Source organism: Arcticibacter sp., assembly GCF_053551015.1.
The window spans coordinates 57,672-115,342 of the sequence record NZ_JBMQOB010000022.1 but is presented as its reverse complement, the minus strand read 5'-3'; the positions used below and the strand labels follow the sequence as shown (position 1 = coordinate 115,342).

At 47.3% G+C, this 57,671-nt stretch carries 37 protein-coding genes and 1 tRNA gene (2 of these 38 cut by a window edge); 24 read left to right on the top strand and 14 right to left on the bottom strand.

Annotation, left to right across the window (positions count from 1 at the left end; genetic code table 11):
* The 7 genes from ACO1NU_RS15785 to ACO1NU_RS15755 all read left to right on the top strand — a co-directional run.
* Window positions 1–2,698: the final stretch of a beta strand repeat-containing protein gene (locus ACO1NU_RS15785; RefSeq protein ID WP_448819462.1), read on the top strand. 3,089 nt of this gene lie to the left of the window's left edge; the window shows 2,698 of its 5,787 coding nt (coding positions 3,090–5,787); its start codon lies beyond the left edge, outside the window; its stop codon occupies window positions 2,696–2,698.
* Window positions 2,699–2,702: 4 nt separating this feature from the next.
* Window positions 2,703–6,098, top strand: a complete 3,396-nt coding sequence (locus tag ACO1NU_RS15780; protein WP_448819461.1) for a tail fiber domain-containing protein — start codon at window positions 2,703–2,705, stop codon at window positions 6,096–6,098.
* Between the two features lie 21 nt (window positions 6,099–6,119).
* Complete coding sequence (locus ACO1NU_RS15775; RefSeq protein ID WP_448819460.1) at window positions 6,120–20,369, top strand: hypothetical protein; 14,250 nt, start codon at window positions 6,120–6,122, stop codon at window positions 20,367–20,369.
* An 11-nt stretch (window positions 20,370–20,380) separates the two neighbouring features.
* A complete protein-coding gene (locus tag ACO1NU_RS15770) occupies window positions 20,381–21,820 on the top strand; it encodes a redoxin domain-containing protein (RefSeq protein WP_448819459.1) in 1,440 nt (479 codons plus the stop codon).
* Between the two features lie 36 nt (window positions 21,821–21,856).
* On the top strand, window positions 21,857–23,068 hold the full coding sequence (locus ACO1NU_RS15765) for a gliding motility-associated C-terminal domain-containing protein (RefSeq protein ID WP_448819458.1): 1,212 nt from the start codon (window positions 21,857–21,859) through the stop codon (window positions 23,066–23,068).
* Window positions 23,069–23,096: 28 nt separating this feature from the next.
* On the top strand, window positions 23,097–24,038 hold the full coding sequence (locus tag ACO1NU_RS15760) for a PorP/SprF family type IX secretion system membrane protein (protein WP_448819457.1): 942 nt from the start codon (window positions 23,097–23,099) through the stop codon (window positions 24,036–24,038).
* Between the two features lie 124 nt (window positions 24,039–24,162).
* Window positions 24,163–24,237: transfer RNA gene (locus ACO1NU_RS15755), tRNA-Val, on the top strand.
* Between the two features lie 85 nt (window positions 24,238–24,322).
* Here the strand turns inward: ACO1NU_RS15755 and ACO1NU_RS15750 are convergent.
* Entirely contained in the window at window positions 24,323–25,030 is a 708-nt protein-coding gene (locus ACO1NU_RS15750) for a PRC-barrel domain-containing protein (protein WP_448819456.1), read from the bottom strand.
* Between the two features lie 479 nt (window positions 25,031–25,509).
* On the opposite strand from ACO1NU_RS15750, the gene ACO1NU_RS15745 reads away from it, so the two are divergent.
* From ACO1NU_RS15745 to ACO1NU_RS15710, 8 genes are all read left to right on the top strand, one after another.
* A complete protein-coding gene (locus tag ACO1NU_RS15745; RefSeq protein WP_448819455.1) occupies window positions 25,510–25,878 on the top strand; it encodes a BlaI/MecI/CopY family transcriptional regulator in 369 nt (122 codons plus the stop codon).
* A 5-nt stretch (window positions 25,879–25,883) separates the two neighbouring features.
* A complete protein-coding gene (locus ACO1NU_RS15740) occupies window positions 25,884–27,695 on the top strand; it encodes an energy transducer TonB (RefSeq protein ID WP_448819454.1) in 1,812 nt (603 codons plus the stop codon).
* A 107-nt stretch (window positions 27,696–27,802) separates the two neighbouring features.
* Window positions 27,803–28,867 carry a substrate-binding domain-containing protein gene (locus ACO1NU_RS15735; RefSeq protein WP_448819453.1) on the top strand — a complete coding sequence of 355 codons (1,065 nt, stop codon included), beginning with the start codon at window positions 27,803–27,805 and terminating at the stop codon, window positions 28,865–28,867.
* A gap of 152 nt (window positions 28,868–29,019) precedes the next feature.
* Entirely contained in the window at window positions 29,020–30,939 is a 1,920-nt protein-coding gene (nagB, locus tag ACO1NU_RS15730) for a glucosamine-6-phosphate deaminase (protein WP_448819452.1), read from the top strand.
* A gap of 31 nt (window positions 30,940–30,970) precedes the next feature.
* A complete protein-coding gene (locus ACO1NU_RS15725; RefSeq protein WP_448819451.1) occupies window positions 30,971–32,263 on the top strand; it encodes a sugar MFS transporter in 1,293 nt (430 codons plus the stop codon).
* Window positions 32,264–32,396: 133 nt separating this feature from the next.
* Entirely contained in the window at window positions 32,397–33,227 is an 831-nt protein-coding gene (locus ACO1NU_RS15720; protein WP_448819450.1) for an alpha/beta hydrolase, read from the top strand.
* 3 nt (window positions 33,228–33,230) lie between these two features.
* Window positions 33,231–33,704, top strand: a complete 474-nt coding sequence (locus tag ACO1NU_RS15715) for a DUF4112 domain-containing protein (RefSeq protein WP_448819449.1) — start codon at window positions 33,231–33,233, stop codon at window positions 33,702–33,704.
* A gap of 175 nt (window positions 33,705–33,879) precedes the next feature.
* Window positions 33,880–34,245 carry a response regulator gene (locus tag ACO1NU_RS15710; RefSeq protein WP_448819448.1) on the top strand — a complete coding sequence of 122 codons (366 nt, stop codon included), beginning with the start codon at window positions 33,880–33,882 and terminating at the stop codon, window positions 34,243–34,245.
* A 36-nt stretch (window positions 34,246–34,281) separates the two neighbouring features.
* On the opposite strand, the gene ACO1NU_RS15705 is transcribed toward ACO1NU_RS15710, so the two are convergent.
* From ACO1NU_RS15705 to ileS, 4 genes are all read right to left on the bottom strand, one after another.
* A complete protein-coding gene (locus tag ACO1NU_RS15705; protein WP_448819447.1) occupies window positions 34,282–34,980 on the bottom strand; it encodes an SIMPL domain-containing protein in 699 nt (232 codons plus the stop codon).
* Between the two features lie 104 nt (window positions 34,981–35,084).
* Complete coding sequence (locus tag ACO1NU_RS15700) at window positions 35,085–35,735, bottom strand: lipoprotein signal peptidase (RefSeq protein WP_448819446.1); 651 nt, start codon at window positions 35,733–35,735, stop codon at window positions 35,085–35,087.
* Entirely contained in the window at window positions 35,735–36,118 is a 384-nt protein-coding gene (locus tag ACO1NU_RS15695) for a TraR/DksA family transcriptional regulator (RefSeq protein ID WP_448819445.1), read from the bottom strand. Before ACO1NU_RS15695 ends, ACO1NU_RS15700 begins: the two co-directional genes overlap by 1 nt.
* 1 nt (window position 36,119) lies before the next feature.
* Window positions 36,120–39,512 (bottom strand): isoleucine--tRNA ligase, encoded by a 3,393-nt coding sequence (gene ileS, locus ACO1NU_RS15690; protein ID WP_448819444.1) that lies wholly within the window; start codon window positions 39,510–39,512, stop codon window positions 36,120–36,122.
* Between the two features lie 195 nt (window positions 39,513–39,707).
* Between ileS and ACO1NU_RS15685 the strand changes: the two genes are divergently transcribed.
* Both ACO1NU_RS15685 and recO read left to right on the top strand, forming a co-directional pair.
* On the top strand, window positions 39,708–39,983 hold the full coding sequence (locus tag ACO1NU_RS15685; RefSeq protein WP_448819443.1) for a signal peptidase: 276 nt from the start codon (window positions 39,708–39,710) through the stop codon (window positions 39,981–39,983).
* Window positions 39,984–40,018: 35 nt separating this feature from the next.
* Window positions 40,019–40,747, top strand: a complete 729-nt coding sequence (recO, locus tag ACO1NU_RS15680; RefSeq protein ID WP_448819442.1) for a DNA repair protein RecO — start codon at window positions 40,019–40,021, stop codon at window positions 40,745–40,747.
* On the opposite strand, the gene ACO1NU_RS15675 is transcribed toward recO, so the two are convergent.
* Complete coding sequence (locus ACO1NU_RS15675; RefSeq protein ID WP_448819441.1) at window positions 40,737–41,105, bottom strand: response regulator; 369 nt, start codon at window positions 41,103–41,105, stop codon at window positions 40,737–40,739. The genes recO and ACO1NU_RS15675 overlap by 11 nt on opposite strands.
* Window positions 41,106–41,691: 586 nt before the next feature.
* The gene (gene serS / locus ACO1NU_RS15670; RefSeq protein ID WP_448819440.1) at window positions 41,692–42,963 is read right to left on the bottom strand and encodes a serine--tRNA ligase; all 1,272 of its coding nucleotides are present in this window, start codon (window positions 42,961–42,963) and stop codon (window positions 41,692–41,694) included.
* A 69-nt stretch (window positions 42,964–43,032) separates the two neighbouring features.
* Here serS and rsmI point away from each other — a divergent pair, with 69 nt between their 5' ends.
* The 3 genes from rsmI to lnt are packed head-to-tail and all read left to right on the top strand — an operon-like array spanning window position 43,033 to window position 45,985.
* Window positions 43,033–43,743, top strand: coding sequence for a 16S rRNA (cytidine(1402)-2'-O)-methyltransferase (gene rsmI, locus ACO1NU_RS15665; protein WP_448819439.1), 711 nt, complete (start codon window positions 43,033–43,035; stop codon window positions 43,741–43,743).
* Window positions 43,733–44,365, top strand: a complete 633-nt coding sequence (locus tag ACO1NU_RS15660) for a PH domain-containing protein (RefSeq protein WP_448819438.1) — start codon at window positions 43,733–43,735, stop codon at window positions 44,363–44,365. The genes rsmI and ACO1NU_RS15660 overlap by 11 nt, the downstream gene beginning before the upstream one ends.
* Window positions 44,366–45,985: an apolipoprotein N-acyltransferase gene (gene lnt, locus ACO1NU_RS15655; protein ID WP_448819437.1), complete on the top strand. Its 1,620-nt coding sequence runs from the start codon at window positions 44,366–44,368 to the stop codon at window positions 45,983–45,985.
* A gap of 166 nt (window positions 45,986–46,151) precedes the next feature.
* Here lnt and ACO1NU_RS15650 read toward each other — a convergent pair whose 3' ends face one another.
* The 3 genes from ACO1NU_RS15650 to ACO1NU_RS15640 all read right to left on the bottom strand — a co-directional run bounded on the left by ACO1NU_RS15650 (window position 46,152) and on the right by ACO1NU_RS15640 (window position 49,524).
* Window positions 46,152–46,655 (bottom strand): RrF2 family transcriptional regulator, encoded by a 504-nt coding sequence (locus tag ACO1NU_RS15650; protein WP_448819436.1) that lies wholly within the window; start codon window positions 46,653–46,655, stop codon window positions 46,152–46,154.
* 81 nt (window positions 46,656–46,736) lie between these two features.
* Window positions 46,737–47,429: a precorrin-2 dehydrogenase/sirohydrochlorin ferrochelatase family protein gene (locus ACO1NU_RS15645; RefSeq protein ID WP_448819435.1), complete on the bottom strand. Its 693-nt coding sequence runs from the start codon at window positions 47,427–47,429 to the stop codon at window positions 46,737–46,739.
* 1 nt (window position 47,430) lies between these two features.
* Window positions 47,431–49,524 carry a HEPN domain-containing protein gene (locus ACO1NU_RS15640; RefSeq protein ID WP_448819434.1) on the bottom strand — a complete coding sequence of 698 codons (2,094 nt, stop codon included), beginning with the start codon at window positions 49,522–49,524 and terminating at the stop codon, window positions 47,431–47,433.
* A 157-nt stretch (window positions 49,525–49,681) separates the two neighbouring features.
* Here ACO1NU_RS15640 and ACO1NU_RS15635 point away from each other — a divergent pair, with 157 nt between their 5' ends.
* Window positions 49,682–50,644 carry an isopenicillin N synthase family dioxygenase gene (locus ACO1NU_RS15635; protein WP_448819433.1) on the top strand — a complete coding sequence of 321 codons (963 nt, stop codon included), beginning with the start codon at window positions 49,682–49,684 and terminating at the stop codon, window positions 50,642–50,644.
* 48 nt (window positions 50,645–50,692) lie between these two features.
* Here ACO1NU_RS15635 and ACO1NU_RS15630 read toward each other — a convergent pair whose 3' ends face one another.
* The gene (locus tag ACO1NU_RS15630; protein WP_448819432.1) at window positions 50,693–51,175 is read right to left on the bottom strand and encodes a hypothetical protein; all 483 of its coding nucleotides are present in this window, start codon (window positions 51,173–51,175) and stop codon (window positions 50,693–50,695) included.
* 1 nt (window position 51,176) lies between these two features.
* Window positions 51,177–52,514, bottom strand: a complete 1,338-nt coding sequence (gene tilS, locus ACO1NU_RS15625; RefSeq protein ID WP_448819431.1) for a tRNA lysidine(34) synthetase TilS — start codon at window positions 52,512–52,514, stop codon at window positions 51,177–51,179.
* Between the two features lie 80 nt (window positions 52,515–52,594).
* On the opposite strand from tilS, the gene ACO1NU_RS15620 reads away from it, so the two are divergent.
* Entirely contained in the window at window positions 52,595–54,628 is a 2,034-nt protein-coding gene (locus ACO1NU_RS15620; RefSeq protein ID WP_448819430.1) for an OstA-like protein, read from the top strand.
* A 22-nt stretch (window positions 54,629–54,650) separates the two neighbouring features.
* Here ACO1NU_RS15620 and rdgB read toward each other — a convergent pair whose 3' ends face one another.
* Entirely contained in the window at window positions 54,651–55,226 is a 576-nt protein-coding gene (rdgB, locus tag ACO1NU_RS15615; protein WP_448819429.1) for an RdgB/HAM1 family non-canonical purine NTP pyrophosphatase, read from the bottom strand.
* Complete coding sequence (locus ACO1NU_RS15610) at window positions 55,226–55,714, bottom strand: hypothetical protein (protein ID WP_448819428.1); 489 nt, start codon at window positions 55,712–55,714, stop codon at window positions 55,226–55,228. Before ACO1NU_RS15610 ends, rdgB begins: the two co-directional genes overlap by 1 nt.
* Window positions 55,715–55,937: 223 nt before the next feature.
* Between ACO1NU_RS15610 and ACO1NU_RS15605 the strand changes: the two genes are divergently transcribed.
* Window positions 55,938–57,305 (top strand): foldase protein PrsA, encoded by a 1,368-nt coding sequence (locus ACO1NU_RS15605; protein ID WP_448819427.1) that lies wholly within the window; start codon window positions 55,938–55,940, stop codon window positions 57,303–57,305.
* Window positions 57,306–57,671 carry the beginning of an AAA family ATPase gene (locus ACO1NU_RS15600; protein WP_448819426.1) on the top strand. 597 nt of this gene lie beyond the right edge of the window, so 366 of the gene's 963 nt are visible here — the first part of the coding sequence; the start codon lies at window positions 57,306–57,308; its stop codon lies off the right edge, out of view.

Sequence of the window (57,671 nt, the reverse complement as noted above, 5' to 3'; positions counted from 1 at the left end):
AAGATTCCCCGCACTGACTGGTGATGTAAGCACCACTGCCGGATCGCTCGTTACAAAGATTGGTACGGGTAAAGTTACCAACGATATGTTGGCAGGGGGAATAGATCTTTCTACCAAAGTGTTGGGCGTATTACCAGGATCAAGCGTTCCGAAAGATCTTACGGGCACTACTGTGAACGGAGTGGTGCCATCTGTTTTGCCGGGTGGCGGTTTCACTATTAGTGGAGGGACACCTGCATCAACGCTTACAGTTCCGGCGAATGCTTCTGTTTCGGGAACCAATACAGGAGATCAAACGATCACTCTCTCGGGTGATGTTACGGGTAGTGGCACCGGACCCATCGCTACTGTCATCGCGAATGAGAGTATCCATCCATTAAAGTTAAAGAACATTAACACCAACGGAGCTGCGGGGCAGATGCTGGTGTCGAACGGTACAGGAGGATTCTCATGGACAACACCATCTAACGGAAGTGTCGCAGGGGTCAAAGGAGAAGGGGGCATATCGGCTGTCGTTGCTGCCGGAGAGGCGACTTTGAGTCTGAGTAATATCCCAACCCAGACTATTCTTGGAAATAAACAGACAACAGAAGCAAGGCCTGTTGCGCTAACCGGATCAGATGTTAAGTCACTCCTGAATCTGAATAAAGACGACGTGGGCTTATCGAATGTGGAGAATACTGCTGATAAGGATAAGGTTGTAAGCGATAAAACCGCGGCGGCCCTGGCTCTGAAGCTGGACAAGACATCTCTTGGTGCCGTAAACGGTGTTGCTTCGCTTGATGCAAGTGGCAAAGTTCCCAGCAGCCAGATCCCGTCGCTGTCTATCTCTACTGTTGAAGTCGTTAGCTCTGAGCCGGCGATGCTGGGCCTCACAACAGCTGTGGTTGGTAGTACCGTGGTACGCGATGATGTTAGCAAGACTTTCATCCTGAGAGCAACACCGGCAAGCGTATTGTCTAACTGGGTTCAGGTTTTGAGTCCAAATTCAGGGGTAGAATCAGTCAATACGAAGCAAGGGGCGATAACCCTTAGTAAAAGTGATGTAGGTTTGAATCTCGTGGATAATACGAGTGACATCTCTAAACCTATAAGCACTGCTACTCAAAATGCGCTGAACGCGAAAGAAGATAAGACCAACAAGAGCACAAATGTCCTGACTGATGCCTCATCAGATGAGAAGTATCCGTCTGTTAAGGCAATTAAAACGTATGTGGATGGAAAGGGGCTCCCATCAATCGTCTCAGCTGACGCGAATAAGGTCCTCACGGTTAATTCAGCAGGTACCCTGGCAACCTGGGTCGCAACTTCGGGTATGACTGCGGCTGATAAAGCTAAGCTGGATGCCATTCAAGCAGGAGCGAACAATTATACCCTGCCAACGGCAACTTCTTCCACTTTGGGCGGGATCAAAGTAGGTGCAAACCTGTCGGTAACTGCGGATGGAACACTCAGTGCAACCGGTTCAGGAATGACGAACATAGCGCCCAATACACTCCTTGGTAACAAGACCGCGGGATCTACTATTCCCACAGCTCTAAATTCAACTGAGGTGAAGTCACTGCTTAGCCTGACTAAATCAGACGTCGGATTATCAAGCGTGGATAACACGCCCGATGCAACGAAGAGTGTTCAATCAGCAGGCAGATTAACTATCCCTCGTCAGATTAACGGAGTCACCTTTGATGGAAGCTCAGACATTACGATTGCTACAGCTGATCCAACAAAGCAACCATTGAGTACTACGCTAACATCGCTTGCGCAGATTAACCAGTTTGGTTTGATCGCTTATACTGCTGATGGAAAGGTATCTCCCCGTACCATTGTTGCAGGGTCGGCGATTGACATTATCAACGGTGACGGTAAAAACGGCAATCCGACCATTGACCTCAAACCTCTTTCTACAGTAACGGCAGGAGACTACACTGCGGCCAATATCACGGTTGATCGATATGGAAGAATTACAAAAGTGGCAAATGGAACAGGAGGTTCAGGTTCGCCTGATCTTTCATATACAACATCTGCTACAAACGGTTTAATTAAAGCAGGAACAGGTGCCCCGGCCGAGATACCTGCAGGTTCAACGCAATCGGCCAGTTTGATGTTGCCGGCGGATAAAATTAAGCTGAATACGATAGATGCGATTCCTGCAACTGGCGCGGCAGGAAAAGTCTTAACTGTTAAAGATGACGGAAAGACTGCAACATGGGTTGCGCCTTCAGGAGGAGGAGCTAGCAGCAATAGGCCCCAAACATATTTTGCCGACAATGATAAAGAGGTTATCGTTAGAGGATGGGGCGAAAAATGTGCCTTCTCCAGAAATCTAGGAAATTTTTTACTTACGGTACCTGAGAATTCAACAGCGGATTATGTAAGGATAAACGTAGTCAACAAGGATGTACTTAATGATATATATTCGGTCACTGGGTTTATTCTCACAATTAAAGACTTGTCTTCCATCCCTGTCTGGAACACCGGTAAGAGTACTATAATGGTTCCGAAAGTAACCATCGTCACTCTGGGTAATATTTCGGATGTGCCTTCTGAGGATGACACTTTTGATTACCACAATGGGGGAGCGGGTAGTATTAACGTAATAAAATGTGAAGGTGGAGAGGTTAAGTTGTTTGTCAACAGCTTTCCTCAGTTTGACGCTGTTTCATCTCCGAGAGGATTCGCTGTTATATTAAGCTATTAGTTATATGAAAGCGAATAGTTGGTTTATCATGGTGTTTGCAATTATTGGCCTCAGCGTGAGCTCAACTGCGCAATCAATTAGACAATTCAATGCACAGTTTACTCTTTCTACCATCAAATCTCTTGGGAACAGCCAATATCAAATTACTGGTACAATATCGGATCCCAGCAATACTTTTTATGCATCGCAAGTTCTCTCAGGTGATCAAATTATAGATAAATCTGGAAATGCCTACAAAATTCTCGCGGTTACTTCAATCAGTGGCAGTGTGATTACGGCAGATGCGCAAGATTTAAATGGGGCTTTTCCTACAGGTGGTTTGGGAATAATTTTTCGTCCCTCTGCTAATGGTTACCCTATGATCGCTTTTAATACTCCTGCCTCGGTTCTAAATACAGCAATAAACACGTCAACGATTTCAATAAATTCAGATCTGCCGAAATTCAGTTCTGGTGTAGTTCTCCCAACAGTTACATACCATAATGGACAAATTGTAAGATATTCAATTACTTCCAAATTCTATAAACTTGAAAACTCCGAGTGGACACAGCTCGCTGTGACTCCGACGACGAAACTAGGCTCTAATATATCTTCAATACCTGTAGCGAGTGCGGGAAGTGTCATTTTTTTATCGGGGTCAAAGGTGTATTATATTTCTGATGGCACTATCTGGGTAGTTGTGCCGTCGGTTACGTCTTTGCCCTCAATGCCGAAATTTGGAGATGTGTACTATCAGACAGGCGAAAAAAAGCTGTATATGATGGCAGAGGGAGGTGGTTCAACTGGAGGCGCTGAATGGCTTCCCATCAGCTCTTCCTCCATTCCCGGCGGCGGCAGCGCAGACCTTCCCGCATCGCCAAATCCCGGAGATCTCTTCTTCAATACTGATGAAAACAAACTTTTTGTATTCGACGTCAATAATGAATGGATAGAAGTATCCATTAACGGGTCTACGCCGGGCGGCGTTCTCAATCCCGATCCCGCCGGTACACAGATAGTGGAAGGCCGGCTGTTTTACAATACCACAGAAAAACAGCTTTATGTTTTTAATGGGAGCACATGGATGCCGCTGGGTAATGCGCTTGCAAGCGGACAGATTTATGTCGGTAATCCTTCCAATGTTGCAGCAGCAGTAAGTATGTCAGGAGACGCAACCATTACCAACAGTGGAAAACTTACCGTGAAGCCGAGAGCGATCTCTGATGAAAAGCTCGATAAAAGCAATATTCCTTTAAGCGGTTTCGCAACACCCACTGATCATGTGTCGCTGGGTGATGGTATCACAAACTATAAAATTGTCAACCTAGCAAACCCCTCAGCAGCTCAGGATGCTGTGACAAAATCCTATGTGGATGTGCTTTTCATGAATCCTACCAGCCTGCTTACGTTACCTTCAGGCAACTTCTTTGTCGGTAATTCTTCGAATAAGGCGGTAGCCACTTTGAAAAGTGCAATTCCGCTAAGTGGCTTTGGCTTACCCACCTCGAATATCGCCATGAACAATAAGCTGATTACCGGACTTGCCTCTCCTTCAAATGATGGCGATGCCGCAAATAAGCTCTACGTAGATACCCGTCCGGTCTACCCGATCAACATCAGTTTGTACAGGAACATGCTGCTAATGGGAAATGATCAGGGACAGGCAGGGATGGTAGAAAAGAAAGATATAGCTATTAGCGAGTTAGGTGCTGCAAAAGCGGATCTGTCTATGGATGGTTTCAAGATCAGCAATCTGGGCGATCCCCTTAGCCCGCAGGACGCTGCAACAAAATATTATGTCGACAACAAAGTCTTGCCGCCGTCCAATCTTTCCCTCCCGTCGGGGACGCTGTTAGTGGGCAATACCGCAGGAAAAGCCGTGTCAACAGCTAAGGTGGATATATCGTTAAGCGGTTTCGGCGCTGCCGCCGCGGATGTTTTGCTTGGTAACCATCGTATTCTTAACCTTGCAGCTCCCCTAAATGATAGCGACGCCTCCACCAAAAAGTACGTAGATGATTTACTTCTAAATCCCAGCAATACGCTCGCTCTTCCTTCCGGTAATTTCTTTGTAGGAAATGCAAACGGGAAAGCTACAGCAACTTTAAAAAGCGCAATACCGGTAAGTGGCTTTGGTAAGGCAACTGAAACCTTATTCATGGGGGATGGCTCCAATCAATTTAATATCAGCAACCTTGCTGAGCCTTTGCAGCAGAAAGATGCTGCAACAAAGTTTTATGTGGATCAGAAAGTGAGTAATCCCTCTTCTATGACACTGCCGGCAGATCATCTCTTGCTTGGTAGTACTGCTAACGTTGCAGAGCCTGTGTCCATTGAAAATATCTCACTGAGCCGCTTTGGAGGTTTTTCTGAAAATGTTTCCCTCTCTAATTACAAGCTGACAAACCTGGCTGACCCGGTTCTGGATCAGGATGCGGTAAATAAGAAATTCTTGGCTGCGCAGCTATCTGGTATCACCTCACAGCTTTCATTAGCCGCCGGACAGCTGTTCCTGGGGAATGCATCAGGAAAGGCGACGGGAGTTCCTAAAAGTTCGATTGCACTTAGCGGGTTTGGAGTTCCGGAAGCTGACATCGCACTCGGTAACCATAAGCTAACCGGGCTGCTGAATCCGACAGACGATCAAGACGCAGCGACAAAGAATTATGTTGATAGCCAGGTAGGCGGTTCTGTTATTAGTAAAGTTAACGGAAGCTCCCTCCTGGGTAATAACTCCTCCTCAGAAGCACCCGCCCAGGCGCTTTCCACAGAACAGGTTAAAACGATGCTCGCTTTGAATAAGGTCGACAACACGGCGGATGCTTCCAAGGTCGTGGCCTCAGCGACAAAGCTTACCACTGCAGTCTCCATCAACGGGGTTCCCTTTGATGGGTCATCAAACATTACGGTGCCAGGCGACAATCTTGGAGATCACACCGCCACGCAAAATATTAAAACACTTTCCTACTCCATTAGCAGTGATGGTAGTTCCGGAAGAGGTCTTAGCTTCGAGTCAACAGGTAGCGCGGTGCTTGCCCAGGATCTGACCGTGAAAGGTAATCTATACACACCATCAGACCGGGAACTAAAGACCAGAATCGAGACGCTTTGTAACGCCCTGCAGTCAATAGATCAGATGCGCGGCGTTCGCTTCGAATACAAAGATCAGAAGCGCTTCGCCAGTGGGCCGAAGATCGGTGTCATTGCGCAGGAACTGCAACCGCTGTTTCCAGAAATGGTGCTCCGCGATTCTGCAGGTTTCTTAAAAGTCGATTACACTCAGCTTTCCGGCTTGTTGATCCAGGCCGTCAAAGAACAATATAAAATTGTGAAACAGCAGCAACTCGAAATCGATGCTCTGAAAGTGAAGATGAATGATCAGCAGCAACAGATTGATCTTATTCTTCAAAAATTAAAATAGACTGTACTCGCCCGAATAGTATTGAGAGAATTATTTCACATAGCTAAATTCGTCCTTTTTGTTCTGATCGCATCATTAAGCAGTGCCTTCGGACAGGGATATTTTCGCGTAATTGAAGGTATCCCACACCTTCCATCACTCGATCCTGCGGTGATCAATTCCCCTCAAAGCGGAATGCTTGTATACAGTAAAGACAGATCAGAACCACTGATCTTTACGGGGACAAGCTGGGAAACGCTCTGTACCTCCAATATCTCAACAGCCTCCGCTCATGATTTCTTTCTGGTGAAAGAGGGCGTTCCTCTACTTCCGGTACTAAATACAGCACCCTCAGGTATTTTGCTTCCTGGAACGGTCTACTATTCAGCAAAAAATAGCGTCGTTATGATCTTCAACGGTGGCTCCTGGTTTAAGCTGGCGGATATGTCTGCTGCCTCCTTTACCGAAAGCAGAGGCTTCAGCGCAGGTCGGGATCTAAGTTCCTGTAAGCTCCCGGTACTCAGCCAGGATCCCGCGCCGCTGGGACTCTCAGCAGGCGCCTTCTATATCAGTGCTACCACAAAATCCATCAGGTTCTTTGACGGAAAAGCCTGGCGGGCACTAACGTGCCAGGCCGTAGTAAAAACACTGCCTGTTCAGGACATCACCGGTACTGGAGCAAAGGGAGGTGGTGAAGTACTTGTCAATGGCGGTTCTCCTGTAACCTTGACAGGACTTTGTTGGAGCCCCAATATCAATCCTGATATCAACCAAAGCTCCCGTACGCAAATTGTCGCGACAGGAACCGGTCTGGGTATGTTCGAAAGCTGGATGAATGACCTGGTGCCCAATACCACGTATCATGTCAGGGCTTATGCAATCAATGATCAGGGTGTGGTATATGGTGACGATATCGTCTTCAAAACACCAATAGCTCCCCCGACGATAGTAACCCTTCCAGCAACGAAAATCACCAGCCTTACCGCAGAAAGCGGAGGTAGCATTACTGCAGACGGGGGTAGCTCAGTAACAGCACGGGGAATTATATGGAGCGCTAATCGTGATCCGCTTGCTGACTCAGTAAGTGCCCGCACTGATGATGGCTCTGGTGTAGGACCATTCCCGAGTTCACTCGACGGCCTTTTAGGAAACACTACCTATTACGTGAGGGCCTTTGCCGTCAATGCAGCCGGCACTGCTTATGGCAATCTGATCCAGTTTACCACAACTGCTCCTGTTCCACCCCTGCTAAATCCAACGTTGACTGTTTTAAATATCACCGGAAATTCTGCGGAAGGTTCAGCATTGATCCTCAATAACGGCGGAGCCTTAGTTTCTGAACGGGGTATCTGTTACACCAAAGATCAGGTAAACTGGACGTATGTAAGTGCACCTTTTGATAATACGAAAGACATAGGTTCGTTTCTCACAACACTTACCGGCTTGGATCCCGGGACAACTTACTATGCCAAAGCATATGCTAAAAACAGCGCGGGCACGGGTTATAGCAGCGAAGCAAGTTTTACAACTGCAGCGCCAGTCAGCATTACGACCACGAAACCGTACAATTATTCTCTCGGTACAGCCCTAAGCGGGGGTACTATCACGAATGCAGGGTTTTCTAAAATCACCAAACGCGGAATATGTTGGAGTACGGAGAAGTTTCCAACTGTAACCCTACCAACAACTACTGCGGAGCCACTCACCACGGATGGTATAGGAGGGTTCGGAAGCACAATGAAGGACCTCTTGCCCGGAACAACTTATTACGTGCGTGCCTATGCAGTGAATAGTGCAGGCGTGTCTTATGGTAATATGGACAGCCTGGTAGTGCCCCGTTATGCGACTGTTCAAACACTTGCGGCCTCGTCTTTATATCCTCCGACGGCTACCGTTGGAGGGCGTGTGCTGGAGGACGGAGGTGCACCGGTAACGGAAAGAGGCATTTGCTGGAGCACTGCCGCAAATCCAACAACGGCAGCGTACAAGTCCGCTCAGGGAAGTGGATTGGGATGGTTCAATGCCGTTCTTACAGGCTTGCAGCCTAACGTGGTCTATCATTTCAGGGCCTATGCTATAAATAGCACCGGCGTAGCATACGGGGAGGATATGACGTTCACCATCATTCCTGAGGCTCCGGTGATTAGAACGCTTAATATCTCAGAAATAACGAGTATGTCTGCGCTCAGCGGGGGGGATATCACGAGCGGTGGCGGAGCGCCCATAACCTTAAGGGGTATTATCTGGAGTACGTCCGGAGATCCGGCAGGCGATCCTAATGCAACCATTGTATCGAACGATGGTTCAGGAGTGGGATACTTCCCGAGCAAAATGGAGCATTTGCTTGGCAATACTACTTACTACGTACGAGCCTATGCTGTTAACAGGTATGGAAAAGCGTATGGCGATCTCAAGATATTCACGACGATTGCTCCTGTTTTACCGTCCGTCCTCCCGCCGTCGTTTGATCCAATTACGGTGACAAATACTACTGCAACCGGGGTTTTCCTTATAGCCAATAATGGCGGAGCTGTCATAACTGACCGGGGTATTCGCTATAGCAAGGATCGTAAAAACTATGTTTATGTATCTTCTGCTACGACCAACAGCACCGATATCGGCACATTCGTAGCCGCACTGAATGCCCTTGTTCCCAATTCAACCTACTACGCCCAGGCATACGCAACAAACCGGGTGGGCACAGCCATAAGCGCCGAAACCAGCTTTAGAACGTCTTCACTGGCAGTTCTCACCACTATTCCGCCTTCTTCGGTTACCGGTTTCTCCGCGTTCAGCGGTGGCGATATCACGCATACGGGTGATGATGTTATTTCCGCAAAAGGAGTCTGCTGGAGCACAGAGAAGAATCCAACGATCAGCCTGGATACCAAAACATCCGAACCGGTGAGTGGCCTGGGTACAGGTTTGTTCAATAGCCGTCTCACCAACCTGAGTCCGGGAACGAAATATTACATAAGAGCTTATGCAGTAAATAGCTTTGGCGTTGCCTATGGAAACCTGGACAGCCTTAACACGGCATCCACAGCACGCCTGACCACCATACCTGTTCATTCCATCACCAGCATGACGGCAGTAAGCGGAGGGTATATTCCTGACGATGGCAACTCCACCGTTTGGAGCAGGGGTATCTGCTGGAGCACCAGTCCTAATCCAACAACTGCCGATTCGTATTGGTCCAGCGGCTCAGGTGTCGGCACATTCTCCGTTAAAATGAGCGGATTAATGGGGGCAACAACCTATTACGTACGTGCCTATGCCACGAACGATGTAGGCACAGGCTATGGTAATCAGGAAAGCTTTACTACAGCCGCTCCGGAGCCTCCCCTCGTATTGACGCGCGATGTGATCAATATTGGTGGGAAATCCGCACTTGGCAGAGGCGTCGTGAGCAATAACGGAGGAGCCCTGGTGACAGAACGTGGTATCTGCTGGAGCACATCTGAAAACCCTACCATCCAGAACGCGAGGTCTTCATCCGGGGAAGGTACGGGAGGCTATTCTGCAGAACTTAGCGGCTTGAATCCCAATACGCGATACTATGCCCGAGCATACGCCATCAATAGTGCCGGTGTAGCGTATGGGGAGAATGTCAGCTTCCTGACCTTTACGGTTCCAACGATCCTCACCACGCCGGCTTACGCAATCACCAGTACAGATGCGAAGAGCGGAGGGGATATCGTAAGTGATGGAGGATCTGCAGTTACTTCAAGCGGAATATGCTGGAATACTACGGGTAATCCGACTACAAATGATACGCACACCACCAGTGGAATAGGTGTTGGAAACTTTATACACAATATCTCCAGGCTCATGGGTAGTACGAGATACTTTGTGAGAGCATACGCTATCAACAGCGCTGGTATCGCATACGGCAATAATGAAGAATTTGTAACCGGGCCACCCATTGCTCCTGTGCTGACCACCATGGAGGGTAGAAGCGGAATTACAGGGACAACTGCACTCTCTGGCGGGACGATACTGAGCGATGGTGGAGCGCCTATCCATACGGAGGGACTCGTCTGGAGCGCGGTCTCCGGCTTTAAACCCGATACCGCTGTCGTCAACCGGACTATTCAGGCAGGGGGCGCTAACTTTACCTCTACTATTAAAGGATTGAAGCCGGGAACAACTTATTACGCACGAGCTTATGCTACGAACGCAGCCGGAACAAGTTATGCAAATAACGAAGTGACATTTAAGACGTTCGATGTGCCTGCTATCGTCACGATCACCCCGGACCCTGCGTCGATTACCAGTGTGGGAGTGAAAACGGGAGGAACGATCGTCTCCAACGGAGGTACTGATATTATTCAAAGCGGGCTTTGCTGGAGTACAAACCCACTGCCTATAGTTGCTGATGAGCATACCACGAACGGCTATGGATCAGGAAGCTTCGCAACAACCATTACCGATCTATTGGGGGGCACAACCTATTATGTGCGTGCATATGCTACTAATACCGTGGGAACCGGTTACGGGGCTGTTGAAACCTTTACTACCAAAGCTCCTGTTCTTGCAACGGTTGTCACTGCAAAGCCTGTGGCCTCCTCCTCTGTTGCGGCTCAGGGTGGTGGAAATATCCTTAGTCACGGAGGTTCTCCTGTAACAACCAGAGGTGTCTGCTGGAGCACCGAACGGAACTTCAACCCGGATACAGTCACCCTAAATAAGACAGCCCAGACGGGGTACTTCAAAGGCAGCTTTAATGCTGATCTTACCGGACTGACTCCGAACACTATTTACTACGTAAAGGCCTATGTGGTGAATGGTGTCGGTACAGCCTACGGCGAGGAGATGAGCTTCAGAACGCCGACGCTTGCCTCGTTGACCACTGCTTATGCAACAGCAAACGGCCCAACTAAAGCAAGTAGCGGCGGTCATATCACGGATGACGGCGGTGCCGAAGTGACTGACCGGGGAGTCGTGTGGAGCACGGTGGCCAGCTTTGTTCCGGATACGGTGAGTGTCAACAGGATGTCGAATGGCGGTGGATCGGGCAGCTTCGTCAGCAAGGTGACGGGATTGAAAGGCAGCACTACCTACTACATCCGTGCTTTCGCAAAAAACATCGCCGGAACCGCCTATGGTAATCTGCTCAGCTTTATCACTGATCCACCTACTCTTCCAACAGTCACCACCAGGGATGCATGGAACATCAATGGTCTTACTGCTGTTACCGGCGGAGTCATCACAGATGACGGCGGCGAGGCAGTAACAACCCGGGGAGTGGTATGGAGCACCAGATCTGGCTTTAATCCGGATACAGTAAGCTCTGGTAAAACAGTGCATGTTGGTTCCGGAAATGGATCTTTCTCCACTACAATAACCGGACTGAACCGCGGAACTGCTTATTACGTGCGAGCCTACGCCATAAATAGTGTGGGCATCGCATACGGTGATGAAATAACGTTCATTACCCTCGATCTTCCGAAACTGAATACACTGGCAACAAGCGCAGGGTCCGATGGAAAGTCTGCAACGAGCGGGGGACAGCTTATTCACGACGGTGGAGCCGCTGTAACCAATCAGGGTGTTTGCTGGAGTACCAGTCCGTCGCCTACAGTCAACCTTCATTCCAGAACAACGAACGACCAATGGTCAGGTACATCCTTTAATAGTTTATTAACAGGACTTGATCCCGTAACGAAATACTATGTGCGTGCTTACGCCTCGAACAGCCAGGGAACAGGCTACGGAGAGGAATTAGTATTCACCACACTTCCTTCCTTGGCCACTATTTCCACTACCTATGCAATAGTGACATCCAAGTCTACTGTGGTCACAGGCGGACTGATCAGTGCGGAGGGAGGAGCCCCCGTAATCGAGCGCGGCGTGGTATGGAGTACTGATGAGAACTTCAATCCGGATACTGTAACGTTGGCTAAAACAAACGACGGGGCCGGAGCAGGATCCTTTAGCAGTACAGTTGTCAACATGGAGTTGAGCCAGACCTATTATATCCGTGCGTATGCAAAGAATGCTGCAGGTACCGCGTATGGTAATCAGATTGCTGCAACCATATTCCCGACGGCGCCTATACTAAAAACGAACGAACTGACTGAAATAGGTGGATACGCGGCTAAGAGTGGCGGTGTAATCACCAGTGATGGAGGTGCTCCGGTTACGCTGAAGGGAATTTGCTGGAACACCCAGCCTAATCCAACCGTCAGTAACAGCCGCACCTATAATGGTGAGGGTACAGAAGCCTTCGGGGCAATGTTATCCAACCTGAAGCCGAATACCCTTTATTATGTCCGCGCCTATGCCATCAATAAGATCGGTACCGCTTACGGAATAGAAAGGACATTCCAGACGAACGGTATTCCTACGCTTACAGCTACTGACCCGGTAAGCAATATTGTCGCTACCTCGGCACAAAGCGGGGGGGAGATTACCGATGACGGAAGAACGGCTATACTGGTGAGAGGATTATGTTGGAGCAGATATAGCAACCCTGACGTTTCCTTATCGACAAAGACGGAAGACAAGTCCTCCGGAAGCATCGGAAGTTTTACGGCGACAATGAGGGGGCTGGCCGCAAATACCACTTACTACGTGCGCGCCTATGCGACGAATGGTGTGGGTACGGGCTACGGTAGTCAGGTGCAATTTACGACCCTTCCTGTCATGCTGCCTTCGCTTGTGACCTTAGCTCCAACAGCCATTGATAGCGTGAAAGCTACCAGCGGAGGGGATATTAGTGACGATGGAGGAATGCCGATCACTGGCAGGGGAATTTGCTGGAGTACGAACAGGGACTTTACAATCGCCGTGAATTCTAAAGTCTATAACAGCGTGAGTGCAGTCGGCGAATACACGAATGATCTGTCAGGACTGCTGCCTGGTACAAAATATTATGTCAAAGCTTTCGCCATAAACAGCAAAGGAACAGCTTACGGGAATCTGGACAGCTTGATCACTGCGGTCATCAGACCTTCTGTGAGCAATGTGCAAGTGTCTGAGTTGACCATGGTCAGTGCGAAAGGTACAGCCTCCCTGATCTCCACCGGCGGAGATAGAGTAACAGGCCGCGGTCTTTGTTGGAATACTTCCGGAAAGGTGCCGTCCTATCCTTTTCATCCGGACAGCATGCTTGCCGTACCAGAAAGCGGATTGGTTATTGCTGGCACCATCACGAAGCTTCTTCCTGAAACGAAATACTACGTTTGGGCGTATGCGACTAATTCTGCCGGAACCCGCCTCAGCCAGGTTGCGACTGTAATAACAACACCGACGTTACCGACGCTTACGACCAATAAGCCTTCAGCTATTACCAAAAACTCGGCAACTGCGGGAGGGAATATTTCAAAAGACGGAGGGCTTCCTGTAACGGCACGAGGCATTGTTTACAGCCGGCGCGGGATTCCAACGCTCGATAGCCTGAAAATTACCCATGCGAGCGGAGGTGCGGGTAGCTTCAGTATAAGTCTGAGTGGTCTTGTTCAGGGAGCAACCTATTACATAAGAGCTTATGCAACAAATGCTATGGGTACGGCTTACGGTAACCTGGACAGTCTTACTACGCTAACCACGCCAATGGTGACCACCACGAAAGCTGCCAGCATCACCAGCGCCGCCGTAATAAGCGGTGGTGAGGTCTTAAAAGACGGGGGCGTAGCAGTGACGTCCAGAGGTGTATGTTGGAGCGGTACGGAGATGCCGACCGTTGCACTCCTAACGAAGACCAGCGACGGATCAGGTCTAGGCGCTTTCCAAAGTAAGATAACAGGATTGAAGCATATCACCACCTACTATATCCGGGCGTATGCGACCAACAGCCTGGGTACGTCCTATGGAGCAGTTGATACCATCAGGACCGAGCCAATTGTTCCAACAGTCGGCCTGGTGACGATCAGTTCTCTTAGTGATTCCGCCGCAGTGGGCTCTGTAGAAGTAACGGACGACGGAGGCGCAGCTGTAACGGCCAGAGGCTTCGTATGGTCAACGAAAGGATCACCTTCAATGACCGACAATATGGTTCAGGATATCAATGCAGGCTTGGGAAGTTTTGAGGGAATTATCCGGAATCTTAAGGAAGGTCCTACCTATTATATCCGTGCGTTCGCAACGAACAGCGTAGGCACAGCCTTTAGTAAGGAGGTAACCAGCTTCAAAATATGTAAGTTATTTACAGCCATTCACACCGCGGGATTGAACGGTGCGCCAGTGAGTAAAACGGTCCAATATGGAAATGTAAGTTCAAATATTACCGGTAATCTGCTTTGCTGGTTAACCCAGAACCTGGGTGCCGACCGGCAGGCAACAGCAGTGAATGATGCCTCTGAAGCTGCTGCCGGATGGTACTGGCAGTTTAACCGGCCACAGGGCTATAAGTCTGAAGCCGGGGTGCGCACACCATCAAACGCTTGGACCACCTGGATCGGCAGTATCTCCGAAAACCAGCAGTGGCTGCCTGCCAATGATCCATGTAGTTTACTTCTGGGTCTCGGCTGGCGTATTCCAACCTCGGCAGAGTGGACCGCTGCAGATGCACCTCCACAGAACTGGACAAGTGCAGTGCATGCCTATTCTTCGGCGCTTAAGCTCCATTCTGCAGGTATGCTCACCTACAATGCGGGCGGGCTGGAAGGTCGGGGCGTGTTCGGCTGGTACTGGAGCTCAACTCAATATAGCAGCACCAGTTATGGTAATTTTCTAAATCTGAACAGTGGAAGCTCTGTGTCTTATGCGGACAAGGCTTATGCCATGCCTCTGCGATGCGTACGCGACACGATCGTTAGAAGTAAACCGACCGTAAGTAACGTCATTATCGGCGATATGACCTCGTCGACGGCAGAAGGATCAGCCATTGTGAGCCTTGATGGAGGTGCGCTTGTCGTTTCCCGTGGACTGTGTTTCAACACCACAGGTTTGCCTACGATTGATGATACTCGCCTGCCGGCAGGAAATGGCGTAGGTTCTTTCACCGGGATTTTGCAGGACCTGGAGGAAGGTCCAACATATTATGTCAGAGCTTACGCCACGAATAGTCAGGGTACATCCTATAGTCCGTTAGTCACCAGCTTCAAGATCTGCCCAACAGAATTTGATGTTATTCATACTGGCGGATTAAATGGTGCTCCTGTCACGAAAACGGTTAAATACCATTCAGTAAGCAGCAATATCTCCGGTGCCGCACGTTGCTGGTTAACTCAGAACCTGGGTGCAGATCAGCAGGCTACCGCCATCAATGATGCCAGTGAGGCATCCGCCGGTTGGTACTGGCAATTCAATCGCCCACAGGGGTATAAGTCGGACGGCGGCGTACGTACACCATCCAATGCCTGGACTTCCTGGATCAGCAGTATCTCGGAAAACCAACAATGGCTGCCGGCGAACGATCCATGTAACCTGCTCCTCGGACTCGGCTGGCGTATACCAACCTCAGCAGAGTGGACGGTGGCAGACGCTCCCCCTCAAAACTGGACCAGCCCGGCGAATGCTTACGCATCGGTTCTAAAACTCCATTCAGCGGGTATGCTGACCTACAGTACCGGAGGGCTCGAAGGGCGTGGTGCATATGGCCGCTATTGGAGCTCCACCCAATATAGTAGTACCGGTTACGGTAACTTCCTGGAACTGTATAATGGAAGTGCAGTTGGCTATATCGATAAGGCCTATGCGCTTCCTGTAAGATGTATTCGGGATGAGGTGGTTTTGTCTAAGCCTACGGTGAGTGACGTGAGTATTCCAACAACAACGATGACGGCTTCTTCCGCCGAGGGTACAGCAACTGTGGCTTCCGATGGTGGTGCTCCTGTCTCCGTCCGCGGCTTGTGTTTCAACACCACCGGAACTCCTACTACCGCCGATATCTGTGTACAGGGAGGTAGCGGGACCGGGGTTTTCAATGGAACCTTACCAGGATTGGTAGAAGGCCCGACCTATTATGTACGGGCTTATGCGACAAACAGCCAGGGGACTTCCTACAGCCCAACGGTAACGAGCTTCAAGATTTGTCCAACGGAGTTCGAGGTGATCCATACTGGCGGACTGAATGGCGCTCCTGTAACCAAGACGGTTACATATCATTCCATTAGCAGCAATATTTCCGGTGCTGCACGTTGCTGGTTAACCCAGAACCTGGGTGCCGATCAGCAGGCTAGCGCCATCAACGATGCCAGAGAAACATCTGCCGGTTGGTACTGGCAGTTCAACCGCTTACAGGGCTATAAGTCAGATGGCGGCGTACGTACACCGTCTAACGCCTGGACTTCGTGGATCGGCAGCATCTCCGAGAACCAAAGCTGGCAGCCCGCTAATGACCCGTGTAATCTGCTTCTGGGCCTCGGTTGGCGTATACCAACCTCTACAGAGTGGACCGCAGCAGATGCTCCTCCTCAAAACTGGACCAGTCCCGCTGACGCTCAAGCATCCGTCCTCAAACTTCATTCGGCCGGTATGCTGACATACAATACAGGCGGCCTTGAAGGGCGCGGTGTATATGGCCGCTATTGGAGCTCCTCCCAATACAGCAGTACCAGTTACGGGAATTTCATGGAACTGTATAATGGAAGTGCGGTCAGCTATATCGACAAGGCATACGCACTTCCTGTGAGGTGTATCCGGGATAATGTCGTCTTATCTAAACCTACGGTGAGTAATGTGAGCATCCTGACAACCACGATGACAGCTTCTTCTGCCGAGGGTACAGCAACCGTGGCATCTGATGGCGGTGCTAAGGTAACTGAACGTGGCCTATGCTGGAACACCACAGGCGAGGCCCCTTTGATTACCGATAATATTGTCAAAAATGCTAAAGATGGTTTGGGCGTATTTGCTGGTGTGCTGCAGGGACTCGGCGAGGGGCCAACCTACTATGTACGTGCGTATGCCATCAACAGCGAAGGAACCTCATATAGTCCAACGGTGACGAGCTTCAAGATCTGTCCAACAGAGTTTGATGTGATTCATACTGGCGGATTGAATGGTGCTCCTGTCACTAAGACGGTTACATATCATTCCATTAGCAGCAATATCTCCGGTGCCGCACGCTGCTGGTTAACTCAGAATTTGGGTGCCGATCAGGAAGCTACCGTAGTGAGCGATGGCAGTGAGGCATCCGCCGGATGGTACTGGCAATTCAACCGCTCTCAAGGCTATAAGTCAGATAATGGTCTGCGTACGCCGTCCAACGCATGGACTTCATGGATCAGCAGTATCTCCGAGAATTTAAACTGGCAGGCTGGCAATGATCCGTGTAACCTGCTTCTGGGTCTCGGATGGCGTATTCCAACTTCCGCAGAGTGGTTAGCTGCAGATGCTCCTCCTCAAAACTGGACCAGTGCAGCCAATGCCTACGCTTCTGTTCTGAAGCTGCATTCGGCCGGTATGTTGAACTACAGTACGGGAGGTCTTGAAGGTCGGGGAGCCTATGGTCGTTATTGGAGTTCCACCCAGTATAGCAGTACCAGTTACGGTAACTTCCTGGAACTGTATAATGGAAGTGCGGTCGGCTATATGGATAAGGCATATGCGCTTCCTGTGAGGTGTATCCGGGATAATGTGGTATTGTCTAAGCCTACCGTGAGTGACGTGAGCATTCCGACAACAACGATGACGCCATCCTCTGCTGAAGGTACGGCAACCGTAGCGTCTGACGGGGGAGCTAAAGTAACTGAGCGAGGCCTATGCTGGAATACTACAGGTGAGGCTCCTCTGATTAGCCATAACCTCGTCAAAGATGCTAAAGACGGTTTGGGGGTATTTGCTGGTGTACTCCAGGGACTGCGGGAAGGGCCGACCTACTATGTTCGGGCCTACGCGACGAATAGCGAAGGAACCTCATACAGTACAACGGTGACGAGCTTCAAAATCTGCCCTACAGAGTTTGAGGTGATTCATACTGCGGGACTCAATGGGGCCCCTGTTACCAAGACAGTCAAATATCATTCAATCAGCAGCAATATCTCGGGTGCTGCACGCTGCTGGTTGACCCAGAACCTGGGTGCCGATCAACAGGCCACCGCCCTAAACGACGCTAGCGAGGCCTCTGCGGGATGGTACTGGCAGTTCAACCGCTCCCAAGGCTATAAGTCAGATAATGGCCTGCGTACGCCGTCAAACGCATGGACTTCATGGATCAGCAGCATCTCCGAGAATCTAAACTGGCAGGCTGGCAATGATCCGTGTAACCTGCTTCTGGGTCTCGGTTGGCGTCTTCCAACTTCCGCAGAGTGGGTTGCTGCGGATGCTCCTCCTCAAAACTGGACCAGTGCAGCCAATGCCTATGCATCCGTTCTGAAGCTGCATTCGGCCGGTATGCTGACCTACAATGCCGGAGGCCTTGAAGGTCGCGGAGCCTATGGGCGTTATTGGAGTTCCACCCAGTATAGCAGTACTAGTTACGGAAACTTCCTGGAACTGTATAATGGAAGTGTCGTTAGTTATATAGACAAATCTTATGCGCTCCCGGTCAGATGTATCCGTGATAATGTCGTTTTGTCTAAGCCTACTGTAAGTGATGTGAGTATTCCGACGACAACCATGACGGCATCCTCTGCCAAAGGTACATCAACCGTTGCCTCCGACGGCGGGGCCAAAGTTACGGATCGGGGTCTATGCTGGAACACCAGCGGAACTCCAACCCTTGACGATCAGGTTATTCGTTCCGGAGATGATATAGGAATGTTTGTAACCACATTGCAGAATCTTATTCAAGGGCCAACGTACTATGTTCGGGCCTACGCAACAAATAGTGAGGGAACTTCTTACAGCCCATCGGTAACCAGCTTTAAAATCTGTCCGACAGTGTTCGACGTGATCCATACTGCAGGATTGAATGGCGCTCCTGTGACCAAGACCGTGACCTATCATTCGATCAGCAGCAATATTTCAGGTGCTGCCGCTTGCTGGCTAACTCAGAATCTTGGTGCCGATCAGGAAGCTGGTGCTGTAAACGACGGCAGCGAGGCATCGGCCGGTTGGTACTGGCAGTTCAACCGCGCTCAGGGCTATAAGTCTGACGGCGGGGTTCGCACCCCATCCAACGCCTGGACGAACTGGACAAGCAGTATCTCCGAAAATCAAAACTGGCAGGCTGCCAATGATCCGTGTAACCTACTCCTGGGAATTGGATGGCGCCTCCCAACCTCAGGTGAATGGGTAGCAGCAGATGCTCCTCCTCAAAACTGGACAGGCCCTGGCAATGCTTACGCCTCCGTTCTGAAACTCCATTCAGCTGGTATGCTCAACTATAGTGTCGGATCGATCGACGGGCGTGGCTCATACGGCCGATACTGGAGTTCCACCCAGTATAGCAGCACCAGTTACGGAAATTTCCTGGAGTTGTATAATGGAAGTGCCGTGAGCTATATTGATAAAGCCTATGCACTCCCGGTCAGATGTATTCGCGACGGAGTAGTTCTGGCGAAACCCCTTGTTAGTGATGTAAGCATTCCTACATCAACGATGACGCAGTCGACGGCTATTGGTACGGCGACGGTGGCCCTGAGTGGTGGCGTCCCTGTTTCCGTCCGCGGTTTGTGTTTTAATACAAGCGGTACACCGACTACAGCCGATATCTGCGTGCAGAGTGGCAGTGGCACGGGCGTATTTAGTGCAACTCTGCCGGGTTTAGTGGAAGGAACTACTTATTATGTTCGGGCTTACGCAGTCAACGATGAGGGTACCACCTACAGTAAGTCGGTAACCAGCTTTAAGATTTGCCCGGCCGACTTTGATGTCGTTCATGTCGCCGGTGTCAACGGTGCGCCCGTCAGTAAAACGGTGACTTACCATTCCATCAGCAGTAATATTTCCGGAGCAGCCCGTTGCTGGTTGACGCAGAACCTGGGTGCAGAGCAGCAGGCTGCTTCAGTGAACGACGCGTCTGTAGCTGCGGCAGGCTGGTACTGGCAATTTAACCGTTCCCGGGGATATCAGCATACAGACAGTCGTAGCCCGGCAACGTCATGGATAACAAGTATTTCAGAAAATAGCCACTGGGCTGCATCCAACGACCCATGTGCACTTCTGCTGGGGCTGGCCTGGAGGATTCCTACAGCCACAGAATGGACCGCGGCAGATGCTCCGCCACAGAACTGGACAAGTGCGACGGACGCCTTTAACTCCGTTCTGAAACTTCACTCTGCAGGCGTCCTGGCCTATAACACTGGAGTGGTTGCCGGGCGTGGAGCATACGGGCGCTACTGGACGTCGAGTCAATACAGCAGTACATCATACGGAATCTTTCTGGATCTGAATAGCGGAAGCGCAGTAAATTATATTGATAAAGCTTATGCCCTACCATTGCGCTGCATCAGAGATTAACAACAAAGAAAATGAAAAGAGAAATATATATCGTTTATAGTCTGATAGTCAGCGTGGCCATGCTCGCAGGCAATCTGTATGCACAAAACAGGCAACTCCAGGTTCATCTGGAGGGTGTGTTCTCCGCCAAAGTATCCCTGATGCCCATGGTCGGCGCGAAGGCCTTCAAGCCTCTATATGAAAGCCCGGAGGTAAAACCCGGAGAGACGCTCAAGATATCCATCCCGGCAGATCAGCTGCCCGGGCAGTTTGTTCTCCGCTGTGATTATCAGGAAAGGGAGGGTAGCACTCCTTACCCGGCGGAGCGCAATATTATTATTCACGAACAGGATCTGGAGATGTGGCTCAGACCTAAAGCGATCAATAATCCCGATAGCACCTTTTTCCAAAAAGGTGAAATAGAAAATGCATGGCTTGCCCGGTTCATGCAGAACAATACCAAACGGAGGGAACAACTGGGTTTGCTGCAAAGCTTCCTCATGAACTACGATCGCCCGGAGTCTGCTTTTTTCAAAGAGGGAGCAGCGGAGTATGAAGGCAGGCGTCGGAGCTATAATACCTGGATCGCGGCACAAACGCAGCAGGATAAAAATGCCTTTATAAGCAATATCTACGGCTTCGAACTGCTTCCTGCACTAAGCTGGCAGGGCTCCGCTGGACAGCGCATGGAGAGTTTGCTGGAACATTACTTTGATCATATCGACCTGAGCAATCCCTTGCTGATCAGGGTACCTCAGTTAAGGACCTGGACAGATCAGTACGTCAATATTTATGGTACCAGAGCTACGTCGCCAGCGATAAGGGATTCCCTTTTTACCCTTGCCGGAAAAAGGGCTATCGAAAAGGCGCGGACCGGCCATCCGCTGGTATATGGCTGGATGGTGGACTATTTTTATAAGGGATACGAAGGGTTCAATATCAGCTCCGGAATACAAATGTTAGAACCCTATTTGGCAGATCCGCGTTGTCTCACGTCCAAACGGCTGGAAATTGAAAAACGGCTCAAAGGAATCGAATCTATCAGACCGGGAGCGATTGCTCCTGATTTTCAGATTACCGATCAGTCAGGAAAGACGAGCCGCTTGCATGATTATAAGAAAGGCGCGGCCTACAAACTGCTCCTCTTTTGGTCGGCCGACTGCCAGCACTGCCTGGAGTTAGTGCAGAAACTCTATCCCTGGTACCTTGAAACCGGACGGAAGAATCGCATGGAGGTCCTTGCAGTAAGCCTTGACTTTACTGACGTGGAGGTTGCAAAGTGGAATGATGCCCGGCTAAAGATGGACGAATGGAAGCATATCCATGCTAGGGGAGGGATCAATAGCGAGGAGGCGAGCGCATATTACGTATTGGCCACTCCGGTCATGATACTGATAGACCCGGCAACAAGTAAGATCCTCGCCCTGCCTGAAACGATAGAACAATTAAACAGAGCATTAAAGTTGAAGTAGAACATGGTTCAGATCAAGATGATACATTACATAAGTATGCGGCGTTTGCTGATAGGTTTGCTGACATTGTTCGCTCTGCTGCCCGTTCAGCTTCAAGCTCAGCTAACAGTAGGAGCAGAGGGGATGACGGTGAAAAAAGGAACAACCTTGTCTGTGGACGGGCTGGCACTTGTGCCGGATGTCGATCTGTCGCTCAAAAGCCTATCCATTACAAGAGAGTCCATTCCTGTTCAATGGCCGCAGTTCAGCGGCATCAAACGGCAGTACCGTTTCAGCAGTCCCATCGCTTATCAGGGATCAGTCGCTATGACTTTCCTTGATTCTGAGCTGAATGGGAATGAAGCCCAGAATCTCGTCGTAGCCCACACTGCTGCGGGGCTGGGTGCAGGCTATATGGATTATACCTTGTCATCAGGCAGTATAATCAATTCGTTCAGAAAGGTGATCAGTCAGGACTTTGCAAAGCTAACCACTATGACCGGATTAACGGCTGTTACTCCCGGTTCGCTGCTGGTACCTGTTACACCCGCGAATGCCACTATTTGCGATGGCTCGACGATTACCCTCCGGACCATACGGGGAGCCTCCTGGCAATGGTTCCGTGACGGAATGCTCTTGCCGGGTAGCGTAGGTCAGGAACTTATTGTCAGCCGCTCGGGAAATTACACTGTGCGGGTAGTTTTTGAAAGCGGATCATCTGTCATGTCGGACCCTGCCTCCGTAACCGTCAACACTGCACTAGTTGGCAATCTTATCTCAGAACGCGGTACATCCATATCGCTCGGCGAAACGACAACTCTGATTGCTTCAGGAGGATTGTCCTACTTCTGGGAGGATGAAGAAGGGATCGTATCAGGCATGCACACCGACTCCCTGGTGGTCCGTCCTTCAAAGAACACCACTTACAAGGTTGTGATCAGCAATGGTTCAGGCTGTAATGTGGTCAAGACCATTGATATTGCTGTTAAAGATGACTACCGGACCCTGCTGGCCAATAATATTCTGACGCCCAATGGAGATGGTGTGAATGATGTATGGGTGGTTAAAAACCTGGACCTGTATCCCAACAATGAGGTCGTGATATTTGACCGTGCAGGACGGGTCGTTTTCAAGCAGATCGACTATAAGAATACCTGGGATGGAACATTGAACGGTGTGCCACTTCCTGAGGATACCTACTACTACGCCCTGTATATCAACTCAGGAAAAGGAAAGCTGACCGGATTTATAACGCTTGTTCGCGACTAACAAAAAACATAAGAATAAACGAATGCTTGTGAATTTATATATAAACAAAAGAATCATGTCGGCAGGATGGACACTCCTGCTCATCCTGGCTTGCAAAGGAGAGATTATGGCGCAGTTGGTGCCGATGGCTTCCCAATATTATGAAAATGAGTATCTGGGGAATCCTGCCTTCGCGGGGCTGAAGAAAGATGTAAGGGTTAACCTGAGTACCCGCAACCAATGGAAGTCGCTGCCTGGATCACCCTCTACCCACTCCCTTACAGCTGATTACTATCTGGAGGGTGTTGCCGGTGGTAGGGTTGGGACGGGTCTAAACATCTACAGCGATAAGGCTGGCCTTATCAGGCGAACTCGCGTGGTGGGCAGCTACTCCTACCAACTGCCTCTCAACGGAGACGATCAGACGCTACGTTTCGGTGTTTCCCTTGGTGTGATGAATGAAAAGCTGGATTTCGATGCGATGATTGGCGACCCGAACGACCTGTCTGCAGATCGCTTTAATGAAAGAAAGTCTTACCTGGACGGGGATTTCGGTATTGCCTATATTCAGAACAGGCTGACCATACAGGGGGCACTTCCCAATCTCAAGAAGTTGATGAAGAAAGACCTGAATGCCACCGTAGACGGATCTACGTTCTTTATGGCCTTCTCGTACAAGATAGGCCGCGAGCTGGAGCTTATCTGTATTGAACCCAAATTCTGCTTCCGCGGAGCCAGGGATATAAACAACCTCTGGGATGTGGGTACCAATATCAAATTCTCTAATAATGCCATTTACCTCATGGGAATGTATCATAGTAGCCGAAGTTCAACTATCGGTCTGGGGCTCAACTACCAGGAGAAGGTGCTGATTCAGGGTTATTATACCAGTCAACTCGCTGCTCAACGCCTGGATACCGGAGGAAGTTTCGAGGTTAATTTGCAGGTGCCCATCGTTGTTAAAGGAAAGAAGCGGGGCTCCTTATTCTGATGCCATCTAGCAGTTATGCCTCTCCGCTCTTAAATGCAGCCTTTAACAAAAAAGAAAGAAAATGTTGCTTATTTGATAAACGTTACTATATTTGCAGTCCCAAACCGAAACAAGGTAGGGAAAAGGAGGCTTAGCTCAGCTGGTTCAGAGCATCTGCCTTACAAGCAGAGGGTCACTGGTTCGAACCCAGTAGCCTCCACAAAAAAGGACAAGTTCATATAGAGCTTGTCCTTTTTTATTTTATAGCCGTTTAGAGGATCGATCGATGCTCTACCTGATTAATTCTATACCGCATTATAGTTAAACTCCTGCCGGCCTTTCAGTAAGTCCAGGCTCTCGCTGTAATAGATCGCTGAACTTTCCCGCTCCACCCGCTGAATGCTGTGTACATCAAGCTGAATCTTTTTATTGTTAAACCAGCTACCAGCATCCACAACAAGGGAAGTAATATGCCAGTTCTCGTCAACCAGGAAGTCGGTAGCTTCTCCAATAAGTCCGTCAGCTCCCTGGACGTCATAACGCGTCGTGTGTTTGACTCCGTGAAGATGGTTCTCATGTCCTTCTCCGGAGTTGCTTTGATGTAACTCGTCGGAGATCCGCTCGTCCAGTGGAATTCCCGGCGCTACCACTCCTCCAACCATTCCGCTGGTCATGAAGCCAATTCCTGATTCTTCCGGATAGGGCCAGGAATAATGGGTGTATAAACCTTCTGTCTGTTCGAGCGACAGAGGCTGATTGAGATTAACATCGGGACTCGATTTTACCTGTTCTTTGGTCAGATTCACCGGAAATGTCTTCTGATCCCAATTCGGTTGTTGCAGTGCTACAGGTGAGATGAGCACTTTTCGTCCAAAGAGCCAGTTCCCTGTTTCAACAACCAGGTAACGCACGTTCCAGGTCTTGTCATCGAAGCAAAAATCTGTAACGTGACCGATCTCACCATCGGTGGCGCCGATGGAATATCCGAGTAAACGGTGAAGGCTGTGTAGCATAAGTATCCTTTCTGATTTGGTTAACTACTTATATTACAAATCGATAAAATATTTGTTTTAACAGACCGACGAGTCGGGTATGAAAAGAGACGACGCGATTCAGACGGTGTGTTGTGCTTGACGCAAAGAGTTTATGTAGTCGGCAGGAAAAGTCTTCATTATCTGCTGCGACTGGTCATGATGCTCACTGCTCTTCTGATGTGTTTTCCATCTCCCTCGAGAGAGCAAGCTCGAAAGAGATGACTCTCCGGTAGGATTTAAATTGTTTTTTGTTTAAGACAGGGTAGTACAGGGGTGCTGCTGGGGTCTACGGCTACTTTCATAATAGCCGTTTGGTTCATCAGGTCGTTCCATGATGGCTGGGATATGGATCTAAGATCATACAGGTTGAAGCACCCGCTAAAAAATAAATATTAAACTAACAAAATAGTTGTAAAACTAGAAAGTTAGTTATATCTTAGGTTTATAATCATACGGACATGGAAATAAAAGAGTTAACGAAAGCGGAGGAGCAGATTATGCAAGTCTTATGGGATATCGGAAAAGGCTTCGTGAAAGATGTGATAGGGCAGTTGCCGGAACCCAAACCAGCCTACAACACGGTATCCACCATTATCCGCATTTTGGAAACAAAGGGTTTTATTGATCATGAAGCTTTTGGTAAGAGTCACCGTTACTATCCGCTGGTCAGTAAGGAAGACTACAAGAGTTTTGCTACAGGCAAGCTGCTAAGCAATTATTTCAGCAATTCGGTGGAGAACATGTTTTCGTTCTTTGTGAAGGAAAAGAAGATCGACCTGAAGGAGGCTGATGAGATTCTGAAGTTAATTAAGAACCTAAAGAAATAACCGCTATGAACGCTTTCGAATATTTTGTTCAGGTGAACGGCTATCTGATGCTATTTTACGCTTTCTTTTATCTGCTCTTGAAAAATGAGACATTTTTCCATCTGAACAGGGTCTATCTGATTGGAGGTGCCTTGCTCTCATTCCTGATTCCGCTGTTGCATTCGGATTGGATTAATGACTTATTCGGTTTGAGGCCGGTCGTTGAAACAAAGATGTTCATTAATGCCTGGCTTATTCCGGTAATCGTGGCAGAGGATTCCGGGCCGAGTTGGACGATTAGCGACTGGGTTGTCGTAGCCTATCTGGCTGTTACGCTGACTTTGTTTCTCCGCTTCATATTCCGGCTTGCATACTTGCTGATTAAACCGGTTTATGAAAAGAGTGTAGCCTATTCATTTTTCAACCGGATATTCATTGCCGATTCGCTGAAGAGCTATACGGCGATCCACAAACATGAAGAAACTCACGCACGGCAATATCACTCCGTGGACGTCATCCTTCTTGAACTGATATCCATAGTCATATGGTATAATCCGGTGGTTTACCTCTACCGGCGGTCGGTTAAGCACATCCATGAATTTATCGCGGACGAGGTCGCCTGCATCCAGGAGAGAAAGGAAGATTACGCGATGTTGCTTTTAAGTAATACGCTGGGTGTTCCGGTGAGCCAGCTAGCAAATAATTTTTTCAACGAATCACTTTTAAAAAAACGAATTATGATGCTCTACAAAAAGAAATCAACCCGCTCTGCTTTGCTGAAGTATGGGTTGTCAGCGCCACTGTTTGTTGGTATGCTTGTATTCTCCTCGGCTAAGATAGTCGCCGGAAGTAAAGAGATTGTAGAAGTTGCGGATATGGCAGAGCCGATTACGACGCTGCAGAAAATAGAGGAAAAGGGAAAGGAAGTTGTGGAGCAAGCAGGGGCTAAAAAGCTGTCTGATGCATTCACCGGAATAGAGGAAATGCCCGAAAATCGCATGGTTGGGGAAATAGCGGATACGGTAAAGGAGCAGAAAGAGGTTCAAGGGAGCAGCGATGTGCTGACAGACGTCAGGTCCATCGATCAAATGCCTGATTTTCCTGGTGGGATGAGCGCTTTCTACAAGTACATCGCGAGTACTTTTAAAATGCCAGAGGCTGCCCGGAAAAATAAAGTGTCAGGGAAAGTTATTGCTTCGTTTGTTGTAGAGACAGATGGAACATTGACGGATATTAAGATCCTGAGAGATCTGGGATCAGGCATAGGCGAGGAGGCCATCCGCGTAATGCAGGGATCCCCGAAATGGACCCCAGGTAAGCAAAAAGGTAAGCTGGTAAGAGTTCAATATACCTTGCCCATTGCTATCACCACAGGAAATGCAGGGATAAAAACTGGGCTGGTACCTGATACGGTTAGCAATGTCGGTAATAGGCTTAAACGGCCGTTTCTGGGAGATATGCCAAGTGGGGGAGTGAGTCCGTTATATATATTAGACGGAAAGGAAGTTAGTGATTCCGATCTCAGGAGTCTTTCTCCTGAAAATGTCGAATCGCTCGCCGTTTTCAAAGATGCTTCTACTACAGCGATTTATGGTGACAAAGGAAAGAATGGAGTGGTAAAAATTACTACCAAGGCTATCAGCGGGAAAAATGCTCAACCGGCTAGAAAGTCTCAAGGTTTAGTCGTCATCAACGGTAAAATACAAAATGAGCTATACGATCTGAATACCCTTGATCCCGCTAAAGTGAAATCAATAAATGTGCTCAGAGGGCCGGATGCTATTGCTCAGTACGGCGTGAGCGGTAAAGATGGTGTCCTCCTCATTGAGCTGAGATAGACATTTGATGGCCTGCTCTCATAGGGGCCATCTTTTAATTTCCTAAAATTGCTTAAACTTGCTTCAGGCGGCCACTCAATAGAGCAGGTCGCTTGAAACAGGAGCTTATGAGTAATAAAGTTGTTCGGATTAAAGATATCGCGGAGAAGGCCGGAGTATCGACCGGAACTGTGGACCGGGTTTTACATGACCGGGGCCGGGTTTCGCAGGACGTGAAAGAGAAGGTGCTCAAGATCATCAAAGAGATGGAGTACGAGCCCAACTACAGTGCGCGAGCTCTTGGTTCCAACAAGATATACAACATCGCTGCCCTCGTTCCGAGCCATTCGTCTGATTCTTACTGGAACGAAGCGATCATGGGCATTGAAAAGGCAGAGAAAGAACTGAAGCAATACGGAATCACTGTAACCAGGTACAGTTTCAATCTGCACGAGGTAGGTTCTTTTGTGGGAAAAGCGAAAGAAGTAACGCTTAAAGGTCCCGATGGCATTATCCTCGCTCCGCTTTTCTATAAAGAAACACTCCCTTTTTTCGATGAGTGGAATACGCTGGGCATTCCTTTTATTATTTTCAACACTCAGATCTCCGAGTACAATCCGCTGAGTTATATCGGACAGGATTCCTATCAGAGTGGTTTGCTGGCAGGTCGCTTACTGAGTCAGCTTCATGCTGATCCCTGCTCGATCCTGATTGCGCACATCGATGAGGACATCGGAAATGCAACTCACTTGATGAAGAAGGAGCAGGGATTTCGTAACTACTTCAGTCATAATAATCTTTCAGGAAAGTACACCCTTCATCGCGTGGAGCTGCAGCGGAAAGATTATGCGCTCTTCCAGAGACAAATGGACGACTTAATAGAAAATAATCCGGAGCTGCAGGGGATCTATGTGACTACCTCTAAAGGATATGCCATTGCCACCTACCTGGAGCAACGCCATATAAAAGGGCTGAAGCTGGTTTGTTATGACCTCGTGCCGAAGAATATTCATTTTTTGAACCGTGGCATTATCAGTTTCCTAATCAACCAGAACCCGAGAGGACAAGGCTATTGGAGCGTAAATCATATGGCCGACTACCTCGTATTTAAAAAGAAGGTGCCGGTAATCAAATACATGCCGCTGGATATTATTGCAAAAGAGAATCTGAATTATTTCATCCATGAGGAATAATTTTTTTCGCTTCAAAAGTGTGTGCGGAAACACTTTTAAAGCAATTATGACATGTTATGCTGCTGCGTGTGCCATTTGTGCGCACACGCAGCTTGTTTTGATCGTTTTTATTGTCTAAGTTTGAATTAGAGTACAGAATAGCATTAAATACCATGTCAAGATTAAACTTATTAGAAGAAACCCGTTACGAGAAACTGCCGGTAACCGTTTATCCTGATTCAGGATCTGCGTCGCGCGCGGTTGCGAAAAGGATTGCTGATTTGATCAGACGAAAACAGTCTAAAGGTGAAACTACAGTCCTGGGGCTGGCTACCGGAGCAACGCCGGTTAAGGTGTATGCGGAGCTGATCCGTCTTCACAAGGAAGAAGGCCTGAGCTTCGCCAATGTAGTAACTTTTAATCTCGACGAGTATTATCCGATGCAGCCTGATGCTGCACAGAGCTATGTGTATTTCATGAAGGAGCAGTTGTTCGATCATATCGATATCGATATGAACAACGTGCATATCCCGAATGGAACCCTTGCTCAGGAAGACATCGCGGCTTTCTGCCTGGCTTACGAACAGAAGATCAGTGCTTATGGAGGTCTGGATCTTCAAATTCTGGGTATTGGTCGTACGGGACACATCGGCTTCAATGAGCCGGGGTCTGCACCAAACTCGGGAACCCGCCTGGTTACCTTAGATGATCTGACACGTCGTGACGCTGCGCATGACTTTGGAGGTAAGGAAAATGTGCCTACCAAGGCGATTACTATGGGTATCGGTACTATCTTCAAAGCCAGGGAAATTGTCCTGATGGCATGGAACAGGAAGAAAGCCGGGATCATAAAGAAGGCGGTAGAGGGCGAGATATCTTCGGAGGTTCCTGCGACCTATTTGCAGCTGTCTGATCACGTGGAGTTCGTTCTCGATGAGGAGGCTGCATCTGAGCTGACACGTTTTGACACTCCCTGGGAGGTTAAAGACTGTGTCTGGGACGAGGCCCTGATCAAGAAGGCGGTCATCTGGCTTGCAAAAACACTGAAGAAACCAATCCTTAAATTAACAGAGGAGGATTATAATAACCACGGCATGGCGCAACTTGCAACTGAGCGTGGTCCGGTTTACAATATCAATATCCATATCTTCAATAAGATTCAGCACACCATCACCGGCTGGCCTGGAGGTAAGCCGAATGCAGACGATAGTCAGCGTCCGGAACGTGCTCTTCCCGATGTGAAGCGTGCGATTATTTTTTCGCCGCATCCAGATGATGATGTGATCTCGATGGGAGGTACGTTCATCCGCCTTGCAGATCAGGGACACGATGTTCACGTAGCTTACCAGACATCCGGGAATACTGCTGTATGGGATGAGGATGTACTGCGTTTTACAGAGTTCGCGATCGACTATGCCAAGGCAAGAGGAGAGGATGCATCTGTACAGGAACAGGCGTACGAAGACATGCGGAAATTTATCGAGGTAAAACAGCCTAACCAGCCGGATACACTCGAAATAAGAAATATCAAAGGCCTGATCAGAAAGGGTGAGGCGATTGCGGGAGCACGTTTTGCGGGACTTCCTGATGAGAATATTCATTTCATGGCACTGCCGTTCTACGATCGTCAGAAGACTTCCAGAAAGGTTTCCTTCGAGGATGATATTCAGCAAACGATGGAGCTGCTCCGTCAGGTGAAACCGCATCAGGTGTTTGCTGCAGGTGACTTTGCTGATCCGCACGGAACACACAAGGTTTGCTTCGATATCATCCTGGAAGCACTAAAACGTTTGAAGGGTACTGAAGAATGGGTGGACGACTGCTGGCTGTGGCTTTACAGAGGTGCATGGCATGAATTTGAGGTGCATGAAATAGAAATGGCAGTTCCTTTGTCTCCACAGGAAGTAGAACGCAAGAAACTTGCTATATTTAAGCATCAATCTCAGAAAGACCTTCCTGTGTTCCCGGGTGATGATGCCAGAGAGTTCTGGGTGAGAGCGGAAGAACGTAACCGCGAAACCGCTCTTGCTTATGATCAGCTTGGTTTGGCTGAGTACGAGGCCATGGAGGCCTTCGTGAGATATAAATTTTAAATCTTAGCAAGCTATAGCATTTTAATCAAGAATGGAAAAGCCAGTATCCTACTCAGCGCCGGTTAAACAATCCGGTATTCCTCCGATCGCAATTATTGGGGCATTGTTCTTCATCTTCGGGTTTGTTACCTGGCTGAACTCTGTGCTGATCCCTTACCTGCGGATTGCATGTGAACTCAATAATTTTGAGTCTTACCTGGTCACTTTTGCTTTCTATATCTCCTATCTGGTGATGGCAATTCCCTCTGCATGGGTATTGAAGATCACTGGTTTCAAAAAGGGGATGGCGCTCGGACTGGGTATTATGGCCCTCGGAGCATTGGTGTTCATTCCGGCAGCGATGATCCGGATGTATGAGCTGTTCCTGCTGGGGCTTTTCGTTCAGGGTACGGGACTGGCCTTGCTGCAGACTGCTTCGAATCCCTATATTACGATCCTTGGCCCTCCGGAGAGTGCTGCCAAACGGATCAGTATCATGGGGATCTGTAATAAGGTTGCGGGCTCTATCGCTCCGATTGTGCTTGGTGCTGTAGCATTGAAGAACGCAGATGAGCTGCAGATCAGGATCAAGACCATGTCTGAAGTGGAAAAAGCTGTGGAGCTGGATATGCTGGCCGGACGTGTAATTCTTCCGTACATCATCATTATGGCAGTACTGGTCCTTCTGGGCGTGTTGATCAGTCGGTCAACGCTACCGGAAATTGATACAGAGACAGAGGACGAATTCGTTGCTGCCGCTAATACAGGCAAAACGAGTATCCTGCAGTTTCCGCACCTGTTACTGGGTGTAGCAACCGTATTCCTGTACGTTGGCGTGGAAGTAATTGCGGGAGATACTATCATCAGTTATGGTGCTTCACAAGGCATTGCCCTGGAGACTGCGACCTACTTCACTACCTTGACACTGTTTGGAATGATCGTTGGTTACCTGGTAGGTATCTTTTGCATTCCGAAGTACTTTTCACAGGAGACGGCCATGAAGGTGTTCGCTATTATGGGTGTTATCTTTACGGTAGCAGCTATATTGACTCACGGATACATATCGGTGATGTTTATTGCCCTGCTAGGCTTCGCGAATTCACTGGTGTGGCCTGCTATATGGCCGCTCGCGCTTTCGGGCCTTGGTCGCTTTACGAAGATCGGGTCTTCTTTACTGGTGATGGGTATTGCGGGGGGAGCGATCCTGCCACTTGTCTACGGACATTTTGCAGATACCTGGAATCCACAGGAGGCTTACTGGATTGCCGTTCCATGTTACCTGTTCATCTGGTTCTATGCGGTGAAAGGGTATAACGTAGGGAGAAAAGTAAAGATGCATATATAGCGCGCCAAGCGCATTTGATAATAGAACCGGCGGTCTGCTTTCAGCAGGCCGCCTTTTTTGTTGCTCTTCAGCCGGCTTATTGTACTCTAAAACCAGGTAATTTCTATATTTTTAAACCAGAACAATCCAATATATGAAACACCTCAAACTCTTATTTTTCTTGCCGGCTCTCTTGCTTGCCGGCGTTTGCTATGCGGGTAAAGTAGATACCGTAATTACTAAAAGCGCCGCCATGAACAAGACGATCAAGGCGGTGGTCATCACCCCCGACAATTACTCAGACAAGAAAGCGTACCCTGTTTTTTATTTGCTTCATGGCTTTGGCGGTAATTATAGCGACTGGGTGACTCGCACTCCCCAGCTGGCAAAGGCTGCTGATCAGTATGGAATGATCATCGTGTGTCCGGATGGCGGAGTAGGAAGCTGGTACCTGGATAGTCCGGTAGACCCTTCCTGGAAGTATGAGACTTACGTGGCGAAAGAGCTGGTATCCTGGGTCGACAAAAATTACAAGACGGTTGCTTCTCGTAGCGGGAGGGCAATTGCCGGCCTGAGTATGGGAGGACATGGCGCCTTGTATCTGGCATTTCGCCATCAGGATGTATTTGGCGCTGCAGGCAGCCTGAGTGGCGGGGTAGACATCCGGCCGTTTCCGCTGAACTGGCAATTATCACAACGCCTGGGAAGCTATACGAGCGCTCCAGAGAACTGGGAGAAGAATACCGTCATTAACATGCTGAACTTACTTACACCCAATGCCCTGTCGCTGATCATTGACTGTGGTACGGGAGATTTCTTCTACCAGGTGAATGAAAATCTGCATGCGAAATTACTGGAGCGTAATATTCCTCACGATTATATTACAAGACCAGGGGTCCATAATTGGGACTATTGGATAAACTCTATTGATTTCCAGTTGTTGTTCATGGACAAGTTCTTCAAAAAGTCTGCTAAACAACAATAGAAATTGAAATCACCGGAATCACTGCAAACATCGAATCGTTTAATCTGGGTAGAGCGGATGGCCAGGTTAATGGATAATCAATTTCGGTTTCCAGGAACCCAATTCAGGTTTGGCCTGGATCCTCTTCTGAACTTTATACCGATACTGGGAGATGTTTCGGGATTTTTGCTATCATGCGTCATTCTGGCGACCATGCTCAAGCATGGGGTTAGCCGAAAGCTGGCGATACTGATGGCACTGAATATCCTGGTAGATGCAGTGATTGGTGGAATCCCGCTGATCGGCCAGGTGTTTGATTTTTATTATAAGGCGAATGCACGGAATATTCGGCTTTTGAAGGAGCATTACCAGGAAGGAAAGCATCAGGGAAGTGGCTGGGGTTTGATCATTGTCATTTTCCTGGTGATGTTTGCTATGCTGGCAGGCCTGATTTATTTGCTTGTGCAACTGGCAACCTGGCTTAAGGATCTTTTTTAAAGTTGCGCATATTCGGTTATCGTTTGTCAACCGTGTCTTCCTGAATTCTTGAATACCCGCCGCGCACCACCGTCGCTACAAGGGATATGGGGCTGCTCGGAAAGAATATTCAAGCGGATGTAAATAAATTCAGATTATATGGGTTGCTGGTATTTTTGTGCTACTTTTAGTTCTAATGAAGCGTATACTGATATTTGATGATGATGCCGACATTCTGGATATATTAAAGTATCTGTTGGCGGATAATGGTTGGGATGTGCATACGCGGAGCAATTGCAATGATTTGCTGGAAGCCGTAGAGGCATGTGAACCAGATATTATCCTGATGGATAACTGGATTCCTGATACGGGAGGAATAACAGCAACCCAGACTTTGAAAAATAATGAGCGGTATAGAGGCATTCCGGTGATTTACTTTTCAGCCAATAACAACATCAAGTTGCTTGCGGATGAAGCAGGTGCTGATGCCTGGCTGGCGAAACCTTTTGACCTTAATGATCTGGAGATTATGCTGGAATCGTATAAACAAAGAAGCCTCTGATTGCAGAGGCTTCTTTGTTTATACGGTAAATATGTCTTATTTGACCAGTTCGAAAACTACACGCATCTGGTAGTTCAGTTTGATCTGTTTAAAGTCGATCTCCGGAGAGAATGATTCGTCAGCGGTTTTAGACATCATCATGCTTGTGCGATAGATAGGCTGAGGATAAGATTCGTTGTTGATCTCCTGAATCTCTAAAGGATCACCGACCCGGTTATTCAAGGCTGCTGCCATAAAATCTGCCTTTTCTTTGGCGGCTTTAAGGGCTTTGATCTTCAGCTCTTTTTTAAGTGGCTCAATCTTGGAATAGTCATAACTTTCCACATTGGTATACTGAACCGCTTTCATGTCAAGTGCATCCATGAGCTTGTTATAGCTGTTTAGATTGGTCACTTTCAGCCGATATTGTTTAGCAACCAAAAAATCGGGGTTTTTCTTTTTTTCCCAGTTATAATTGTAGCCGGAGATGTTGTTGATGGTCAGGTTTTCTTTAGGAATTCCCGCCGCCTGAACCGCATTGTAGAGCTGTGTTTCGATGGTGTTGATCTCTACTTTCTTCTTGCTGTTATTGTCTTTGAAGTATTCTTTCAGAGATATACCCAGATAGATAATATCGGGAGTGACTTCCATTTCAGAAGTGCCATTCACTTCAATCTTTCGGCGGGTGTCTACGGTCTGGGAAAAGAGATGAGTTGTGAAGATGCTAAGTATAGCAAGTACAATTAAGCGTTTCATGTGTTCGTGTTTGTGTGTTTAACTTATAAAAGGGATGATTGTTTGTGACCGATTCCACAAACAACCATCCCTTTTATTAAACTATAGTTAAGAAAGCTTGGGGATTATTCCTCAATTATCTCATTATGAGGATAAATATTTTCTTGCTTTTCTTCCTTGAAATAAACTTTCTGGAAGATCAATATGGCAATTACCCCAATTGAAATGGCCGCATCTGCGATATTGAACACAGGTCTGAAGAATATAAAATCCTCTCCTGACCAGATAGGTGACCATTGAGGGATGGTTCCCTGAACGATTGGAAAGTAGAACATATCTACCACTTTTCCGTGAAAGAGGCTGGAGTAGCCACCTTCAGGAGGAAATAGCCTGGCAGGCTGGAAGTAGGTGCTTTCACTAAAAATCATTCCGTAGAAAGTAGAATCAATGATGTTCCCCATTGCCCCTGCGAATATAAGCGCTACGTTAAGGATGAGCCCCCTGTGATATTTATGTTTCACCAGGTGGATTACTCCGTATCCGATGGCACAAACGGCGACTATGCGGAAGAGCGTAAGAGCCAGCTTACCGGCTTCACCGCCGAACTCCATACCGAAAGCCATACCGTTGTTTTCGGTGAAATGTATAATAAACCAATCGCCGAGAACGTGAAACTCTTGTCCCAGGCTCATGTTCAGTTTAATCCAGAACTTAAGAACCTGGTCTGCAAGTAAGACCAGAAAAATAGCCAAAAAAGGCTTGAAGTAAGCTTTCATTAATTCTGCCTCATTTTTGCTTCCATGCTCAATGTAGCATGAGGTACTGCACGCAGACGTTCTTTAGGGATCAGTTTACCGGTTTCACGGCATACCCCGTACGTCTTGTTCTCGATACGCACTAAAGCTGCTTCCAGGTTTTCAATGAACTTTTTCTGGCGTGCTGCAAGCTGATTGATCTGCTCTTTTTCAAGAGTGGCAGAACCATCTTCCAGCGTTTTGTATGTTCCGGCGGTATCATCAGTACCGTTTAAATTTGGGTTACTCAACGACTGAGTCAGCGACGCAAGCTCCTCTTTTGCAATGCGGAGCTTTTCTAGTATAATGTCTTTAAATTCCTTTAATTCGGAGTCGGAGTAGCGGGTTTTTAGGTTGTTTTCCATGTTATGCCTTTGTAATCAAAATCGTTAATTCCTGTTCATCTATTTGAACTTTATCACCGGTGGCCAGAGCAGGCACTAATTCAAAAGAGTCGGCGAGAATTTCGGCCTTAATATAGGATAAATTATTTATTATCGCTTCAGATACAGGGGATGGACAAACAGCCTCTACCTTTATTTTATCTGTTACTTCAAAACCCTGTTCTTTACGGATATTCTGAATCCTGTTTATTACTTCTCTTGCCGTTCCTTCTTGCTTCAGCTCGGTTGTTATCGTAACATCTAACGCAACTGTTAGTTTTCCGATATTTGTAACTTGCCATCCCGGTACATCTTCTGCAATAATCTCTGCATCTTCCGGATAGATATCGACATTCAGACCGTCTTTGGAGAAGGTTGCCACGCCATTTTCTTCGAAGAGTGCAAGGTCTGACTGGCTCCAGGAATTAATGTAGGCTGCTACATCTTTCATGGATTTACCGGCCTTTGGACCTAGCGACTTGAAGTTCGGTTTCACTTTCTTCTTGATGATGCCGGATGTATCGCTGATGTATTCAATACTCTTTATATTCGTTTCGGAAAGAATCAGTTCTTTTACCAGATCAACCTTTTGCTGGAAATGACTGTCGAGCACAGGAAGAAGGATCTTGTTTAATGGCTGGCGTACATTTATTCCTACTTTCTTTCTTAGCGAAAGGATCATGGATGAAATGTTCTGAGCCAATGACATGCGTTCTTCCAGCGCTGCATCTACACGTGTTTCGTCGTATGCCGGAAAGTCAGTCAGGTGAATGGATTCAGCCTGTTCTTTTCCGGTGATGGAGTTCAAATCAAGGAACAGTCTTTCACTAAAGAACGGCGCGATAGGCGACATAAGTTTAGCGATGGTGCTCAGGCAAGTGTAAAGTGTTTGATATGCGGAGATTTTATCCTCTGAATAATCGCCTTTCCAGAAGCGGCGGCGGCATAGTCTTACATACCAGTTGCTCAGGTGTTCGTCCACAAATTCCTGTATGGCACGGGCTGCGCGGGTCGGCTCAAAGTCGCCATAAAAGCCGTCAACGCCTTTGATTAGCGTATTCAGTCGGGAGATGATCCATCTGTCGATCTCCGGACGTGCTTCAGGGGCGATTTCTGCTTCTGCGTAGCTGAACTTATCGATGTTGGCATACAATGCAAAGAACGCGTAGGTGTTATAGAGCGTACCAAAGAATTTACGGCGCACTTCATCAAGACCTTCCTCGTTGAATTTAAGGTTATCCCATGGAGAGGCATTGCTGATCATGTACCAACGGGTAGCGTCGGCACTGTATTTCTCAATGGTCTCGAAGGGATCAACGGCATTGCCCAGACGCTTTGACATCTTGTTGCCGTTTTTGTCCAGCACCAGTCCGTTTGATACTACATTCTTGAACGATACAGAGTCGTTCAGCATGACGGAGATTGCGTGGAGGGTAAAGAACCATCCACGAGTCTGATCTACCCCTTCAGCGATGAAATCAGCAGGGTACGCCTTGTCAAACTCTTCTTTGTTCTCGAAAGGATAGTGCCATTGTGCGAAAGGCATGGCGCCTGAATCAAACCAAACGTCGATCAGGTCGGGTTCTCTGTACATCTTCTGTCCGGATGGAGACACCAGAATGATGTCGTCTACATACGGGCGGTGGAGGTCGAAAGTGCCATCTGCATACGTGTTTGCCAGCGTGGAAAGTTTTGTTGTTTCTTCCGCTGTAAGCGTGCCTGACAATAGTGCCTCGTTTATTTTTGTTTTCAGTTCTTCAACAGATCCGATGCAAAGTTCTTCGGTTCCATCCTGTGTGCGCCAGATTGGAAGAGGAGTACCCCAGTATCTGGAGCGCGAAAGGTTCCAGTCTACAAGATTTTCGAGCCAGTTGCCGAACCTTCCTGTTCCTGTCGCTTCTGGCTTCCAGTTGATCTCTTTATTGAGCTCGACCATGCGTTCTTTCAGCGCAGTGGTTCTGATGAACCAGCTATCGAGCGGGTAATACAATACCGGCTTGTCAGTTCTCCAGCAATGTGGATAGCTGTGTTCGTATTTCTTTACGTCAAATGCTTTATTTTCTTCCTTCAGCTGGATGGCGATCAGGACGTCGGTGGGTCTGAAACCTGGTTGGTTTCTGATCTCGTCGGTATAATATTCTTCTTTTACATATTTGCCTGCGAAGTCAGTCACCTCATCCACGAATTTGCCTTGTCTGTCCACCAGTGGATATTCGTTACCACGTTCGTCGGTAACCATCACGGAAGGTACGTTGTTTTCGCGTGCAACGCGGAAGTCATCAGCACCAAATACAGCTGCAATATGTACTACACCGGCACCATCCTCTGTAGTAACGAAATCACCCGGAATAACGCGGAATGCATCTTTTTCAAGTTTTTCGCTGGTTACATAAGGCATAAGCTGATGATAGCGCAAGCCGATGAGGTCTTCTCCTTTGAATTCTCCGGCAATTTCCCATGGAATAATCTTGTCGCCGCCTTTATAGTCCTGGAAGGAAGCATTCTCTCCTTCAGCTTTGAAGTGCTTAAGAACAAGGTCTTTCGCCAGTATTACACTTACAGGAGCGTAGGTGTATTGGTTGAAGGTTCTTATTTTGACATAAGTAATGTTCTTTCCTACCGCCAGGGCGCAGTTAGATGGGAGCGTCCAGGGAGTGGTGGTCCATGCCAGCATTACAGTATCTTCCGCTTCGTTCTGGAAGAGGATCGTTGTTAGCGGATGAATCTGATCTTTCCTGAGGCGGAACTGAGCCACGATGGAAGTGTCCTTCACGTTGCGATAGGTACCCGGCATGTTGAGCTCGTGCGAGCTTAGTCCGGTTCCGGCAGCGGGAGAGAAGGGCTGAACGGTATAACCCTTGTATAGGAGTTTCTTGTTGTAGAGCTCTTTTAAGATCCACCACAATGACTCGATGTAGTTGTTTTCGTATGTTACGTAAGGATTATCAAGGTCTACCCAATAGCCCATTTTTTCGGTAAGATCATTCCATACATCCGTATAGCGCATGACCTCACTGCGACAGGCCGCATTGTATTCTTCTACGGTGATCTTCTTTCCGATATCCTCTTTGGTAATACCGAGAGTCTTCTCTACGGCAAGTTCGATCGGAAGGCCGTGCGTATCCCATCCGCCTTTGCGTTCCACCCGGAAGCCTTTGAGGGTTTTATACCGGCAGAAAATGTCCTTAATGCTGCGTCCCATTACGTGATGGATTCCCGGCATGCCATTGGCAGAGGGAGGTCCTTCGTAGAATGTATATGGTTTGGAAGCCGGTCTGTTGGAGATACTCTTCTCGAAAATCTTATTGTTTTTCCAGTATTCGAGTATTTCTTTTCCTGTAGTAGATAAATTTAGTTGTTTATATTCTTTGTACATCAGCGCTTTAACCCAATTTTTGAGGTGCAAAGTTAAGAAAATACACGCCAATAATTAAATTAAGCCAGAAAAACAAGTCTTCTATTGAGGGCGGCAAAAAAATATCAAAATGACGGTGTTGTTCGCGCTGTGCTATGCACGCATGGGGTTTGCTTGTGGCACGTGCTTTGCTTAGTTTTGGCTATGAATAAGTTTATGAAACGAGGTTTGATTCTGGTAGCCATCGGAGTCGGCCTGAACCTTCTGGGGTATTCCATTAAACGTAACGCATTTGATGATTATGGATGGGCGATGATCCTGGGAACATTATTGTTCGGTATTGGGTTCGTGTCTATATTTTATTCATTTGTACGAAAAGTGGAGTATAAAGGGATCATTGAAGAGCGTGCCGTAGAAGCAGAAAAGAAAGAGCAGAGAGAAAACGAATTGAATGAAACGGATCCTCCAGCCAGTGTGCAGGCACATTCGTAATACCCTTGCCAAGGCTTGTCATTTATCTGATTGCGATGTTGCATAAGACCCGGGGCATTGTTTTTAAGGCCACTGACTATTCGGAGAGTAGCGTTGTTGTTCAAGTGTTTACGGAGAAGTTCGGTCTCCAATCTTATCTGGTAAATGGAGCGAGGAAGCCACGAGCGAAGATCCGTATGAATATGATCCAGCCTTTGCACCTGCTGGATATGGTAGTATATCACAAGCCGAATGGCGGCATTCAGCGTATTTCAGAGCTTCGGAATGTACCCTTATTTGAATCTTTGCCTTACGATCTAACGAAAAGCAGTTTGGCTTTGTTTCTGAATGAGGTTTTATACAAGGTGGTTAGGCAACATCATGATGATCCTCCTCTTTTCGAGTTTATGTTTCACAGTATTGCATTGTTAGACAGGATGGACGCTGGTCTGAATAATTTCCATCTATGGTTTCTGCTTCACCTGAGCAGATATCTCGGCTTTTATCCGGAAAGAACTAATGAGCGTATCTCAGCCTATTTCGATCTTAGGAATGGCGTTTTTACGAACGTTCCGCCGGGACATGTTCACTTCCTTCATGGTTCCTTAACGAAGAAGTTCAGTGAGTTGCTAGACTCTCGTATTGAGGGATTGCATCTGCTGCAGATCAACAATTCCGAAAGGAGGGAACTGTTGGGAAGAGTGCTGGATTACTACCGCTTGCACGTAGATAGCTTTTCAGAAATCCGCTCTCATAAAATTATAGAAGAAGTTCTTAGTCCTTAAATCCTGCTACCCGTTCGATCACATTCTCGAGTTCATTCAGATCGAAAGGTTTCTCCAGGTAGGTATCTGCTCCGGCTTTGCTGGCGAGTGACTGGATATCGTTGTTAGCCGAGAAATATACCACGGGAATACTTTTAAGGTCTGCTTCTGCTTTAATGGCCTGAGTTGCGACGACTCCACCTGAATCCGGGATCCAGTTATCCATCAGGATTACGTTGGGGTAAAATGCCCTTACAGTGTTCACGATGTCATTGCAATGGGGGGACGTTTTTACCTCCCAGCCCAGTTCCTGAAGTATGTAGGTGCAGATTGACAGTATATCTGTATCGTCATCAAAAATTAGTATCCGTTTAGACATTCCAGTTCCCTTGATTAAAGCAGCTTAACACGATTTCCTTAGAGGATTATAACCGGATTCCTTGATTATTGTTTTACAGAAAAAGCGTTTTTGTAATAAGGGCGATACGGTCGTTTTGCAACAGCCTGAAAATCAATCCTAAAGTTTATTTCAAAATTTCCTAAATGTTAAAAAATGTGAAAAGACTTGTGTCAGGTAGTATTTAAATGTATCTTTGACACATAAAGTTTTAGGAAAATTCTTCTCTAAGGATTTTTTTTAAGATTTAGGTTTATAATTGGTTAGTTTGAGCTCCTGCCCATCAGGAGCTTATTTTTTGTCCCCACTTTTTACGACTTTTTATCGCCGCAGATGAGCGTGCGAAGTATTCTGTTTAAACCCGCGTGTCTTTACTGAGAAGTTTTTATTACTCACATCCGGATGTGATTCTCACTAGCTATGATTTTTGAAGCGCACTTGCGTTATTGGAGCATGGTAATGCTTCGGTTATAGCCGTTAGATCACAACCGAAAGTCCTTGTAAAAAAGAACTGCCGGCTTCGTTGCATTGCAAAGATCCCGGCAGTTTTTTATATAAGAATAGAATATTAGTCGATCCACTCAAAGCGCGTATAAGGAACAAGTGCGTCGGGGATTCTGATTCCTCTTTCAGTTTGATTATTTTCCAGTAGGGAAGCTACTATACGCGGTAAAGCGAGGGCGCTGCCATTCAGGGTGTGAGCAAGTTGTGCCTTGCCTTCTTTTCCTTTAAAACGCAGTTTGAGCCTGTTAGACTGAAAAGTCTCAAAGTTAGAAACGGACGATACTTCCAACCAGCGCTGCTGTGCGGCACTCCAGACTTCCATATCATAAGTCAGGGCAGAGGCAAAGCCCATGTCGCCACCGCAAAGACGAAGAACACGATAAGGTAGTTCAAGTTTCTGAAGCAGAGACTGCACGTGAGTGCTCATTTGTTCGAGGATATCGTAGGACTGATCAGGATGTGCGATCTGGACAATCTCCACTTTGTCGAACTGATGCAGGCGGTTCAGTCCTCTCACATGAGCGCCATAAGAACCTGCCTCCCGGCGAAAGCAGGGCGTGTATGCGCAATTTTTAATGGGAAGCTCATCTTCCTTAACGATCACATCACGGTATAGGTTGGTTACGGGTACTTCAGCTGTAGGGATGAGGTAAAGATTGTCTATGCCTACATGGTACATCTGGCCCTCTTTATCAGGCAGCTGCCCGGTTCCAAAGCCTGATGCTTCGTTTACGACAATGGGAGGTTGTACTTCCCTGTATCCTGCTTCTTCAGCGTTATCCAAAAAGAAATTGATCAGCGCACGTTGCAGTTTAGCTCCCTTTCCTTTGTAGACGGGGAATCCTGCACCTGCGATCTTATTGCCGAGTTCAAAGTCGATGATATCATACTTTGCTGCAAGCTCCCAGTGAGGAAGTGCATTTGCAGGAAGTTCAGGTTTCTCCCCGAATTCGAAGATGTTTTCGTTGTCTTCGGCCGTAGTGCCGTTAGAGACAGTAGAGTGTGGCAGGTTAGGAAGTAAAACGAGGTTCTTTTGCAACTCTTCTTCAGCATGAGCCAGTTGGTCGCCGAGCGTTTTGATCTGCTCTTTTAAACCTGCGGTTTTGCCTTTAAGTTCTTCAGCCTGTTCTTTCTGGCCGTTGCGCATCAACTCACCGATCTGCTTAGCCATGGCGTTTGCTTCCGCAGAGATCGAGTCAAGCGAGGTCTGTGTTTGACGACGTTCTTCATCAAGTGAAATGATAGTGTCAACTAATTCAGGCTGTTTGAAATTTTTAACAGACAATCGTTCTAAAACCTTCTCTTTGTTCTCCCGGATATAACTAACTTGCAGCATCGTTGTAAATTTTTGTCAAAGATATGATCAGATGACTGTTTACATGAAGTTTTTGCATTTTTTTTGAATATGACAGGGAAACTCTATCTCGTACCCACTCCCATTGGAAACCTGGAGGACATCACGCTCAGAGCGATCCGGATTTTAAAAGAGGTGGACCTCATTTTAGCTGAAGATACACGTACCAGCGCACCTCTACTTAAACATTTTGGAATCGATAAGAAGGTTTACGCACACCATCAACATAATGAACACAAGGCAAGTTCGGAGATTGTGAGATTCTTGCAGGAAGGGCAGAATGTTGCCCTGATCTCTGATGCAGGTACTCCTGCGGTATCTGATCCGGGGTTTTATCTGGTGCGTGAGGTGCTTAAGAATGACATCGAAATTGAGTGTCTTCCCGGAGCTACCGCTTTTGTGCCTGCTTTGGTAAATTCTGGTTTGCCTACTGATCGCTTTACGTTCGAGGGCTTTTTGCCCGTAAAAAAAGGACGCCAGACGCGTTTAAAGGAGTTGGCGGAGGAGCCACGTACAATGATCATCTATGAGTCGCCCCACCGGCTTCTCAAATCCCTTGAGGAGTTTATAGTGGTGTTCGGAGAAGATCGCCCGGCTTCTGTTTCGAGGGAGCTTACGAAGATGTTCGAGGAAACAGTACGGGGAAGCTTGTCGGATATCAGGTCATATTATGAATCGCATACCCTGAAAGGGGAGTTTGTGGTGATCATAGGAGGTAAAGAAGGAAAGAAAAACACTAATAAAAAAGAACATGAACTTTGAGCAGTTTTTAATAGATGAACAAGATCCTAAGGCTGTTGAAAAAATCCTGGGAAAGTTGAATGACATGCTTACACCAGGAGAAGAGGTCTTATACCTTGCCGTGCAGAAGAAACCCGCCGTCACGCTGGTACCGGATACGGTGGCTGTAACCAGCAAGCGCCTGTTCTTTTGTATTCCGGGGAATTTGGGTCTGACAACAAATTTTGAGATTTATTCATGGAAGGATATCAAAGAGGTATCGTTTAAAGAAGAGTTTTTTGGTGCGCGCTTTACCGCTGTTCCGCTTAGCGGGGAGAACTTTACGGTAGACTACATTCCTAAGGTTCAGGCGAGGAAGCTTTATCAGTTTTCGAATCAACAAATTGACCGTTTGAAAGCGGAATTAAAACAAGAGCAATATCTAAAGGAGCAGCAGCTGCGTATGGAGCGGGAGAGGGAGTCAGCGACCCTGTCGGAAGTTGCTCAGGCAGTTGTTCCTGAACCAGCTGTACAAGCAGCTCAGGAGGCTCCGGAAGATGAGATGACCATGAAATTGAAGAAGCTGAAAGTGCTTTTCGAGAAGCAGCTGATCTCTCAGGAGGAGTATGAAGCGAAGAAGTCGGATATATTATCTCAGTTTTAAGTGAAAAGAAATTATTTTCTCGCTATTATAAGTGCGTTTCTGTTGTGGCTTGCCTGGCCGCCGATGTCGTTTACTGCGCCGATACTGCTTGTGGCCTTGGTGCCTCTGCTTCGTGCAGTAGAAAATGTGATACAATCTGATCTTCCCCGGAAGGGACGGAAGGTGTTTATGCTGTCAGGCCTGACTTTTCTGATCTGGAATACCTCCTGCATCTACTGGGTATTTAATTCCTTAAGCGCTGTACTGAACGTTTGGGTGGCATCGTTGATTTCGATAATACCATTTGGTCTTGCGGCCGTTTTGATGACGCTTGCATTCTGGTTGTATTACCAGCTGAGAAGAACTTCTGGTAGGTTACTGAGTTTTGCGGGACTGATCAGCTTTTGGATTGCATACGAATATCTCCATCAAAGCTGGGACCTGCAATTTCCATGGATGAACCTGGGAAACGGCTTTGCTGAGACAACCCGATTGATTCAATGGTATGAGTTTACCGGGGTTTATGGGGGGACACTGTGGATCCTGGTTGCCAATATCCTTGCGTTTGAATTGAGTGACCAGGACGATTCTTCGGCGGTCGGCTATAAGCTTAAAAAAAGGCTGACATTGGGCCTCTTGCTCTGGGTAGCTATTCCGATTACTGCGTCCATCATGATGTATAGTCGCTATACAGAAGCACCGAATCCGGCCAATGTGGTCGTGGTGCAACCGAATGTAGATCCTTACGACAAGTGGAGTAAGTCGCCAGCCGCCCAGGTTGATGAGCTTATCAGGCTTTCTGATTCGCTGGGGCAGCCCAATACTGAATATTTTGTATGGCCTGAAACGGCTATCTCACAAATGACCGACGAGTACCGGGTACATCAGGATCTGAATTTTGTGAAGATCCAATCGTTTCTGTCTAAATACCGGAATGGAAACGTTTTATCAGGTATCGAGAGCTTCAGATTATATGAGAAGGCGGAAACTCCTACGGCTGCGTATAATGAGTCGTTTGGCAAGTACCTGGATTATTATAATGCCGCCATTAATATCGAGAACTCATCGAAGGTGCAGTTTTATCATAAGTCCAAGCTGGTCCCAGGCGTCGAATCACTTCCTTTTGCAACGGCTCTCAGCTTTATGAAGCCGGTCTTTGCTGCATTTGGCGGATCGTCAGGAGGGTTTGGTAAGCAAGACAAACCATCGGTGTTCTTTTCTCAGAGCGGAATGGGCGTTGCGCCGGTGATCTGCTATGAGTCGATTTGGGGAAGTTATGTAGCCGACTATATCCGCGAAGGGGCGCAGTTCATTGCTATAATCACGAATGATGCATGGTGGGGAAATACCTCCGGAAAGGATCAGCATCTGGCGTATGCACGCCTGCGAGCAATCGAAACACGAAGATGGGTAGCGAGGTCTGCAAATACCGGAATTTCCGCTTTCATCAACCAAAGAGGTGATGTTATACAAGCATCGAACTGGTGGGTACCTACTGCTTTAAAGCAGGATATCAATCTGAACAGTGATCTGACCTTTTATGTTCGCTACGGAGATTGGATAGCCTGGCTTGGTTGTGTAGCTGCAGGAGGTTTGATCGTTCTGATCTTGCTTCGCAGGATGTCGGTTAGCAGAAAATGATCTGCAAAGAGGTGGCACACAGTATTTAAGAAAAATAAATGTAACTTTCTATCACGCAGGCCGTAGAAGAAGATAAGTTAAGTGATTTGACTTATAGAGTAGTTTTAAGCTAGGTTTTTTTTGTAAAAAGGGTTGTCCCACTCATCATGGGAACAACCCTTTTTTCTTATTCGACTATTCCGCCGAGATTTCCTTTAAAATCTTCTTCCGTTATATTCTCTGCCTGATTTTCGAGAAGCAGTGCTTTCATCTTGTCTTCACGTTCGATCATATCAGCCAGACTGGTTTCCCCGAGTATTTTGAGGGTGGCATCTCTGACATCTTTCATGACATCACGTATGCCGCAATAGAGTTCACTGGTACACTCTTCACAACGTTCGTAGAAGTTAAGGCTGACACATGGCAGAAGCGCGATTGGACCATCAATGATCCTGATAATAGCTGCGAGCTTTATCTCTTCTGCTTTTTTCATGAGGTAGTAACCACCACCCGCACCTTTCTTGCTGGCCAGAATGCCATTGCGTTTCATCTCCAGTAGTATGGCTTCCAGGAATTTTTTGGGAAGCTGCTCCTTCGATGCAATAGCCGAAATGAGCATAGGGGAATTCCCTTTATTTCTCGCTAAAGCCATCAGGGCTTTTACCGCATATTTCGTTTTCTTTGTTAGCAAAGCAAGTAGTATATAAAGTCAATAGCAAAGATAATATATAAATATTAGCAACGCTGAAAGCTGTATATATATTATAAATGCTTAGGAAACCGCAAGGAGGATATAGTAGCCTGCCAGCACGAGGAAGATCACAGCAATGATAAGGCTCAGAAGGTAGATAAACTTCCTGAAAGCCGATTGCTTTTTCTTCTCGGCTGTCATCACGCTGGTGATGTCGTTCAGTCGTTTAACCTTGTCATTGAAGTCGCCCTTGAGGCTGTTTCTGATGCGCTGCATATTGTTGAGCAGTTCATCCATCTCCTCAGGAATGGTTTCGTTGAGAACTTCTTTAATGCGCTTGGCAATGGTAGGAGATTTGCCGTTTGTGGATATAGCGATCTTCAGATTCCCTTTCTGTACGATCGAGCCGAGATAGAAATCGCACAGCTCAGGTTTGTCGGCCACATTGGTCAATACCTTTTTTTCTTTGCAAACGGAAGCAATACGCGAACTGATTTCGCTGTCGTTAATAGCCACAATGGCGAGATCTATACCTTCAAGATCACTCGCTTCAAAAGGGCGAACCAGGTAAGGAATATGGTGGGTTTCGAGGACGGACATGACATCCGGACTGATTTCTGGGGCTACAAGTCTGATGTTTGCCTCTGGGCTGTTGGCCAGCAGGGCACCCAGTTTCTCGAGAGCTACATAACCTCCGCCCACCAACAGGAGGTTGAGGTTATGTAGCTTAACGAAAATCGGGAATAGCGGGTTTCCTACAGATGTCTCCGTCATCTTATGCAAGTTGCAAATTCCGGAAGTCCTTCATCTGCTGATTAAACAGCTCAGACTGCTGGAAGTAATATGTGGCGAACTCCTTGGATGGTTCCTGCTGATTCATCTGATATACAAGATCATGGAAGCTTCCTGGAAGCGCGATCTTCTTTGTTTCTACGAACGCAGCATCGAAATCGCGGATAATGCCCGCCTGGGTATTGGTTTTTAAGCCCTCTGACACCAGTAGCGCCTTGGCCGAGTTTACAAATCCAGTATAGGAGTGATAAATAGAATCGGCGTATTCACCTGCTTCCAGAGCCTCACGTGACCAATCGATGCGTTCTTCTGCTTCAAAAAGCAGGGTAGCAACAAGGTCGATCATAACGCTGGCACATTCACCGATACCGATAGCCGGCTTGTAGGCTTCTGTATGCTCCCAGTCGATAAAGTCGTCAGGGGTGATATCTTCCGACTTGGCTATCGGGTTCAGCAGGTCATAGAAGTAAATCTTTCCCTGCCGTGTATAGTAGCTGTTATATAGTTCACCTTCTAGACGGTTTTCAAAATAGTCGTCGAGGAGGGTACGCAGAATCTGAGGCCCGCGTTTACTTGGCACCTTCACGATCTTCTCGGATGCTACACCCGTTCCATCGCCGGTGGGGCCACCTCCAAGTAGCACCTGCAGGGCAGGAGCAACCATTTTTCCAATTTTCATACTGGAGCCATGAAAGCCGATAGCTGCCATTGCATGCTGACCGCATGCATTGATGCAGCCACTGATCTTGATGGTGATGTCTTTGTTGTATATCAGTTCCGGGTACTCAGCCGCAATAACTCGTTCGAGTTCGCGGGTGATGCCTGTACTGTTGGATATACCCAAGTTACAGGTATCGGTACCCGGACAAGATGTGATGTCAATAACGCTTCCAAAGCCAGGTTCGGCAAGGCCCAGTTCATTCAATTTCTCGAAAACATAGGCCAGATTTTCTTCCCTGACGTAGCGAAGCATAATGCCCTGGGAATTAGTTAAGCGAATATCGTCTCCGGCAGCTTCACGAACAAGCTCCGCAAACTTCCTGGCTACAGGGGTTTTTATATCACCATTCTGCACGCGGATACCTATTGATACAAAACCTTCCTGCTTCTGGTTGAAAATATTCGTTTTCAGCCATTGTTCATATTTGGTAGGATTGCTGATCTGAGGAACGGGTAAAATGTTTCCTTCAGGCTCAGTGAAAGCGATGCTACGGTTAATTTTATAGGTCTTGTTTTTCAACGCCAGGCGCTCCTGCTCTGCGAGTTCCAGGAAAGCCTCTTTGCCAATATCCTGAATAAGGTATTTTAAACGTGCCTTATTACGCTTTGCACGTTCTCCATAGCGGTCGAAAATACGGATAACAGACTCAGCAAAAGGAATGATCAGGTCTTCGTGCATGAAGTCCGTTACATCCTCCGCAATATGCGGCTGAGAGCCAAGTCCTCCACCCAGTACTACCTTAAATCCTCTTATTTCTTCGCCATTCTCGATCCGCACTTTCGGAATGAAGCCCAGGTCATGCATGAATGCATATCCGGAGTCTTTTTCTGATGAAGAGAATGCCATCTTGAATTTTCTACCCATATCCTGACAGATTGGGTTTCTCAGGAAGTACTCGAAAGTAGCATGAGCATAGGGAGTGACATCAAACGGTTCATCCGGGTCTACGCCTGCCAGTGCTGAAGCAGTAACGTTTCTTACGGTGTTTCCGCAGGCTTCCCTTAGGGTCACTGCGTCTTTCTCCAATTCTGCCCATAATTCCGGGGTGCGCTCTAAACTGACATAGTGCAACTGAATGTCTTGTCTTGTCGTAATATGTAAGTTGCCGGTGGCATAATTATCTGATACATCTGAAATCCTGTACAGCTGCTGGATGGTCATTCTTCCGTATGGAAGCTTGATTCTTATCATTTGTACTCCAGGCTGTCTCTGGCCATAAACCCCGCGGGCTAAACGCAGACTGCGGAACTTCTCTTCATGAAGCTGTCCCTCTCTGAATAGCCTGATCTTCTTCTCAAGTTCGATTATGTCTTTCTGTACCAGTGGATTCTCTAGCTCTGTTCTGAAACCTTGCATTCTCTATAGAGTTGATATGTATTATCAAAAATAGCAATAATGAGGCACTATTCGAAATATTTCTAAAAGCTGATTCAGAGATGACTTTGGTCCTGTGCGGACGCCCTGCCGGCGCGGCAAATTCCATATCTTTGTTTATCAAACAAACAAACTAAAGATGGCTGAGATAAATATTCCGAGACTGGACCTGAACCACTATGTGAGCGGATCTGCAGAGCAGAAGAAGCAATTCTCTGAGGATATAGGAAAAGCGTTCACTGAAACCGGGTTTGTAACCATTGCCAACCATGGCATGACGCAGGAGTTAATGGATGAGCTTTATACGGAGGTGAAGAAGTTTTTCGACCTTCCGGAAGACCTCAAGAGGAAGTACGAGAAGCCTGAACTTGCAGGTCAGCGAGGTTATACAGGAAAGGGAAAGGAGAAAGCCAAAGGAGCACCGGTTCCTGATTTGAAGGAATTCTGGCAACGGGGACAAACCGTTACGGACGGAGATCCGGTGAAGGCTCAATATCCGGACAATATTATTGTTGATGAATTGCCGCGCTTCAACGAAGTGACGAAAGAAGTCTACGAACGCCTGGAGGTTGCCGGAAGGCACTTGTTGAAAGCTATTGCTGTTTACCTGGGTCTCACTGAGGATTATTTCGAGTCTAAAGTTCATAATGGTAATTCCATCCTGCGTGGAATTCACTATTTCCCGATCCTGGATCCTGACGCCTTAGCTCCGGATGCAGTACGTGCGGGAGCGCATGAGGATATCAACCTGATTACGCTGCTCATCGGCGCCAGTGCTGACGGACTTGAAGTCTTAACCCGCGCCGGAAACTGGTATCCTGTTAAAGCTCAGGTAGAAGATATTGTTGTTAATGTGGGAGATATGCTGCAGCGACTCACAAATAATAAGTTGAAGTCGACCACTCACCGTGTGGTAAACCCGCCAAGGGAGTTGATGAAGTCCTCAAGGTATTCGGTGCCTTTCTTCCTGCATCCTAAGCTGGAAATGGATCTTACTTGCCTGGATATCTGTATCGATGAGCAAAACCCGAAGGCATACACTGATATGACAGCCGGAGAGTATCTTGACGAACGTCTGAGAGAAATTGGTCTAAAGATGTAACACCTCTTCAAGGGTCTGCTGCGCATAGAAGACGGCAGGCCCTGTTCATTAGCTTTTCATTTCATTCCGAAGTGCCGACTCAAACTCCTCAGGGCACTGTGTTCCGATAATGTATTCCAGGCCATCCCGGTCTGTGAGAGTAAGTGCTTCTTTCCCGCCGGCATAGAATTTTATTTTTCCATTCGTGTGCAGATTGTATACCGGGTTATTTATCAGGTAAGAGCTGTACTTGGTGCGTTCAACTTTCACGATACTGTTCAGATCAATCTTGACCAATCGTGTTGTCCAGAGTCCGTCGATTATAACGCTTTTATTCCTTACTGTTGTGCGGTAATGGATCATAAATAACATCGCTACCGACCCGATCAGGATGGCTATGCCTACCAGTACCAATACCTCGGCAGTGCGCTCCTTGTTCGAGCTAAGATAGTATGCGCCAAAACAGAAGAGGGCCATCGTCAGCCTGACGCTGATACGGTTGTAATCTCTGCCCAGGTATTGTTTTTCTGTAAAGCTTGCTTGATCGCTCATGTTATTCGGATGCTTCTATGATGAAAATGTTTTTTGTGTCTTTGCTTACTCTATAGCGGTTGTCTGATCTGTAGCCGACGATCCAAAGGATATCGCCGTTTCCATTTTCCAGTATTCCAACGTCTTCTTTCGCAAAGCGGCTAAGTTTTTGGCTGATAAAAAAGTCACTGATTTTCTTCCTGCCTTTCATTCCCAGAGGATGGAAGTAGTCTCCCTGATTCCAAAGACGCAATTTAAGGGGGAATTGTAACAAGTCGGCATCTAAATATGCAATTTTACTATCCCCTGAAAATTTCAGTCCCTCCGCTGAGGCGTATCTGCAGGTAAACCTATTATCCTTCCACGAAAAGCACATTGTATCATCAGAGATGAGCGTATGCCCGGTCTCTGTAGCTGTTCGTGTTTTTAGGATTAACAGGTGTCTGTCGATTAATAAAGTATGGCTTCTTGATTCAAAGATCTTACCTGACTGGTTGTTCCAGGCGCCGGCAAGATCCTGCAAGGTTGTTTCACTAAAGTGGTAAGGCCTGAAAAGTTCGAAGAGCAACAGCTCCCGCGGATGGAGAGCGGCCAGAGATTCGATACTGATCTCCCACGTGTCCGCACTTAAAGGTTTAAAAAGCTGGCTGCGAAGCTTTTCTACCTCATGGTTAAGGAAGGTCTCCAGTTGAAGGAAACGACGGCTGTTCTGCTCAAACGTAAGGTCCAGCTCTTTGTTAAGCTCCTTCATCTTCGGGATTACCTCATGACGGATCTTGTTTCTGGCATACTTCACCGTTGCATTGGAACTGTCTTCCCGATAGTCGATCCCATTATCGGCAATGATGCTGCTGATCTCTTCTGAGCTAAGAAAAAGAAGTGGGCGGATGATACGATCCCTCTTGGCTAAGATTCCGTGAAGACCCGATATACCGGTTCCTCTGATCAGGTTAAGCAGTACGGTTTCCGTCGCGTCACTTTTATGTTGTGCCACGGCGATGTACTGATAGCCATGTTCGCCCCGTATTTCCTCGAACCAGGAGTAGCGGAGTTCTCTGGCAGCCATTTGAATCGAAATCTGCTGAGCGGATGCATGCTCTTTGGTATTGAAGCGCACTGTGTGGAAAGGCACACCAAGTTGCCCTGCCAGGCTGCGGGTGAATTCCTCATCCCCGTCGGACTCTGGGCCGCGAAGGCCAAAGTTGCAGTGTGCGATACCAAACTGTATACCTGCAGCGTAAAAGAGATGCGCCATCAGGACAGAGTCTTTTCCGCCACTCACCCCAAGTAACAAGCGGTCGGTAGTTCCGAACAAATTGTTTTGCGAGATGTATGACTGGAGTCTACCTGTTGGAAGCATCGTCAAAATTATTTAAATAACCGAAATAATGCTGATGATATCCATACAAATTACATGCTTAAAAAAACTAATTTTGTACTGTGAGAAAACTGATTTTTCTTTTTATCGCTCTTTTCCTTGTCTGTCATGCATCGGCACAAAAGAGAAGCCAGGTCCAGTTAACTAGTTCTACTGAAATAAAAGGTGTTGAAAAGGGTGGTATTCAATATTTCCGCGTGATCAATCCGGTATTCGTACAAGACGGATCTACCCTTCGTGCAGACAGCTCAGACTATAATCAGGCGGGAAATGCCTTCGATGCTTTCGGGCATGTCGTGATTACGCAGCCAGACGGGACCGTCATCTACTCGGATCTTCTGAATTACGATGGTAATACCAAGACAGCTATCCTGACCAATAACGTCCGTATGGTCGACAAGACTTCGACGCTGACGACAAACTATCTCACGTATAAGATGGCTACCAAGATAGGAACCTATATAGGTGGCGGCAAAATAGAAAACGGCAGGGATATTCTGACCAGTAAAAACGGTTATTACTTTGCCAGAACGAACGATGCATACTTTCGTTTTGACGTCGTTGTTAACACTCCTGACGCGCTTATAACCACCGATACCCTGAAGTACAATACAGCTTCCAAGATCGCCTATTTCTATGGGCCAACCACAATTAACGGCAAGAACGCGAATAAAGCATCCCGTTTATACACGGAAAACGGGCGGTATAACACCGTAACTGATCAGGCATGGTTTGGTAAAAAGAACTTGTACACCGAAGGTTCTAAATCCCTCAGGGGTGATAGCTTGTTTTATGATGGGAAAGGCGGTATGGGGAAGGCTATCAATAACATTACCTTTCTTGACACCGTTCAGAAAGTGATTCTCAAAGGTAATCAGGGAATCTACAGGCGTGCAGACGAAAGTGCGCTGGTTACCCGGAACGCCTATGTTGTAATGGAAGTCGAAAAAGATTCAGCTTCTGTTGACTCCATTTACATGACGGCAGATACACTTATGACGAAGCTGATACTGATGAAGGACCTGGTGCCGGCCAATCCTGAGCAGCTTAAGTCGGATGAGGAGATCGAAGAAGATCCCCAAGGTTCCATTACTGACGAGGGGGGAATTGTTATTCCGAAGAGGCTGGAAGCTCCCGCTGCACCGCCGAAAGTCGAACCCGAGAGAAAGCTTTCCAAAAAAGAGAGGAAGAAGAAAAAAGACACCGAAGCTGATGCTGCAGACCCCGCGCCTGCGGCACAGAATCCCCCGGCTCGGGCATCCTCAGCCGATACCGCATCTGCTTCATCGGGAATACGCTCACAGGCTCAGGCGCGTGACAGTGTTCCTCGAGCCCCAGACACGCTGGCCAGGAAAGGTGCAGCGGCTAAGAATGGACTAACTAAAGTCGCCGGTAAAGATACAACGTCGAAAAAAGCGGCATTCAATCCACAGGATACGGTTAAAACCAGAGTGATTCATGCCTTCCACAAAGTAAAGATCTATAAATCTGATCTTCAATCCCGTTCAGACTCCGCATTTTACAGCTACGCTGATTCCATTATCAGATGTTATACCAATCCGATCATTTGGACGCAGGGAACGCAGTTAACTGCAGATACGATCTTTCTGCAGATGAAAAACCAGAAGCTCGACAACATGCTCTTGCAGAATAATGGGCTTATTGTAAGTGCGGAAGGCGATTCCAGCCGCTTCAACCAGGTTAAAGGAAAAGTTTTAACCGGTTTGTTCAAGGACAGCAAGCTCGAAAGTATGTTCGTGGATGGTAACGCAGAGAGTATCTACTATACCCTGGAAGATAGTGTCTATACCGGGTTTAACCGCTCCTTAAGCAGCAGGATGAAACTGGAATTTGCCGACAGTAAGCTTAAACGGGTAGTCCTGGTGCGCAAGCCGGAAGGTAAGTATTATCCTATTGAGAAGGCCCCAAAGGACATGGAAATTCTGGAAGGCTTCATGTGGAAACCGAAAGACCGTCCGAGGTCCAAGGAAGAGATCATACCCGCATTGCGACCGAAGAAGACCGCTGTATCCACCAGGAAAACACCAGAAAAGGTCACCACAGGAAAGAAAGAATCTACAAAGAGCAAGACCTGACATCCAGGCCTGCTCTTCTGTTTTATTGTTTATTCAGGAACTCAACAAGCTTGCTAACTGCCTGAGCCCGGTGACTGATCCGGTTTTTTTCTTCCGCAGACATTTCTGCAAATGAAACTTCATATCCCTGAGGCTTAAAGATCGGATCATAGCCAAAGCCTGCTGAACCTGATCGGCTCTCAGTTATTTCGCCTTCAACAGTGCCTTCAAAGAAGTGCTCATTTCCATCGAGGATGATGGATATAATACATTTGAAGCGCGCAGAACGGTCCTTCATCCCTGTCATCTTATCCAGGACCAACTGCAGGTTCTCTTCCCAATCTCTTGATCCTGAATAGTGCGCCGAATACACTCCGGGTTCGCCATTCAGTGCATCCACTTCCAGTCCTGAATCATCAGAGAAGCAGTTCATGTTAAATCGGTCCCAGATATAATGGCTTTTTTGCGAAGCATTTTCTCTGAAGGTTGTTCCCGTTTCCGGGATCTCATCCAGGCAGCCGATCTCGCCGAGCGTTTTCAATTGGAACTTATCGCCAATCAATGCCTGTACTTCTTCCAGCTTATGCTTGTTATTGGTTGCGAATACTAAAGCTCTCATTAAAGTTTTTTCATTTGATTCCAGAATTCCCTCTTCTTGTCGGTATTGTTCAGCATCTCAGCGAAGCTGTAGGTGAAAAGTACCTGCATTCCTTCCAATTCTGTTATTGCGTTCTTTGGTAACGTCCTGATCTTGATCTCGGTGGGGTCAATTCCAAAAAGGACTATGCTGCTGCAGGCAAAATAGTCCTTGAACTCTTTCCAGGTAGAAGAGCTGTATTTTCTTTGATTGACGATGGCTACGTCCTTCAGGCTCATCCTTTTTGCCCCCAGAATGTTTGCCAGGGCCTCCAGTTCATTCGAACGGAGGTTAGGATGACCGTCTTCCTGTATTAGTAGCAGCATGAACTTATTGTTCTCGCCGAGGTAATCAAATGCAGGGCCGTCTTCGGTACGTTCACCGGAGGATGTGGATAGCTCTTCTTCATTGATCAGATAGATATCTTCAGTCATTAGGTACTGAAGTGCCACCGCATCGGATGCTTTCATTTCACTCATTGATCAAAAGTACTAATCCTTTGTTAAAAATAGTTAAATCAGCAATGCCGCCTCCGGGATAGCCGAAATTAAGTTTACCTTTATGAAGGTGTAAATCAAATAATTTCTTCAGTAAATGAAGATTATATCGTTAGTTTTGCACAATTGTCTTTTGAAATACACTGCATATTCGGTTACAGACCAAGTCTGAAACGCTATAACGTACATAAACATAATGAAACAAACCGTAGGGATACTCTTTTTTCTATTCGCATCTTTCAACCTGGCTTTCGCACAAAACATTACAGTCAATAAAATAGCAGCTGTCGTAGGTGATAATATCATTTTGCAGTCTGATATTGAACGTGAATATGCCAACTACATTCTGCAGGGTAATCCGCAGAATGAGGCGGTGAAGTGTGGTGTTTTGCAGCAGATGCTTACCCAGAAGCTGCTTTCTCAGCAAGCTGTAATCGACTCAGTAACCGTTACCGATGACGAGGTAACCAATGAAGTCGACAGACGAATGCGTGCATTTATTCAGAGAGCCGGGGGACAGGAGCGTTTGGAACAGTTCCTGAACCGTTCTGTGCTTCAGTATAAAGATGAGATTCGCCCTGATGTAAAGGAGCAGCTTGTTGCAAACCGTATGCATGCGAAAATAACCGAGAATATCGGTATTACTCCACTTGAAGTTAAGCGGTTCTTCGAGGCAATCCCTAAAGACAGTCTCCCTGAATACCCTACCGAAGTAGAAGTGGGTGAGATCGTTTTATATCCCAAGCTGACTAAGGCAGAGAAAGAACGTTTCAAAGATAAAGCGGAAGCTCTTCGTCTGCGAATCAAAGGGGGTGAAGATTTTGCCACACTGGCAAGACTTTACTCTCAGGATCCAGGATCAGCACCAGAAGGTGGAGACCTGGGCTTCTTTGACAGAACGGCAATGGTAAAGGAGTTTACCGCTCTTGCCTTTAAGCTGAAAGCGAATGAGCTCTCCCCGGTATTTGAAACAGACTTTGGCTTTCACTTTCTGCAAGTTATGGAACGCCGTGGCGAACAGGTTCGTGCACGCCATATTCTGATTAAAATGGACGCTCCTTCTGAAAGTCTGGCACGTACCAAGACCGCTATCGATAGTATCTATGAGAATGTTGTAAGCAAAAAGCTCCCGTTCTCAACAGCCGCGTCAATGTATTCAGATAATAACGATACGAAGTACAACGGCGGAATGATGCTGAATGCAGAGAATGTTTCATCAAGAACAACGTACATCCCTACAGATAAGCTTGACCCAACTGTCTTCTTTGCGATAGATACCATGAAAGTGGGATCCTATTCAAAACCTTATGAGTTTACCTCTCGTGACGGTAAAAAAGGCTATCGCTTCGTTTATCTGAAATCCAAAACAGACCCTCATGTAGCGAACCTGAATCAGGACTTCCCTAAAATCAAGGAAATCGCCTACGAGGATAAGGTACAACGTGAAGTAAGCTCTTGGTTCGAGAAACGCAGATTGTCTACTTATATCAAGATCGACCCAGAGTTCCAGACTTGCGAGAGCCTGAAAATGTGGTTACCTACCGAAACAGCACAGGTAAACTAAATGAATTACACGTCTGATGTAGAAGGATTAGATGCTTTATGCTTATCGTATAAAAAGGTAAGCAAAGAGATCTCTAGTGTTATCATCGGACAGGAGGAGGTCGTAAAAGCAGTACTGATCTCCATACTAAGCAACGGTCATTGTCTGCTGATCGGGGTTCCCGGGTTAGCTAAGACTTTGCTCGTCAATACCATTGCCCAGGTTCTCGACCTGAGCTACAATAGAGTACAATTTACACCCGACCTGATGCCATCAGACATCGTCGGGTCTGAGATTCTTGGGGAAGACCGCTCTTTCAAATTCCTGAAAGGGCCGGTATTTTCGAACATTATTCTGGCGGATGAAATCAACCGGACTCCGCCAAAG

What these genes read in the sequence shown, in the direction of transcription:
- rdgB (WP_448819429.1), bottom strand. Translation starts at nt 55,226, where the DNA reads ATGAGAGCTTTAGTATTCGCAACCAATAACAAGCATAAGCTGGAAGAA.
- ACO1NU_RS15695 (WP_448819445.1), bottom strand. Translation starts at nt 36,118, where the DNA reads ATGGAAAACAACCTAAAAACCCGCTACTCCGACTCCGAATTAAAGGAA.
- ACO1NU_RS15630 (WP_448819432.1), bottom strand. Translation starts at nt 51,175, where the DNA reads ATGAGCGATCAAGCAAGCTTTACAGAAAAACAATACCTGGGCAGAGAT.
- rsmI (WP_448819439.1), top strand. Translation starts at nt 43,033, where the DNA reads ATGACAGGGAAACTCTATCTCGTACCCACTCCCATTGGAAACCTGGAG.
- ACO1NU_RS15765 (WP_448819458.1), top strand. Translation starts at nt 21,857, where the DNA reads ATGCGGCGTTTGCTGATAGGTTTGCTGACATTGTTCGCTCTGCTGCCC.
- ACO1NU_RS15745 (WP_448819455.1), top strand. Translation starts at nt 25,510, where the DNA reads ATGGAAATAAAAGAGTTAACGAAAGCGGAGGAGCAGATTATGCAAGTC.
- ACO1NU_RS15770 (WP_448819459.1), top strand. Translation starts at nt 20,381, where the DNA reads ATGAAAAGAGAAATATATATCGTTTATAGTCTGATAGTCAGCGTGGCC.
- ACO1NU_RS15725 (WP_448819451.1), top strand. Translation starts at nt 30,971, where the DNA reads ATGGAAAAGCCAGTATCCTACTCAGCGCCGGTTAAACAATCCGGTATT.
- recO (WP_448819442.1), top strand. Translation starts at nt 40,019, where the DNA reads ATGTTGCATAAGACCCGGGGCATTGTTTTTAAGGCCACTGACTATTCG.
- ACO1NU_RS15700 (WP_448819446.1), bottom strand. Translation starts at nt 35,735, where the DNA reads ATGAAAGCTTACTTCAAGCCTTTTTTGGCTATTTTTCTGGTCTTACTT.
- ACO1NU_RS15640 (WP_448819434.1), bottom strand. Translation starts at nt 49,524, where the DNA reads ATGCAAGGTTTCAGAACAGAGCTAGAGAATCCACTGGTACAGAAAGAC.
- ACO1NU_RS15635 (WP_448819433.1), top strand. Translation starts at nt 49,682, where the DNA reads ATGGCTGAGATAAATATTCCGAGACTGGACCTGAACCACTATGTGAGC.
- ACO1NU_RS15610 (WP_448819428.1), bottom strand. Translation starts at nt 55,714, where the DNA reads ATGAAAGCATCCGATGCGGTGGCACTTCAGTACCTAATGACTGAAGAT.
- ACO1NU_RS15720 (WP_448819450.1), top strand. Translation starts at nt 32,397, where the DNA reads ATGAAACACCTCAAACTCTTATTTTTCTTGCCGGCTCTCTTGCTTGCC.
- ACO1NU_RS15605 (WP_448819427.1), top strand. Translation starts at nt 55,938, where the DNA reads ATGAAACAAACCGTAGGGATACTCTTTTTTCTATTCGCATCTTTCAAC.
- ACO1NU_RS15645 (WP_448819435.1), bottom strand. Translation starts at nt 47,429, where the DNA reads ATGACGGAGACATCTGTAGGAAACCCGCTATTCCCGATTTTCGTTAAG.
- ACO1NU_RS15750 (WP_448819456.1), bottom strand. Translation starts at nt 25,030, where the DNA reads ATGCTACACAGCCTTCACCGTTTACTCGGATATTCCATCGGCGCCACC.
- ACO1NU_RS15660 (WP_448819438.1), top strand. Translation starts at nt 43,733, where the DNA reads ATGAACTTTGAGCAGTTTTTAATAGATGAACAAGATCCTAAGGCTGTT.
- serS (WP_448819440.1), bottom strand. Translation starts at nt 42,963, where the DNA reads ATGCTGCAAGTTAGTTATATCCGGGAGAACAAAGAGAAGGTTTTAGAA.
- ACO1NU_RS15740 (WP_448819454.1), top strand. Translation starts at nt 25,884, where the DNA reads ATGAACGCTTTCGAATATTTTGTTCAGGTGAACGGCTATCTGATGCTA.
- ACO1NU_RS15780 (WP_448819461.1), top strand. Translation starts at nt 2,703, where the DNA reads ATGAAAGCGAATAGTTGGTTTATCATGGTGTTTGCAATTATTGGCCTC.
- ACO1NU_RS15735 (WP_448819453.1), top strand. Translation starts at nt 27,803, where the DNA reads ATGAGTAATAAAGTTGTTCGGATTAAAGATATCGCGGAGAAGGCCGGA.
- nagB (WP_448819452.1), top strand. Translation starts at nt 29,020, where the DNA reads ATGTCAAGATTAAACTTATTAGAAGAAACCCGTTACGAGAAACTGCCG.
- ileS (WP_448819444.1), bottom strand. Translation starts at nt 39,512, where the DNA reads ATGTACAAAGAATATAAACAACTAAATTTATCTACTACAGGAAAAGAA.
- ACO1NU_RS15685 (WP_448819443.1), top strand. Translation starts at nt 39,708, where the DNA reads ATGAAACGAGGTTTGATTCTGGTAGCCATCGGAGTCGGCCTGAACCTT.
- ACO1NU_RS15675 (WP_448819441.1), bottom strand. Translation starts at nt 41,105, where the DNA reads ATGTCTAAACGGATACTAATTTTTGATGACGATACAGATATACTGTCA.
- ACO1NU_RS15710 (WP_448819448.1), top strand. Translation starts at nt 33,880, where the DNA reads ATGAAGCGTATACTGATATTTGATGATGATGCCGACATTCTGGATATA.
- ACO1NU_RS15705 (WP_448819447.1), bottom strand. Translation starts at nt 34,980, where the DNA reads ATGAAACGCTTAATTGTACTTGCTATACTTAGCATCTTCACAACTCAT.
- tilS (WP_448819431.1), bottom strand. Translation starts at nt 52,514, where the DNA reads ATGCTTCCAACAGGTAGACTCCAGTCATACATCTCGCAAAACAATTTG.